The organism is Nitratidesulfovibrio sp. 1201_IL3209 (assembly GCF_036763125.1).
GTDB lineage: Bacteria > Desulfobacterota > Desulfovibrionia > Desulfovibrionales > Desulfovibrionaceae > Cupidesulfovibrio.
Map to the genome: position 1 here is coordinate 1 of NZ_JBAIYT010000034.1, position 42,715 is coordinate 42,715.

Below are 42,715 nucleotides of genomic sequence, written 5' to 3' on the forward strand. Positions count from 1 at the left end.
CCCGCCCCCCCCGCCCCCCCCCCCCCCCCCCCCCCCCCCCCCCCCCCCCCCCCCCCCCCCCCCCCCCCCCCCCCCCCCCCCCCCCCCCCCCCCCCCCCCCCCCCCCCCCCCCCCCCCCCCGTAACGTCTTCCCGCCTGCCCCTCATTACCCCTTGGGCGGAAAAAGGGCCACGATCTCCTCGGGGGTGATGTCCGGGTGGATGTCCAGCAGGGCGAGGGCGCGGTAGTCTTCGGGGGTATCCATGTCCAGCTTCAGGTCGGGGCGGCGCAGGGCGGGGTTGGCCGGGTCGAAGGTGCGGATGCGGTACTGGCCGGGGTTGTCCCAGATGTACGACAGGCAGTGCTCGCGGTGGGCGGGCAGAGTGGCCTTGGCGGCGATGTCGGCCAGCAGCGCGTAGGACAGGGTTTCCGCGCCCAGGCCGTCGGGGTAGGTGTTGCCACGCGGGATGTGGTTGTACGCGTAGTCGCAGGCTCTGGCGGCGTGCTCGGCGCGCCAGAAGCGGATCAGGTCGTCGATGGCCGGTCCCCAGATCAGCGGGTTGTCGGCGCAGATGCGCACCACCTGTTCCGCGCCGTGGGCGGCCCCGGCCAGGCGGAAGCGCTCCAGCACGTCGTCCTCCGGGCCACGGAACACGGCCACGCCCTGACGCGAGAGGTGGTATTCCAGCACGTCGTTTTCGGGCCGGTGGGAGGTGGCGACCACCACTTCGTCGACGAGTTCCGCCTTGCGGGTGCGGCGCACCACCCAGTCGATGACGGGCAGGCCGTGCAGCGAGAGCATGGTCTTGCAGGGCAGGCGGGTGGAGCCCAGGCGGGCCTGGATGAGGGCGACGGTTCTCATGCGGAGTCTCCGTGCGGTCCGTGCGGGGTGCCCGAGGCCACGGGCGCGCCTGAAAGTGGGGAGTCGGGGGAGCCCGTAAAAGAGGGGGAATCGGGGGCGGCCACGGTGTCCTCCACGGAGGGGGATTGCTCGATGAGCGCGCTGCGCAGGTCGAAGTCCGGGCCGAAGGGCAATTCGTCGATGTACGACGGCCTGCGCGGCGCGGCCCCGCCCTGCGCGGGCGCCAGCAGCGCACCGATGCGCGCCACGACCCCGGCCTTGTTGCGGGTGAAGTCCAGCCGCTGCATGCGCTGGTGCAGGGCGCGGCGGAAGTCTTCGTCCAGCATGCGCGCGAAGGCCCGGCGCAGCGCCTCCTCGCGGAAGGGGTGCATCACGCCGAGGTAGGCGAAGCCGTTGCGGGCGCGGGCGAAGGTGTGGCGCGCCTCGCGTTCGTGGTGGGCCATGACGATGGCGGGCACGCGCATGTGCGCCAGTTCGTACACGGTGCGCCCGGCGGAACAGATGGCGATGTCCGCCCCTTCCATCTTGCGCGACATGACGTTGGTGGCGTGGGTGAATTCGACCAGCGGCGGGTTCTGGCCCCCGGCCCTGCCCAGGCTTTCCACGTGGGCCTGCATGGCCTCGCGGTGGGCGTAGCCCGGCCCGGCCACGATGCTGATGGCGATGCCCCGCTGGCGGCACAACGGCTCGATGACGTCCAGGGTGCGCCGGGTGAAGTCGGAATGGTCGGTGCCGCCGAAGGTGACCAGCACGCGCTTTGGCTGCGGCCGGAACTCGTTGCGCTCCCCGGCGATGAATTCGTCGCGCAGGCAGAAGTAGCGGTGGCCGTAGAGCAGGCGCGGGTCGTCGTGCCTGTCCTCGTACAGGGCGTTGACCACGAGGTCCGCGTGGGCCGCGCCGGGGCCTTCGTCCTCGAAGTTCACGGTGCGCACCCCGGCGGCCTTCAGGCGCAGCATGTAGTCCGCGCCGGTGTCCAGGATGTCGTTGACCACCAGGTCCGGCGCCAGGCGCAGCACGTCCTGTGCGAGCCCGGGTGCAAGCCCGGGTCCAGGATCATCGGTCTGCTGGATGTAGGTGCGGTAGTCGCGCGCGGCGATGTTCTTCACCGCCAGTTCGCTGTCGCGAGTGCACAGGAAGGTGATCTTGTGGTCGGAAATCTCGTGGGCCAGCATCAGGGCGCGGAACACGTGCCCCATGCCGATGGCCGGGTAGCCCGCCACCACGAACACGATGTGCCGCCGTTCCAGCAGCTTTTCGCACAGCCACCAGTCCTGGTAGCTGTTGATCTCGATGGCCCGGTCGTTGAGGAAATAGGGCATCACGCGCGGGGTGGCGCCGGGGGCCAGGGCGGAGGCGCGCAGCATGACCAGGGCCTTGCTTTCCACGTAGACTTCACGGCTGCCAGACGAACGCCCGGCGGAGGGGCGATGCGGCGAGGCCGCGCCGGTAGTTGCCCCGGCATCCGCGCCTTCGTCCGTTCCCTCATCCGGCCCCCCGTCCGCACCCCCATCCGGCCCGTCTTCCGGGCCTTCGTCGGCCAGAATCGCGTCCAGGCTGCCGTCGCGCTTTTCCCACACCCGCTGGCGGATGCTCTTCACCGTCACCAGCACGTCCGCGCCCTCGTTCCGGAAGCGGGCGAAGGCGTCGTCGATGTCGTGCCCGGTCAGCAGAGGGCAACTGGCCCGGTAGATGACCAGGTACGGGTAGGTGGCGGCCAGTTCTTCCAGCACGCCGCGCAGTTCGCGCACGATGTCCAGCGAGGTGAAGCGCAGGCTGGCGTTGTAGTGGTGGCGCACCCCGTTGCGCTCGCAGACCAGGGCGATCTCCTGGCTGTCGGTGACCACCACGATGTCCGCCGCCTCGGCCACGGACCGGGCCGTGTCGATGGCGCGCTGGATCAGGGTCACCCCGGCCAGCCGTTTCACCAGTTGGTCGGGGATGACCGCATTCTTCTTGATGGCGGGGATGACGATGCAGCGCCGGGGTCCGTTCATGCGGCGGCTAACCCCTGCGCAGCCCGTCGAGCACGTCTTTGGTGGCGGCAAGCATGTGGTCGAATTCCGCCCCGGTCAGCCAGTGCTGGAACGGGAAGGAGATCATGTTGTCGAAGAACATGTCGGCGTTGGGGCAGTCGGCCGCGCCGTAGCCCAGGCGCTGGTAGAACGGGTAGCGGTTCAGCGGGTAGTACTGCACCACGCACTTCACGCCCTTGTCGTTGAACATGGCGCGGATGAAGGCGTCGCGCTTGCCGCCCGTCATGCGCGCGGCCAGCAGGTGGTAGTTGTGCCGGGTGGTGTCCACGCGGTGGAATTCCAGTTCCGGGTAGTCGGCCAGCGCGTCGATGAAGCGCACGGCGCGCTCGCGCTTTTCCGCGTTGATGCGGTCGATGCGCTCCAGCTGCTTGATGCCCAGCGCGCATTCGATCTCGCCGATGCAGTAGTTGTTGGGCCACAGCATTTCGCCGTCGATCATGGGCATGTCCACGTTGCCCATGGCGGGCACCCAGTAGTCGGGCCGCTCGAAGTCGAAGCCGCAGTGCCCGTTGTGGCGCAGCATGGGCACCAGCTTGGCCAGTTCCGGGTCCTGCACCACCAGCATGCCGCCCTCGCCCAGGGTGGTCAGGTTCTTGTGCGAGTGGAAGGAATAGATGGCGAAGTCGCCGAAGCTGCCGGACATCTTGCCGTCCACGTCCGCGCCGATGGACTGGGCCGTGTCCTCCACCACCAGGATGCCGCGCGAGCGGGCCAGGTCCATGATGGCGGGCATGTCCGCAACATATCCGTACAGATGCACCACCACGATGGCCTTGGTGCGCGGGGTCAGCACCTTTTCGATGCTTTCCGCCGTCACCACGCGGGTGCGCAGGTCGATGTCCGCCCACACCGGTTTCGCGCCCTTCTTCAGGAACGGGTACGCCGACGCCGTGAAGGTGTGCGAGGGGATGACCACCTCGTCGCCCGGCTTGAACCGGCACAACTGCGCCGACAGTTCCAGCGCCGACACCCCGTTCATCACCGCGAAGCAGTGCTCCACGCCCAGGTACTCCGCGAACTTGCGCTGGAACTCCTGCATGTACCGGCCCTGGGTCAGGGTCTCGGCAGTGCGCATGGCCTCGGCCACCACGGCAATCTCGTCCTCCGTGTAGTAGAGGGCGCGGCCGCTGAAATTCACCTTGATATCCATCTGTACGTGCTCCTACAGCGCGAGATGTTGAGAACGGGGGCGCTGCCCCCGTACCCCCGCAAGGGGGCCGCGCCCCCTTGACCCCTTATGCCTGACCGTACCGCACTGCGTGCGATACGGTCAGGATACGGGCAAGGCGATTGGAGGGCAGTTGAAGTGCGGCGGGTACATCCCCATGTTCCGCCAGCGTAGTACCCCATAATGAAAAGTTTTGGGGGGAGGGGTCCGGGGAGGGAGACCTTTGCCTCAGCCGTTATGCGAGTCTTCGAGCATTACGGATGAGGACCGCAGCGCGCCAAAAGGTCCCCTCCCCGGTTAACATCCTTTCCGGCCCTACATGGCCTTGAACAGCGAGATGACCTTCTCGTCGGTGAGGATGTTCCGGAAGTCGGGGCCGAGGGCGTTGACGAGCGGCTTTTCGTGCACCACGGACGAGGCCACCAGGGCCTTGAGCTGGTCGTCGGAGAGGTTGGCGCACAGGCCCTTGGGCAGGTTGACGCCCTGGCGTTCGATCATCCTGGCGTACTTGGGGTAGTCTTGGGGGTAGAATTCGCCCAGCACGCTGAGGGCGTAGCAGTTGGCGATGCCGTGGTGGGTGTGCAGCACCACGGAGAGGCCGGCGGAGATGGGATGGATGACGCCCACGTTACCGGCGCTCATGCCGCCGAGGTACGAGGCGATCATCATCTTTTCCAGATTTTCCTCGGCCATCATGTCGTCGGAGAGAAAGATTTCCTCGCACATGTCCACGGCCTTCTGGGCCAGGGCATCGACGATGACGTTGCGGTAGCTGCCCCGCAGCGATTCGATGCAGTGCATGTAGGTGTCCATGCCGGTGTAGAAGTACTGGTCGCGCGGCACGGTGCGGGTCAGTTCCGGGTCCAGCAGCAACTGGTCGTACATGGTGATGTCGCTGTTCATGCCCAGCTTGATGCCGCGCTTGGCGTTCAGCAGCACGCAGGTGCGCGAGCATTCGGCGCCGGTGCCGGACAGGGTGGGCACGCCGATCTTGTGCGGGGCGGGGAACTTCACGAGGTCCCAGCCCTGGTAGTCCGCGGCCAGGCCGGGGTTGGTGAGCATGTTGGCCACGGCCTTGCCCACGTCCAGGGTGGCCCCGCCGCCGATGGCCACCACGGTGCAGGGCAGGCGGTTGTCATGGGCGCGCACGGCGGCGGCGAAGTCGTCGATCTGCCCGGTGGTGGGTTCGCTGGTGGTGTCCACGAACAGCACGAGGTCGCCGTCCTTCTTGGGCAGGCGGCCTTCCAGTTCGCGCCCCAGGAAGTAGTGGTCCACGAAGAACACGGCGGGACCGGCCACGGCGGCGCGGCGCGCGCCCACAAGGTCGCCCAGTTGGGCGAAGGAACCCTTGCCGAGGATGTAGAAGGGCACGTTCTTGGTATTGCGGTACATGGAACTCTCCTGGGGGTTGTGCGGAAGGTACGCCGCGTTGCGCATTCTAGGCGCATTCGCGGGGGCGGGCAAGATGCCCGGAAATATGGGGGATAAACGGCTAGCCGGGGAAAAGGCCCGGCGGTGCGACGTGCGTGAAGACCCGGCCGGGCGGGCCGGAGGCGCGGCAAAGGCGATGCGGTGCGGGGCTATGCATGGGGTGGCCGGCGATGCCGGGCGGGGTGTGGCCGCGTGCTGCCGGTGGGGGTGCCCGCCGGAACGGAGTGGATGGGATTCGCGACGGATGCAGCAGTAAGGATTCGGCGTGCCAAAGTCAATGGAAAAGGGGCCGGTGCGCCGCACAATGCTGGCCTTGGGCGCGCGGGTATGGCAGGGGAGTGGTGGAATGGATCATTCAACAGCCCTTGGGGAGGATGCATGAACGACGGCAACAAGTCGACAACGCAGGAAAATCCGTCCGCCGCGCGCGGATTCGCCGTGCTGGCGGCGCTGCTGGTGCTGGCGGCGCTGCTGGCCGGGTGCAGCGAAAAGCTGAAATTGCACCGGCCCGGCGCGCTGGCCACGCTGAGCGGCACGGTCACCTATCGCCAGCGCATTCTGCTGCCGCTTTCGGTGCAGGGCGAGGTGCGCCTGCTGGACGTGACCGACCTTGCAGACGGGGGCGAAGGCGTGGAACTGGCCCGCGTGGAACTGCCCGCGCCGGTGCGGGTGCCCGCGCCGTACCGCATCGATTTCGACGCCGCCCGCATCGACCAGCGCCGCAACTACGTGGTGGAAGCCACCCTGTTCGAGCCTGCCACGGGCGGCGGGCCGGGCCGGGTGTGGTTCCGCACCCCGGCCCCGCAGTACGTGCTGACGCACGGCAACCCGACCTACCTGGAACTGGTGCTGGAGATGGCCCGATGAGCGGGGCGGCCATTGGTGACGGGAAGGGCGGTGCGCCCGGTGGCATGCCCGACGGCGTGCCCGGCGGTGCGAAGGCCAGTGCGAAGGACGGCGCGCCCCGCTGCCCGTGGGCGCGGGCGCCGGAAGAGATCGCCTACCACGACGCCGAGTGGGGCGTGCCCGTGCGCGACGACCGCATTCACTTCGAATTCCTGGTGCTGGAGGCGGCGCAGGCCGGGCTTTCGTGGCTGACCATCCTGCGCAAGCGCGAAGGCTACCGCCGCCTGTTCGCGGACTTCGACCCCGCCGTGGTGGCCCGGTACACCCCGGCCGACGTGGAACGGCTGCTGGGCGACGCATCCATCGTGCGCAACCGCCTGAAGGTGGAGGCCGCCGTGCACAACGCCCGGCTGTTCCTGGACGTGCAGGCCCGCCACGGCAGCTTCGATGCGTTCGTCTGGAACTTCGTGGACGGCCGCCCGGTGTGCAACCAGTGGCGCGAACTGGCGCAGGTGCCCGCCACCACGCCGCTGTCGGACACGGTGTCCAGGGAGTTGAAGCGGCTGGGCTTCAAGTTCGTGGGGTCCACGGTCATCTACGCCCATTTGCAGGCCACCGGCCTGGTCAACGATCACCTGACCAGTTGCTTCCGCCACGCCGAGGTGGCGGCGGAACGCCGGGGCTGATCCGGCCCGGAGGCCGGGGAAGGCGGGTGGGCTTCTTGTCAGTGCCCGAATTGATGTTTATAATTATTCCCATCGCTTTTATCTATAGCAACACCAAGGAGTTAGTGAGATTTATGATTACGCTTACCGACCGTGCCCGCACGGAACTCGATGCCTATTTCTCCGACAAGGAGCGCAGCCCCATCCGCGTCTACCTGGCCCCCGGCGGTTGCAGCGGCCCGCGCCTGGCCCTGGCCCTGGACGAGCCCGGCGAGGAGGACAAGGTGTTCGAGCCCGGGGGCTATACCTTCTGCGTCAACGACGCGCTGCTGGAGCAGTCCGGCGCCATCAATATCGACCTCGGCTCCATGGGCTTCGCCGTGACCTCCGAAGTGCAGATCGGCGGTGGCGGCGGCGGGTGCAGCGGGTGCGGGAGTTCCAGCAGCTGCTGCGGCTAAGGGCAGCACCCAAATTGTCCTTTCGCCCGTTGGCGTCGTCAAACTTCGCCTGCCATGTCGGTCGAATACGATAAGAGTATACTCCCTCATGGCAGGCTCGTTTTCCTTGCCAACGGACGAAAATCCTAATTTGGGAGCAGCCCTTGGCGCTCCGTCTTTTGGTGAGTGCCTGCGCAGACGAAGATCGAAAATCCCGTCGCGCCGCCCGCGCGGGTTCACGTCTGTTTCCGCCTTGGCATGAAGAACATGCACGGGGCCGGACATACCGTCCGGCCCCGTGTTGTTTTTTGGGGAAACAGGGGGGACGCGGCGGGACCGGGGGTGTTTCCGCCCTTGCGCCCCGCGCCGCAGGGGAGTAGGTAACCGCCCTTGCGGGCGTGCGCGGGCGCGCCGCCCGGCAGGATCGTCACTGCATCAAGACCATCACGGCATCGCCGCGACCACGCGACAGAAGGGGCATTCGCCATGCGCAGCATCGCCGTGTATTGCGGCTCTAATTTCGGAAGGGGCGACGGCTACCTGAAGGCCGCCGTGGCCCTGGGGCAGACCCTGGCGGCCCAGTCCATCCGCCTGGTCTACGGCGGCACCACCAAGGGGCTCATGGGCGTGGTGGCCGACGCGGCCCTGCGCGCCGGGGGCGAGGTGCACGGCGTGATCACCGAGAAGTTGGTGGAGCGCGGGCAACTGCACGAAGGGCTGACCAGCCACGACGTGGTGCCCGACATGCGCAGCCGCAAGGCCCGCATGGCCCAACTGGCCGAGGGTTTCGTGGCCATGCCCGGCGGCATCGGCACGCTGGAGGAATTGTTCGAGATCTGGGTGGAAGGCCAGCTCTACCCGCCCGCGCGGCCCATCGGCCTGCTGGATGTGGGCGGCTTCTACGGGCCGTTCTTCGGCATGATCGACCACATGATCGAGGAACGCTTCCTGCCCCAAGGGCACAAGGCCATGGTCATGGCCCATGCGGACCCGGCCCGGCTGGTGGCCGCCATGCGCGCGTACACCCCGGTGACCGTGGAGAAGTGGGGATTGTAGCCCCCGGCGCTTTCGCCCCGTCCCGGCACATCCCCCCGCCGGGCAGGACGCCCCTGCCCGGTTCCTGAGCGTGGCAGCCCTCCTGCGGAAAGGTTGCGCACGGCGCACGGCCCTGCCGTTCCCCTGGGGAGCGGCAGGGCCGTCGCGTGTGTGGCCCCGTTGCGTGTGTCTCCGTGATCCGGCCGGTGTGCGGTTTCGCGTCCGGTCCGTGCTTCGTATCCGTTGTTGTGGGGCCGTCCTCAGCGGCAGTGGGCCATGGCGCGCAGCAGTTCTTCGCGGCCCGCGCTCAGGGGCGGTTCGAACTCCACGCCCATTTCGTTCCCCCGGTACCAGCGGGTCTGGTAGGGGATGTTCTGCAGGTGGCCCGGCTCGTTCACCGTGGCGTGCAGGTACATGCCCCTGCTCGCGCCGCCCAGGTCCGCGCCGCCGCCGTACACCAGCAGGCGCGCGCCCCCGGTGCTCACGTCCAGCAGCCGTGCCTTGTACTCGTGTTCGCCGTAGCGGATGCGGCACGGATAGTCGTATTCGTCGGCCACCAGATTGATGCGGAAATGTTCCCTGCGGTCTTCCCTGAGGTCGTTCATGACGCTCCCTCCGTGCTGGTTGCCCGGCGCCGCGGGATGCGGCGCGCCCGCGCGCGTGATGGCATGCCGACCGGATGCGTGCGAAGGATGGCTGGCGGAGTGCGGAAAACGCGGGTCGGCAGGCGATGCGGCCCGAAAGGGGGGGGCGGGCCGGAGAGGAGCCGGGGAGGACGAGGAAGGAGAAGGACGCGCGGGGCCACCGTATACCCCTATGGTATGACGTGTCGCCCGTGCGGGCAATGGCGCGGGCGCTGTCGGAGGTGCGGCGGGCGCAGGTTATCATGCCCGGAGCGTAACCGCCCGCGCCGTTTGGCGGGGCCGCAGGCGCGCACGATGGGGGAGAGGGGGGCGGAAACGAAGCCGGGCCGCCGGTTTCCCGGCGGCCCGAAATGGAGCCCTTGAGCAGGATTGAACTGCTGACCTCGTCCTTACCAAGGACGCACTCTACCGACTGAGCTACAAGGGCGTGATGGTCGGGGCATGATGTCGGGACATGCTGTCCGCGAGGCTTGCGCCGCATGGCCGCGCGGGCACGAAAGGCCCGTTGCGCGCGGCGGACGGTTGACTAGCCTGTTTCGCCACCGGCGTCAAGCCGCGCGGGCCGGGAATCGCTTGGTCGGGCGTGGCTGGCGGGACGCTTCGCGCACGGGTTGTTCCGCGTGGCCATGTGCGCACCGGATGACGCGCGGCAGCGCTGCCGTGCCGCAGCAACGTGCCGTTGCATCTCTGCATTGTTCGTGCAACCAACCCGCATTTGTCCGCTTGACCTGCCGCGCGGACTGCGGCATACAGTCCGGTACCCATGGTTTTCCAGGTTTTCTTCGCATCTCCAAAGCAAGGACGATAGCCCCATGCGCCGCACCGCAGCCACCGCTCTTCCGAACGCCACCGGCCTGTTGGCCCCGGTATTCGTAGCGGTCGTCGTACGTGAAGTACGTCGCGTCGCGCCGTAGCCGGGGCAGGTCTCAGCAGCAGAGAACAGTCCAACCCCCGTCGGCGCGAGCCGGCGGGGGTTGTCGTTTTTCCGCGACGCGGCGGAAATGGCGCATCCTCTTCCGGCTCCGCCCGGACCACAGGAGGAGCGCACATGCCAGCCCACACCCCGTCCAGCAACGCGCCCGGCACCACACCGGGCACCACACCGGGCATCGCCCCCGGCGCCGCACCCACCCCCCGGAAACGCCAGCCCAACGGCGCGGACCTGGTCATCCGCCTGCTGGAGCGGCAGGGCATCGATGTCGTGGCGGGCATTCCCGGCGGGGCCAACCTGCCCCTGTACGACGCCCTCGGCCGCGCGGACTCCATCCGCCACGTGCTGGCCCGGCACGAGCAGGGCGCGGGCTTCATGGCCCAGGGCATGGCCCGCGTCACCGGGCGGCCCGCCGTGTTTTTCGCCACGTCCGGCCCCGGCGCCACCAATACCCTGACGGCCATCGCCGACGCCAAGCTCGATTCCGTGCCCGTGGTGTGCGTCACCGGGCAGGTGCCGCTGGGCCTCGTCGGCTCGGACGCCTTCCAGGAGGTGGACATCTACGGCATGTCCATCCCCGTGACCAAGCACAATTTCCTGGTGCGCTCGGTGGACGAACTGGCCGAGGTGATCCCCGCCGCCTTCCGCATCGCCGCGTCCGGCCGCCCCGGCCCGGTGCTGGTGGACATTCCCAAGAACGTGCAGATGGCCCCGGTGGACCCGGCCATGTTCGACAACCCGCCGCAGCCGGGCCTGCCCGCGCCGCCCCCCGCGCCCGACCCGGCCGCCATATCCCGCGCCGCCGCGTTGCTCAACGCGGCCAGACGCCCCATGCTCTACCTGGGCGGCGGGGTGGTGGCCTCCGGCGCGTCGGACATGGCCGTGCAACTGGCCGAGCGGGCCGGGCTGCCCACGGTGATGACCCTGATGGCCCTCGGGGCCATGCCCGCCGGGCATCCCCTGTCCCTCGGCATGCTGGGCATGCACGCCGCGCGGCACACCAACCTGCTGCTGGCCGAGTGCGACGTGCTGCTGGTGGCCGGGGCCCGCTTCGACGACCGGGCCGTGGGCAAGGCCGAGCGCTTCTGCCCCCAGGCCACCATCGTCCACATCGACATCGACGAGAGCGAACTGGACAAGATCCTGCCGGTGCACTGCGGCATCACCGGCGACGTGGGGCTGGCCCTGGCCGAATTGCTGCCCCTGCTGCGTCCCCGCGCGGAGGCCGGGCGCGAGGCGTGGCTGACCCGGGTGGAGGAATGCCGCCGCCGCCACCCCTTCGTCATGCCCGGCGCGGACGACCCGCGCACGCCGTACGGCCTGATCCGCTGCGCCGCCGACGCCGTGGACCACGACGCCATCGTGGCCACCGACGTGGGCCAGCACCAGATGCGCACGGCCCAGGCCTATCCCCTGCGCGGCCCGCGCCGCTGGCTGACCTCCGGCGGCCTCGGGACCATGGGCTTCGGCTTGCCCGCCGCCATCGGCGCGGCGCTGGCCCGGCCCGAGGCCACGGTGCTGTGCTTCACCGGCGACGGCAGCCTCCAGATGAACATCCAGGAACTGGCCACCGCCGCCGAGGAAGGGGTGAACGTCAAGATCCTGCTGGCCGACAACAACGCCCTGGGCCTGGTGCGCCAGCAGCAGGAACTGTTCTACGAGGGGCGGCTGGTGGCCAGCGCGTACCGGCGCAAGGTGGATTTCGCGCGCATCGCCGAAGGGTTCGGCGTGCCCGCCGTGGACCTGGACGCCAGCGAACACCCCCTGCGCGACCTGGCCGACGCCCTGCGCGCCCCCGGCCCGTGCCTGATCCGGGTCACCGTGCCCGCCGAGGCCAACGTGTACCCCATGGTGCCCCCCGGCGCGGACAATCTGCAAATGATCGGGGGCGAGCCGGAAACGGACGCCGCCATGCAGGAAGATGACAACGATTGCGACACCCATGCCGACGCCGCCGGAGGCCGCCATGTCCATGCCTGATATCGCCCAGCCCGCCCGATTCGCCCAATTCGCCCAGTCCATCCAGTCCGGCGGCCCAGCCCCGGCCCCGGCGGCGGACGCCCGGCCGCTGGTGGCCCTGCGCCTGACCGTGAACAACCACCCCGGCGTCATGTCGCACGTGTGCGGGCTGTTCGCCCGGCGGGCGTTCAACGTCGAGGCCATCCTGTGCACGCCGGTGAACGGCGGCCAGGTGAGCCGCATCTGGCTGCTGGTGGCCGAGGACGAACGGCTGGAACAGATGGTGCGCCAGGTGCGCAAGCTGCACGACGTGCTGGACGTGCGCCGCCGCCCCGCCGGGGGCGAGGCGTTCGCCCGGCTGGCCGACTGCATGGCCGCCTGGGAACGCGAGACCGCCGGGTAGCCGCGCCGTCCTCTCCGGGAAATGACGCGTCCCGCCGAGGCGTTCGCCTCGGCGGGACGCGGGATGTCTCTTGTTCCGGCCTCCCGCGCGGGGGGGGCGTCTGGTCTCCCAGGGGTTGTTTCTAAAGTAGGATTTTCGTCCGTTGGCAAGGAAAACGAGCCTGCCCTGAGGGAGTATACTCTTCCTGTATTCGACCGACAGGGCAGGGACGTTTGACGAAGCCAACGGGCGAAAGGACAATTTAGAAACAGCCCCTACCCCTCTTCGCGCATCTTGCGGATCAACTCCTGCAACACGTGCGACTGCTGGGCCAGGTCGGCCACGGCCGAGGCGGACTGGCGCATCACCTCGGCCGATTCCGACGAAACCCGGCTGATGTCCTCGATGGACCGGTTGATCTCCTCGCTGGCGGCGGACTGTTCCTCGCTGGCCGTGGCGATGGACCGCACCTGGTCGGACACCGAGGCGGCCAGGCTCACGATGCCCCCCAGCGATTCGCCCGATTCTGTGGCCAGGCGGGTCACCTCCTGCACGTGGCGCACCGTCTCTTCCACGTGGCCCACGTTGCGGCGGGTGCCGCCCTGGATGCCCGAGATGGCCTGCCCCACCTCCCTGGTGGCCAGCATGGTCTTTTCGGCCAGCTTGCGCACCTCGTCGGCGACCACGGCGAATCCGCGCCCGGCGTCCCCGGCGCGGGCGGCCTCGATGGCGGCGTTCAGCGCCAGCAGGTTGGTCTGGTCGGCGATGTCGTTGATCACGGTCATCACCCGGCCGATGTCCTCGGCCTGGCGGCCCAGTTCGGCCATGTCGTCCTTGAGCTGCCCGGCGGTCTGCTGCACCTGCCCGATGCCCGCCACCACCTGTCGCACCACGTCCTGGCCGGTCACGGCCTTGTCGCGCGCGCCTTCCGCGGCGCCCGCGGCTTCACCGACGCTGCGCGCCACCTCGAGCACCGTGGCGTTCATCTGTTCCATGGCCGTGGCTGTCTCGGACACGCGCTGCATCTGGTGTTCCGCGCCCCGGCTGGCCTGCTCGATCTGCGCGGCCAGTTCCTCGGAGGCGGAGCCGAGCACGCCGGTGACGCCGGTCAGGGTGTCCGCCGCCTGCAACAATCCTTCGCGCCTGGCCGATTCCGCATGGCGGCGGGCCGCCTCCGCCTCCTCCGAGGCCAGCCGGGCTCGCTCCGATTCGGCGCGCGCCTCGGTCGAGCGGGCGTCGGCCTCGCCGATCTTGTCCTTCAGCGTGGCCACCATGCGGCACAGACATTCGGTCAGCACGCCCACCTCGTCGCGGGCGTCCACGGCCAGGCATTCCTCCAGCGCCCCGCGCGAGACCGCCTCGGAATAGGCCACGGTGTGCTTCAGCGGCACGGTGACCGACCGGGTGATGGCGATGGAGAACCCGGCCAGCACCAGCAGCGCCAGGATGGTGGCCCCCGCCAGCCGGTACATGGTGTCGCCGTAGCTGGCGTCGGCCTCTGCGTTGTCTTCCCTGGCGGCCTGCTCGATGATTTCGGTCAGCTGGTTGATGACCTCGCGCATGGCCTCGAACTTCACGCCCACCTCGCCCAGCGACACCAGGGCGGCCTTCTGGCGGGCCGCCGGGTCGCCGGAAAGGGCGGCGTCCATCACCGCGCGCGAAAGGGGCATCCACGCGGCGCGGGCCGCGTCGTACTGCGGAACGAGCGGCCTGGCCGCATCGTCGAGGGGCAGGTTCTTGTACTTGTTCCAGCGCTCGTCCGACTGCCGCAGGTTGTCCTCGTATTCCTTCTTCAGCCTGTCGATGGCCTTCCTGTCCGCGGGGTCCGCGAACAGCAGCGACCGTTCCGCCACCAGCAGCTGTTGCAGGTCGCGGTCGGCCTGTATCAGGTAGTTCAGGCCCGGCAGACGGATGTTGGAGACATCCTTCAGGTTCTGCTGGATGATCCGCGCCCCCATCCAGCCCGCCGTGCCTGCGGCGCCGATGAAGAAGAATGCCAGCAGCGAGAGGACGACAAGCCGGGTGGTGATGCCGAACTGGCGGAGAAATTTCATGGTGGCCCTCGCATGTTGCGGAGTGATGACGGTTTCCCGCAAGCCTAGCACGGAATCCGGGACCGCAGGCAAGTATAAACAATGAGGCTTGAGGAACCAAAGAGCGCATGTGGCGTGCGCCTGCGCGCACGCCTCATGCGGTCCCGTCCGCACCGGCCATCTTGAACGGCGGGGCGAAGTGTGGTGCAATGCGCGACCCCATATCCCCAGCGGAGGCCCTCATGCGCTGTCGTAGCATCCTCGTCTGCCTGCTCCTGCTGTCCTGCCTGCCGCTTGCCGGTTGCATGAAGAAACTGCGGGTGGATCCCGTGCCCGAGCCCGACCTGCAATCCTTCGAACTGGGCGCCAGGATCCGGGCCATCTCCATACAGAAGCTGACCCAGAAAATGCGCCGGGGTGAGCTGACCACCACGGTGGCCTACGACAGTTTTTGCGTTCCGCAGAAAGTGGGGGCGTCCGACGGGGTGCGCTACGATTTGCGGGACGACGAACTGCTGGAAGTCTTCAATGACGAGGCCACCGACAACGGCTTCAAGGTGACCGGCAACCCGCGCACCCTGTTCGAGGATCCCGGCCGTTCGTACGCCGAACTGTGGATAGGGGGGAATATCTCCGAACTGCGCCGGAACATCTGCTTTCCCCTGGCGGATTGGGGCAATCCCCTTCCCAGCAAGGGCGAGGCCAACATGGTGGTGGACTGGGAAGTCTACTCGACGGTGGATCGCCAAGTGGTGCTGCGCCGCACCACCACCGGGTACGGCAAGCTGGATTCGGCCATGGACGGCGGCTCCGCCGAAGTGCTGCGCATCACCTTTGCCCACGCGGCGCGGGGTCTGCTGGCGGACGAAGAGTTCCGCAAGCTGGTCACCATGCCCGACGGTTCGGCGTATATGGCGCCGCAACTGACGCAGGGGCAGGAGGCTGCCCGGCCCGTGCTGGCCGACGTGCGCGTGCAACTGGCCGGGCCGGACACGCCGCGCGTGCCGCTGGACAGCGTGCGCAACTCTGTCGTGCTGGTGCAGGTGGGGGACGGGCACGGCTCGGGCTTCGTCATCACCGGCGATGGCTACATGCTGACCAACTACCACGTGGTGAAAGAGGCGGAACGGGTGCGGGTGCGCTTCCAGAACGGGGCTTCGGTGATCGTCCGGGTGGTGGCGCGCGACCAGCGGCGCGACGTGGCCCTGCTGAAGGCCGAGATGGACGGGTTGCGGCCCCTGCATGTTCAGGTTGCGGACGTGGCTACCGGGGACGAGGTGTTTCCCGTGGGCGCACCCATGCTGGAAACGCTGTCCGGCACCATTTCGCGTGGGATTGCCAGCGGGTATCGCAGGGAGCCGGAAGGCAGGGTGCTGCAAAGCGATGCCACGATTTTCGGCGGCAACAGCGGGGGACCGCTGGTGGACCGCAACGGCCATGTGGTGGCGATTACCGTGAGCGGCATGCAGGAGAATGGCGTGCCGATCGGCGTGAACTTCTTCATCCCCATCGTCGAAGCCCTGAAAAAGCTGGGCATTCCCACCACGCCCTGATGTCGGCCCGATGCGCCAGATGCGGGCCGCGATGCATGGTGATGCGCCGTCGGGGGATTTCACTTCGCGCGCATGGGGCGAAACGGACATGACATCTCACGGCCGGGCAACGGGCAACCGCTCCCGGCCTTTTCGCGTGGGCGGACCGGCGTCGTGTCCGGGCGGTGCGTTGCAGGAAGGGCCGTCCGGCCGTGCGGCAGGGCGCGTCCGCTGAACGGGGCTGCTTTCCGGGGCGACCCCTCCTGCCGGGCTTGCCGTGGGGGCGTCCGGCCCGCGCGGGCCATCGGCGTCAAGGGGCAAGGGGGGGCGTATCGTCCCTGCCCCGTGTCCATTGCCCCACAGATACAGCGATTAGGCGGAGCCTGTATTTTATAGGTAGGGTGATAGGGGGGAGCATGGTGGTGGAAGACGAACAGGCTGAAATGATTTCATAAGGCAATGCGTCACGTACTTGTGTGCCCGGCGTGGCACATTGACACATTCTTCACGGTGGGCCACTCCTGTACATATGTGAAAGCCAAACCCGTTGCGAAGCGGGGACGGAAAGCCACGGATCTCGCGCAGAGACAGCCGGGTTGCCTGTACCGGAGAACAGTGCGTCCGCGCGGCCCGTGGCAATGATCCCTTGGGGGGGGATATGCTGGCGGGCGTTTTCGTTCTGGTCATCGACCGCAATCCCATGTCCGCGTTCATGTGCGAGTGGGAACTGCGCAAGCGCGGCGCGGAAGCCTTCGTGGTGCGCGGGGTGGAGGACGCCCTGCCCGCGTTGGACACGCACCGCTTCGATTTCGCGCTGGTCGACGTGGCCGCCATAGAGAACGATGCGGACCGCGCCACCCTGCACGACAGCCTTACCGGAAACGGTGTGCCTTCCCTGTTGATGACGCGCCGCTGCCAGCCCGGCCCCGACCACCATGCATCCGCCTGCGCCTTGCAGGACAGCCTGCGCCTTGCCGCGGAATCGGTAAGCTGCATCGCCTATTGCGTGCTGAGCATGGGCAAGCAGGTCACCGCCCGCTTCAGCTGATCTTGCTCTACCCTGGCTCCACCCCGGCTCCCCCCCCCGCCCCGGCCCCATCCCGCGCCATTTCGCTGCGCGACTGCCATTCCGGCCAGCCCGCCCCCTCCTTGCCTGGCCGGTCTCTCCATCCTGCCCGCGTGTTAAAAATTTTCTAGACTTATTGCCGGGCGGGGCCGCTCCGGGGTATTGCACAGGCATTGCCGCGGCGTCCCGTCGTGCCCGCCCCGTCCTGTTCCGGGCAATCAGGTGCGGGGCGAATGCCGCCGTCCGGCACACGGGGGGAATCGTGAGGTCCAGCAAGACTGTCCTGGTTCTGGCCGGACCGCTGCTTACGGTGGTCACGGCGCTGGCGCTGTTTTTCCTGTCCCGCCACGGGGTGCAGGTGCACAATCCGGTGCTGCTGTTCGTGGTGACCATCGTGCTGGCGGCGTACCTTGGCGGGCACGCGTCGGGCCTTGCCAGCGTGGGCCTGTCCTTCGTGTACGTGCTGCTCACCTGGTCCACCGGGTTCGCCACGTTCGTCTATCCGGAATCCAGCGCCAGCCGGCTGCTGGTCTTTCTGCTGACCATGCCGGTGGTCTCGCTGCTGGTTTCGTACCTGCAAAGCCGCAACGAACGCATGCTGGAGAAGTTGCGCGCCAAGGGCCGGCAACTGGGCGAAAGCGAGGCGCGCCTGCGCCGGGCCGAACTGGTGGCGGGCACCGGCAACTGGGAGGTGGACCTGCGCACCGGCAGCCTGCATACCTCGGAAGGCGCCCGGCGCATCTACGGCATACCGGATGACTGCGACACCTTCGAGGCCGTGAAGGCCGTCCCCCTGCCGGAATACCGCCCCGCGCTGGACGCGGCCCTGCACGGCCTGGTCACCCGCGGCGTGGAATACGCCCTGGAATTCAAGATCCGCCGCCCCTCGGACGGGGGCATCGCCGACATCCAGTCGCGCGCCAAGTACGACGCCGAGCGGCACCGCATCTACGGCACCATCCAGGACATCACCGAGCGCAAGCGCGTAGAGCGCGAACTGATCGAGGCCAACCGCCAGGCCAACATCGCCAGCGAGACCAAAAGCCTGTTCCTGGCCAACATGAGCCACGAGATACGCACCCCGCTCAACGGCATACTGGGCGCGCTGCAACTGCTGAAGGCGGACCTGGCCGACCCGGAGCACGCCGGATACGTGAATCTGGCCATCCGCTCGTCGCAGCGGCTGACGCACCTGCTGTCGGACCTGCTGGACCTGTCGCGCGTGGAGGCGGGCCGCATGCCCGTGGCCCACGACCCCTTCGACGTGGCGCGGCTGGGCGATGCCGTGCGCGAACTGTTCCAGTTCGAACTGCGCACGCGCGGCCTTGCGCTGGACGTGCACATGGACCCCGGCCTGCCGGAAACCGTGCTGGGCGACGAGGGCAAGACCCGCCAGATACTGTTCAACCTGGTGGGCAACGCGCTGAAGTTCACCGAGCGGGGCGGGGTGCGCCTGCACATGTCGCCGCTGCCCGAAAAGGCGGGCAGATCCGGCGAACCCGGCTCGGCGGGCGCCAACGGGAACGGCGCGGGTGGGCATGGTACGGGCGGGGACGGAGGCGGGACGGGCATCCTGTTCACGGTGGAAGACACCGGCAAGGGCATACCCGACGCCCTGCTGGACAGCATCTTCGATCCGTTCACCCAGGGCGACAGTTCGTACGTGCGGCGGCATCAGGGCGCGGGGCTGGGGCTTTCCATCGTGCGGCGGCTGGTGGCGCTGCTGGGCGGCACCCTCTGCGTGGACAGCGAGGAAGGGCGCGGCACCGCGTTCTACGTGGCCCTGCCCTTCCGCAAGGGGGAGCGCCACGAACTGCCGCCGGAGGCGGCGGACTGCCCGACCCCGCCGCAGGACGGCGCGCCGGTGCGCGTGCTGCTGGCGGAAGACGACGCCACCACCCGCATGGTGGGCCAGCGGCTGCTGCAAAAGGCCGGGTACCACGTGACCCTGGCCGTGGACGGCGACGACGCGCTGGCCCGGCTGGCCGCCGAAGAGGTGGACGTGGTGCTGATGGACATCCACATGCCCAATACCGACGGCATCACCGCCGCCGGGACCATCCGCACCTCACCCCGCTTTGCGGCCCAGCGCAACGTCCCCATCCTGGCCGTGACGGCCGCCGCCATGGCGGGCGACCGCGAACGCTTTCTGGCCGCCGGTCTGGACGGCTACGTGGCCAAACCCTTCGACATGGCGGACCTTGTGGAGGAGATAGAGTGCGCGCGGAGAAAAAGGCAGGTGTGTTGAGGGGCCGCCCGCCTGCTCCGGACAAGCAGGAAGCATGGAAATGCAACGGTGCACAATGAGTTGGTGTACCATGCAAAGAAGGTGGGGTGGGCGCAAGCGCCACTCCCATTTCCGCCACTGGTCATTCGCGCCGCAACGTGCTTAGGCTCTGTCCAGTCCCTCTGCGGTACCTCCACCTCTAGAAAAGGAGAACGCTCGTGGCGAACAGGACAGTCTTCGTCAACACCTTCACCAATGGCATCCTCGGCCCGGATATTGCCATGCTCGGGCCGGTGGAAGACGGCGGCATCATCGTCGCCAACACGGCGCCCGGCTGCTGGGGGCCCATGCTCACCCCCGCCATCCGGGGCGGGCACGAGGTGACGCAGCCGGTCTTCGTGCAGGGCGCCGAACCCGGCGATTCCATCGCCATCCGCATCCTGTCCATCCAGGTCACCTCGCGGGTCACGGCGTCCGGCAACGACAGCATGTTCGCGGAACGCTGCCTGGGCGACCCCTACGTGGCGGGCAAGTGTCCGCAGTGCGGCGCGCTGTACGAAAACACCTGCGTGGAGGGCTGCGGGCCGGACTGCATCCGCTGCGCGGAATGCGGCGCCTCGGCCGCGCCCTTCGCCTTCACCAACGGCTACACCATCGCCTTCAACGAACAGGGCACCCTTGGCGTCACCCTGAACAAGGCCGCCGCCGAACGGGTGGCCGCCAACGCCAGGGACTACATGTGCACGCCGGACAACTCCATCCAGAACCCGGTGGTGGCCCTTGCGCCCAGCGACATCCCCGGCGTGGTCAGCCGCATGATTCCCTTCGTGGGGCAGCTTGGCGTCATGCCCACCCGGCAGATTCCCGATTCGCACAACGCGCGCGACTTCGGCTCGTTCCTGGTGGGCGCGCCGCATGAATACGCCATCACCCCGGAACAGCTGGCCGACGTCACCGACGGCCACATGGACATCAACCGCGTGCGCGCCGGGGCCGTGCTCATAGCGCCGGTGCGGGTGCCCGGCGGCGGGGTGTACGTGGGCGACATGCACGCCATGCAGGGCGACGGCGAAATCGCCGGGCACACCGCCGACGTGGCCGGGGTCATCACCATGCAGGTCTCGGTGCTGAAGGGCGTGACCTGCGGCGGCCCCATCATCCTGCCGGTGCACGACGACCTGCCCCTGCTGGCCCGCCCCCTGAGCGAGGACGAGAAGCGCCAGGCCCGGCAAGAGGCGGACGCGTGGGGCGTGCAACTGGAAGAATCCGCCCCCATCTCCTTCGTGGGCACCGGTCCCACCCTCAACGAGGCCACGGCCTGCGCCCTGGCCCGCGCGGCGGAATTCCTGGGCTGCCCGGTGCCGGAAGTGATGAACCGCGCCACCATCACCGGCAACATCCAGATCGGCCGCGCGCCCGGCACGGTCACCGCCACGTTCCTCGCGCCGGTGGCCGCCCTGCGCGAAAAGGGCGTGTACGAACTGATCCGCGCGCAGTACGGCCTGTAGGCGGCCATACGATTTTCCGCCGAAACGAAAAAGGCCGCCGGTCTTGCGACCGACGGCCTTTGCGTGTCCAAGCTGGTCGGGATGAGAGGATTTGAACCTCCGACCCCCTGAACCCCATTCAGGTGCGCTCCCAGGCTGCGCTACATCCCGACACGCGAGAAAAGGTGTGTAGCCCCGGTGGCCGAAGCTGTCAACCGGAAAGTGGTTGAAAGCAGGCGAAAAGGCGGGAAAGGGCGAACGGGAGCGATGGCTGGGCGCCGCTGCCCGGTGCGTTGCCTGCCGAACCGACCCACCAGGCACGATGCTCTTGCGGGCACGGCCGTGTCGGGTAGAATGGCGACAGGGCGGCGGCACGCGCCCCCGTCGTGCCGTCGTCGCGCCGCCGTCAGTGCCCGTATCGGCCCCGCGTCACTCCCGTCGCATCCATCCGCAGGAGGCACCATGAGCCCATCGCCCCGCGTCCCCATCGAACCCGTTTCGCCGCAGGCCCTGCGCGACTACATGGCCGCGCGGCCGGAAGGCAGCTACGTGCTGGTGGACGTGCGCCAGCCGGAGGAATACCGGCAGGAGCACATCCCCGGCGCGCGGCTGGTGCCCGTGGGCGAGCTGGCCTCCCTGCTGTCCACGCTGGACCCGGCGCAGGACCACGTCTTCTACTGCCGCAGCGGCGGGCGGTCCGCGGCGGCGGCGGTGATGGCGGCGGAAAGCGGCGTGTTCGCCGCGCCGTCCCCAGGCACGGGGGACAAGGGTGGAAAGGGCGGCACGGGAGGAGGTCGCATCCTGAGCCTGACGGGCGGCCTGAATGCGTGGACCGGGCAAGCCGTGGCCGACAGCCCGCGCGTCCAGGTATTCGCCGGGGTGCGCAGCATGGTCGAACTGCTGCGCCGCGCGCTGGACATGGAAAAGGCCGCCCACCTGCTGTACACCCGCGTGCGCGACGCCGGGCCGAAGCCCGCCGTGTGCGCGCTGATGGACCGGCTGATCGGCGTGGAACTGGCCCACGCCAAGGTGGTCTATCACCATCTTGCGCAGCGCTGGGACGCGGACGCCCACGCCGATGCCACGCGCGGCCCGCTGCCGCCCTTCGACGAACTGTTCGCCGCGCTGGAAGGCCGCGTGCTGGAAGGCGGCATGGCCGTGGCCGACCTTGACCCGTGGGTGCGCGACGCCGCCAGCGGCGACTGTCTGGACATCGCCGAACTGGCGCTGGAAGTGGAAATGAACGCCTACGACCTGTACCGCACCCTGGCCGACGAGGCCCGGCGCGGCAGCGGCCTGGGGGGCCTTGCGGAACGCGCCTTCCTGGACCTGGCCACGCAGGAAAAGACCCACGCCCGCATGATCGTCGACCAGATCGCCACCTTTTCCGCAGACGGGGAGGCCCGGTGAGCCACGATGTCCGGCGCTCGGACCCGCCTCGCCAACCCGGCCCGTTCGATCAATCCGGCCCGCCCGTTCCCCTGCCTGCCCCCCGGCGGGTGGATGGGGCTGGCGCGCCCGTCGCGCCTGCCGGTGGCATGGTTGGCGGCGCGCCCGATTCCGTCCCGTCCGGCCCTGTTCCGTCCGGCCCCGCTGCGTCCGCGTCCATCCCGCCCATCCCCGTGGCCCTGCTGCGCTGCCCGGATTACGACCCCGGCCGGGTGCAGCGCACCGTGGCCGAGGCGCTGGACGCCTCCGGCTGGACGCCGCCGCGCGGCCGCGTGCTGGTGAAGCCCAACTTGTTGCGCGCCGCTCCGGCGCTCAGTTGCACGCATCCGCAGGTGGTGCGCGCCGCCTGCGCGTGGCTGCTGGACCACGGCTGCGCCCTCACCGTGACCGATTCGCCGGGCTTCGGCACGGCACGCGGCGTGGCCGAAGCAACAGGACTCGCGCAGGCCCTGCGGTCCCTTGGGCTGACGGTCACCCCGCTGGACGACGCGGTGCAGGTGCCCCTGTCCTTCGGCGGGTCCATCGGCATTGCCCGCCGCGCACTGGAGGCGGACGGCGTACTCAGCGTGCCGCGCCTGAAGGCGCACAGCCAGATGCGCGTGACCCTGGCGGTAAAGAACCTGTTCGGCTGCGTGCCCGGCGTGCGCAAGGCCGTCGTGCACACCCGCCACGGCGACCGGGGCCACCGCTTCGAGGGCGCGCTGGTGGAGGTGGCGGCGGCGCTGCCGCCCACGGCCGCCCTGCTGGACGGGGTGGAGGCCATGCACGTGACCGGGCCGGGGTCCGGCAAGCCGTACCATCTGGGGCTCGTCGGGGCCTCGGCGTCCGGCGTGGCGCTGGATGCAGTGACCTGCGGGCTGCTGGGCCTGACGCCCGGCCAGGTGCCCCTGTGGGCGGAACTGGCGCGACGCGGCGCGCCCGGCGCGTTGCCCGGCCAGACGGGCCTGGTGCGTGAACCCCCGGACGCCTTCGACGCGCGCGGGTTCGAGGCGCCCGGCGTACTCAAGCCCATGAGCTTCCGCCCCGGCACGCTGCTGCGCAGCACCGTGCGCCGCCTGTGGGCGGCGTGGCGGTCGTGACCGCCGTGTGACGGGCACGAGGTGCAGCGGGGTGCCGGACCGCCGGGCCGCATGCCGTCCGCCCGCGCGTTCATGGAGCCCGGCAACGCGAACGGGCCGGAAGGGTGTTCCCTCCGGCCCGTGGTGTCGTTGCACGGGGTGGGGCGCGCGCGAGCCCCCGTGGCCCGCCGGTGCCGCGCGATGACGCGACGCCCTTTACGCGGCTTCCTTCTTCATGCCCTCGATCAGGCGGCGCAGTTCGGCGGCCTGGTCGGCCAGGTTGCGCAGGTCGGTGTTGGTGGCGTTGACCAGCGTGCCGTTCTCGCGGGCGATGCGGTCGATCTCCTCCACGGAACGGGTGATCTCTTCGCTGGCGGCGGACTGTTCCTCGGCCGCCGTGGCGATGGCCTGCACCTGCCCGGCGGCGTCGTGGGCCATGGTCACGATCTGCTGCAACAACTCGCCCGAACTGCCGGAAAGGCGCGCCGCGCCGTCGATGGCGCTGACCGCGTCGTCCATGCCCGTCACGTTGGTGCGGGCTAGGTCCTGGATGGCCTTGATGGAGTCGCCCACTTCCTTGGTGGCGCCCATGGTCTTTTCCGCCAGCTTGCGCACCTCGTCGGCGACCACGGCAAAGCCGCGCCCGGCATCCCCGGCGCGGGCCGCCTCGATGGCGGCGTTCAGCGCCAGCAGGTTGGTCTGGTCCGCGATGTCGTTGATCACGTTCATCACATGGCCGATGGCCTCGGACTGCTGGCCCAGGCGGTGCATGTTGTCCTTGAGGTTGCTGGCCAGGCCCTTCAGGTCCTGCATGGCCTTCACGGTCTGGCCGACCATGCCCGAGCCCTCGTCGGCCTTGGCGCGCGAGGCCTCGGTCTGGTCCGCGGCGCGGCCCGCGTTGCGGGCCACTTCCAGCACCGTGGCGTTCATTTCTTCCATGGCCGTGGCCGTCTCGTTGATGCGGGCCATCTGGGTGTCGGTGCCCCGGCTGATTTCCTCGGACCGGCGCGAGATGTCCTCCGCCGCGTGGTCGATGGCGCGCACCACGCCCTCCAGCCGTTCGGCGGCGGAAAGGATGCCCTCCTTGGTGGCCACGGCGGCCTTGCCCATGGCCTCTTCCGCCTGCCTGGCCGAGGCGTGCGCCGCGTCGGCCTGGCGGCCCGCCTCGCGCTGCTTTTCGGTGATGTCGGCGATGTTGTTCTTGAGCGTGGCGACCATGGTGTTCAGCGCCGCCTGCAAGGCGGAAACCTCGTCGCGGCCCCTGGCCTCGATGCGCACCTCCAGGTTGCCCTCGGCCACGGCCTGGGCCGCCGCCGTGGCTTCGCGCAACGGACGCACGATGGACGCGATGAGCATGATACAGACGGGTATGACGACCAGGAGCAGGATCGCCGCCATGACCGAAAGCTGCCAGGTCAGGGCCTTGTCGGCGAGGCTCTCCAGCGTGTCGTTGATGCCTGCCTTGGCCTCGTCGATGTTGTCGATGTACACCCCGGTGCCGATCCAGAACCTGGTGCCGGGAATCATCTCGGAATAGGCCAGCTTGGGCTGGTCGCCCTTGCCCGGCTTGGGGAAGATGTACTCGACGAAACCCCCGCCCGCCGCCGCGCGCTGCGCCAGCTCGCGCACGAAGTACACCCCGTTCTTGTCCCTGGTTTCGGCAAGGTCCTTGCCGTGCACGCTCTTGTTGGGGGGCAGGGCCACGTTGGTGGTGCCCTGGTAGACGAAATAGTACCCGGACTGGTCCTTCTCGAAGCGGATGGTGTCGATGGCCTTGCGCACCGTCTCGATGCGCGCGGCCTCGCCCGCCTCTGCGGGCACGTCGGCCAGCAGCTGGCCCAGCGCCTGGGCGATGGTGTGGGTGGCCACCTGCAACTTGGCCTTTTCCTCTTCCAGCATCACCCGCTGGGTCTCGGTGACGCCGTGGTCCCGGACGGTGCCGATGGTGGTCACGAACGCGGCGACGACACCCGCCACGAACAGCACCATGAACACGAGCAGCGCGATGACGCGCGCGCCGATGGAGAAATTCCTGAACATGCGACCCCCTTGAATGTCCGCGCAAGTTGCCCGCCGCCAGTGTGGCCGCAGCCGGGCCTGCCCCCGGAGACAGGTTTGGGACAATAGTATACCGACGTGGCGCTCTTGCAAAGAGAGTTAGTAATTTCACCCGGAAAAGACGTCGCCCGCATCGCCCCCGGAACGCAAGGGGCCGTTCCCGCCAGCAGCGGAAACGGCCCCCGATTGTCACAGAGCGTCGGAACGCACGGTTACTTCAGGTTTTCCGCGAGCAGTTCGGCGATGTGGCCGACCTTCATGCGGCTGCCGCGCTTTTCCGCGCCGCCCCTGATCTGCATGATGCAGCCGGGGCAGTCGGCCACCATGCGGGTGGCGCCGGTGGCTTCGGCGTTGTTCAGCTTCTTGTCCAGCAGTTCCTTGGACAGTTCCGGGAACTTCACGGAGAAGGTGCCGCCAAAGCCGCAGCACACCGCTTCTTCCTGGGCCTGGCAGTATTCCGAGCCGGAGGAGGCGATGAGCGCGCGGGGCTGTTCCACCACGCCGAGCCCACGGCACAGGTGGCACGAGGCGTGGTAGGCCACCTTCTCGCCCTTGCCCGTGAAGTCGTCGGCGGTCATGCCCAGCACGTCATGGACGAAGGAACTGAAGTCGATGACCTTGGAGGCGAACAGCTTCACCTTGCCCGCCATGTCCGGCTGCCCCGCGAGGATCTTGGGGTAGCCTTCCTTCAGGTGCGAGGCGCACGAGGCGCACAGGGTGAGGATGTAGTCGTACCTGGCCGCGTCGAACGCCATGACGTTCTGGCGCGCCACGTCGATGGTGGCCTGGCGTTCGGCCATCATCTGCACGGGCAGGCCGCAGCAGCTCTGGTCCATGGGGAACTCCATCTCCACCCCGCGCGAGGCCAGCACCTTGACGGCGGCCTTCATCTGCTCGGGGTAGACGAAGTCCTGCACGCAGCCCGAGAACAGGCCCACGCGCAGCTTGGCGTTGCTGACGCGGGGACGGATGGTTTCCCAGTCGTCGCGGAAGGCCTTGTCCGCGATGGCGGGCAGGGCGCGGAACCCGTGTTCCTTCATGAAGATCTGCGGCAGGTGGCGCAGGTACGGGGTGCCGCCGGTGACCGGCTTCTGGGCGTACTTGCCGAAGCGCAGCAGGGTGTGGAAGAGCTTGCGGTTCTTCAGCACCTTGCCGAGCAGGGTGGCTTCCACGGGCGCGCCGTCCTCTTCGCTGATGCGGGCGCGGATTTCCTTGATCAGGCGGGGCAGGTCGATGCCGCCCGCGCAAATGCTCTTGCAGGCTTCGCAGTTGATGCAGTTCTGCACCAGGTTGCGGGCCTTGTCCTTGCCGTGGAAGAAGTAGGTGAGGATGAGGCCGATGGCCCCGATGTAGATGTGGCCCATCTTGTGGCCGCCCACCAGGCGGTACACCGGGCACACGTTGGCGCACGCGCCGCAGCGCACGCAGCGCATCACCTGCGAGAACAGCGGGTCCTGGGCCAGGGCGCGGCGGCCGTTGTCCAGGAACACGATGTGCATTTCCTTCTTCTCGTCGGCAGTGGCCTTGCACTCGTTGGCGCCCGTGATCCAGGTGACGTACGAGGTGATGATCTGGCCGGTGGCGTTGCGGGGCAGCACCCGCAGCGTCTTCAGCGCGTCGTTCAGGCTGGGGGTCAGCTTGTCCAGGCCGCACAGGGCCACGTGCACGCGGGGCAGGGTGGTGACCAGGCGGCCGTTGCCCTCGTTGGTGACCAGGCCGATGGTGCCCGATTCGGCGATGGCGAAGTTGGCGCCCGAGATGCCCATGTCGGCGGTGGCGAAGTGCTGGCGCAGTTCGCGCCGGGCCACCTTGACCAGGCGCTGGATGTCCACTTCCTGCTTCTGCCTGGTCACCTCGGAGAAGAGGTCGGCCACCTGGTAGCGGGAAAGGTGGATGGCGGGCATGACCATGTGGGTCGGCCCTTCGTGGCGCAGCTGGATGATCCACTCGCCAAGGTCGGTCTCGATGACTTCGAGGCCGTCTTCCTCCAGGCGGTGGTTGAGCAGCGTTTCTTCCGCCGTCATGGACTTGGACTTGACGATCTTCTTGCAGTTCGCGTTCTTGGCGATGCGCGCGATGATCTCGTTGGCCTCGTCGGCGTCCCTGGCCATGTGCACCTTGACGCCGCGCTTCTCGGCCTCTGCCTTGAACTGGATGAACAGCCCGTCCATGTTGCGGGCGGCGGCGTCCTTGGCGTCGGCCACTTCGGCGATCAGGGCCTTTTCGTCCAGCCCGCGGAAGGCGTTGGCGCGGCCCACGGGGTAGGCCGTGGCGAACTTGTCCATGGCCTCGCGCAGAAACTCGTTGTCCAGGGATTCGCGCAGTTCCTTGCGGTATTCCTTCAGGGTCTTGGCGGTCTGCATCGACTTAGTCCTCCAGCATCAGGATGTGCAGTTCCAGCGGCCCGTGCACGCCGATGGCCAGCACGCGCTCGATGTCGGCGGTGCGGCTGGCCCCGGTGATGAACGCGGTGTAGCGCGGCGTGCCGGTGTTGATCAGCGCGTTGACCTCCCGCTCGGCGTCGAAGGCCGTGGCCCTGATGCGCGATTTGGGCAGGATGGCCATGTGGATCTCGCTGATCATGGAGGACAGGCGCAGTTCCTCGCTGGTGGAGTCGATGACGCAGGTGCCGGTTTCGGCGATGCCCATGTCGGCATGGGCCACGCCGATGTCGATGCCCGCGAGATGGCCGCGCAGGCCGTCGCGGATGCACTTCACCCCGCGCTCGGCGCACAGGGCCGAGAACGTGGCGTATTCCTTGTCGGAAAGGTTGGGCGCGGCCACGATCTTTTCCTGCTTGGTTTCGCACAGGGCTTCGGCCTTGTCCGAAAGCTTTTCCTCGCAGCCGGAAACCAGCAGCTGGCAGGCTTCCTTCTTGTCACAGACGTCGAGGACGTAGGCGAAGGCTTCCTTGAGGTTCTTCAGTTCCACCACGGTGGCGGCGACCGCCTCGGCCTTCTCACGCATGAGCCGGGCAAGGTCATTGGTAGCACTCATCAGTACTCTCCCTTTTACTGAATGCCGAGTTGCGCCGTCAGCCGCGCAAGGTCCAGGGCATGCGCCACGAGGTCGGCCCCGCGGCGTATCTTGACCAGTTCGCGCAGCTTCTGGCTGTTCAGGATTTCTTCCATCTTCCGGGCCACGGCGTAGGTGTCCTCGCGGACCACGATCACCGGGACCCCCAGCGCCTCTGACCTGGCGCGTATGATCTCATCGGGGGGGATGTTTCCGGTCAGGACCAGGCAAGGGCACTGCCCCTCCAGCGCGACGAGTTGCAGGTCCGTCCGGTCTCCTCCCACGATGGTTGCGCAGTTGGCGTGCCGCCGGAAGTGGGCCATGAAGTTCTCCACCTGCATGGTGCCGATGAGGAACCCGTCCACGATGCGGCCGGCCCGCGCCGTGCCCGAGACCATGCGCCCGCCCAGGCGGTGCGCCAGCTCCGACACCTTGATGGCGTTGAGGAGCGGGTCGTTGGGCACGATGCCGAGCACGGGCACGCCCCGTTCCGCCAGGAACGGGACCAGCACGTCTTCGGCGTCGCGCAGGTAGCTTTCGGGCACGTCGTTGCACAGAACGCCCGCAAGGGCGTCTCCCAGCAGTTCCTTTGCGTACAGGACGGCGTCGTAGTCGATGCCGTGGGCATACCGTTCCACCAGCAGCACCTTGAGGTCGAGCCGCCGGACGACCGAGGGGCCGTCCACGCCGCGCGCCTTGCCGGTGGTCAGGAACGCGCCGGCGCCGCCCACCAGCATGGTGTCGTGCCCGCGCGACAGCGCCCCGTAGGCGGAGGCCACGCGCTCCAGCGCGTTGCCCCCCGACAGGGCGGCGGCCCGGATGTTGCCGGGCATGATCACGGGGGTGAGCACCTCGGGCGGGGCGGAAAGGCCCAGCACCTCCTGCACCAGGAGGGCGTCCTCGTCCCCGGTCTGTTCGTCCACGGTCCGGGGCAACGTTCCCAGGGGCTTCATGAAGCCCACGTTGCGTCCGGTCTGCCGCAGCGCAAGACCAAGCGCCATGCAGACAAGGTTTTTGCCTGCACGGGGCGCCGTCGATCCGATGTAGATGCCCACCATGTCCGTGTGTCCGGTGTGTACGTAAGGCCGTGGGGTGTTCCGGGCCGTGGCCGCGAACGGCGCGCGCCCCGGAGAGTCCCCTCCGCGCCGTCCGGGCGGACGGCGCGGAGGGGCGCTGTGTCTGCCGTCCGGGCCTAGCCCTTGCCGTTCAGCACGGCAACGGTGGTCTGGGCGATTTCCAGTTCCTCGTTGGTGGGCACCACCAGCACCGGCACGCGCTGGCCGGGCTTGCCGATGTGGCGCGCCTCGCCCGAGCGCCTGGCGTTGACCGCCTCGTCGATGTCGATGCCCAGGATGTCCATGTTCGTGCACACCGCGGCGCGCAGCAGGTCGTCGTTCTCGCCGATGCCGGCGGTGAACACCACGGCGTCCAGGCGGCCCACCACGGCGGCGAAGGCGCCGATGTACTTGCGGATGCGGTAGACGAACATCTCGAAGGCCAGTTCCGCCATCTCGTCGCCCTTTTCACGGGCGGCGTGGATGTCGCGCATGTCGTTCATGCCGCAGATGCCCTTCAGGCCGCTCTGCTTGTTCATCACGGTGTCGATCTCGGCGCCGGACCAGCCCTTCTTTTCCATCAGGAAGGGGACCAGGGCGGGGTCGATGTCGCCGCAGCGGGTGCCCATCATCAGGCCCTCCAGCGGGGTGATGCCCATGGTGGTGTCCACGCACTTGCCGTTCTTCACGGCGGCCATGGAGCACCCGTTGCCGAGGTGGCAGGTGATGATGTTCAGCTCGTCCAGCGGCTTGTTCAGGAACTGCGCCGTCTTCTTGGTGATGTAGCGGTGCGAGGTGCCGTGGAAGCCGTAGCGGCGGATGCGCAGCGTCTTGTACAGGTCGTAGGGCAGCGGGTAGAGGTACGCCTTCCTGGGCATGGTCTGGTGGAACTCGGTGTCGAACACGCCCACGGACGGCGCATGGGGAAAGAGTTCCTCGGCCACTTCGATGCCCGAGAGGTTGGCGGGGTTGTGCAGCGGGCCCAGCGGAATGTAGTCGCGGATGACGCCCTTGGCCCATTCGTCGATCCTGACGGACTGCTTGATCTCCTCGCCGCCCAGCAGCACGCGGTGACCCACGGCGTAGATTTCTTCCTTGTCGGCGATGACGCCCTTCTCGGCATCGGTGATCAGGTCCACGACCTTGGTCATGCCTACGACATGATCGGGGAACACCTGCTCGATGACGATCTTTTCCTCGGCGTCGGTGTCGGGCTTGATCTTGTGGGTCAGTTTGCCCATGCCTTCGCCGATGCGCTCGACAAGACCGGAGCACAGGGGCTTCTCGGTGGTCATGTCGATGAGCTGGTACTTGATGGACGAGCTGCCGGAGTTGATGACGAGTACATTCATGCGGGTCGTTTCCTTTCGGGGTGTGGCCCCCCGGGCCGTGTGGGCGGCCCGGAGGGGCGGGCGCCGGGGGGAGTGTGGGCGGGCCCCCCGGCCGGGGTTGCGGATGTGCGGATGTCTATAGGGGCTTTCAGGGGCTGTTTCCAAATCAGGATTTTCGTTCGTTGGCAAGGAAAACGAGCCTGCCATGAGGGAGTGCGGCAGCCGTTAGGCGAGCTTGCGAGCCTTACGGATGGCGACCGCAGCGCGTACTCTTCTCGTATTCGACCGAGCCTTAGCCGTTAGGCGAGCGCGTAGCGCGAGTCTTACGGATAAGGACAGCAACGCCATGGCAGGCGAAGTTTGACGATGCCAACGGGCGAAAGGACGATTTGGAGACAGCCCCCTGGATCAGGTTAGATGAGGCCCTTCTCGGCCTGCGCCTGAATGGCGGTGATGGCCACGGTGTTCACGATGTCGGGCACCGTGCAGCCGCGCGACAGGTCGTTGACGGGCTTGTTCAGGCCCTGCAACACCGGGCCGATGGCCACGGCCCCGGCGGCGCGCTGCACGGCCTTGTAGGTGTTGTTGCCGGTGTTCAGGTCCGGGAAGATGAACACCGTGGCCTGGCCCGCCACCTGGCTGCCGGGCAGCTTGGTGCGCGCCACGTCCATGTCGATGGCGGCGTCGTACTGCAACGGGCCTTCCAGCAGCAGTTCCGGCGCGCGTTCCTTGGCGATGCGGGTGGCCTCGATGACCTTTTCCACGTCCGCGCCCTTGCCGGACGAGCCGGTGGAGTACGACAGCATGGCCACGCGCGGCTCGATGCCGAAGATGCGCGCGGTGTGGGCCGAGTTGATGGCGATCTCGGCCAGCTGTTCCGCCGTGGGGTTGGGGTTCACCGCGCAGTCGCCGAAGGCCAGCACGCGGTCCTTCAGGCACATCAGGAACACGCTGGACACGATGGAGAAGCCGGGCTTGGTCTTGATGAACTCGAACGCCGGGCGGATGGTGTGCGCCGTGGTGTTGATGGAGCCGGAGACCATGCCCTCGGCGTCGCCCTTGTGCACCATCATGGTGCCGAAGTAGGTGACGTCGTTCATGGTGTCGCGGGCGCGTTCGATGCTGACGCCCTTGTGCTTGCGCAGTTCGAAGTAGGCCTGGGCGTATTCCTCGAACCTGGGCGACAGGTTGGGCTGGATGATCTGCACGCCGTCCAGGTCGATGCCCAGCTCGCTGACCTTGGCGCCCACCTTGTCGGCGTCGCCCAGCAGGATGATGTCGGCCACCTCGCGCCGGGCCAGGATGTCGGCGGCGCGCAGGATGCGCTCCTCCACCCCTTCGGGCAGCACGATGCGCATGCGGTTCTGCTTGGCGCGCTCGATGAGGTTGAACTCGAACATCATGGGGGTGATGCGGCTGGACTTGCGGTTGATCAGGCGGCGGCCCAGTTCCTGGCTGTCCACGCAGCGCTCGAACAGGCCGAGGGCGGTGTTGATCTTGCGGTCGTTGTCCGGCTCGATCTTGCCGTACAGCTCGTTCAGGGTCTGGATGGTCTTGTAGGTGTGGTCCTTCACCGACAGGATGGGAATGGGCACCCCGGTCCAGCCTTCGATGAGGCGGTGCACGTTGGGCGCGGGCTGGATGCCGCCGGTCAGCAGCATGCCGGAAATGTCGGGGTAGGCGCCGGAAAGGCGGGTGGCGAGGCCGGTGAGGATGATGTCCGAACGGTCGCCGGGGGTGATCACGAGGCAGCCGGGGGTGACGTAGTCGAGGAAGTTGCCGATCTGCATGGCGGCGATGACGTAGTCGTCCACCAGGGTGTCCATGCGGCCGTGGCCGTACAGCACCTGGGCGTTCAGCCACTTCTTCACGTCGCCCATGGTGGGCTTGCCCAGGGTGGGTTCCTCGGGCACCACGTACACGGCCAGGGGGTTGGAGCAGTTGGCCTTGCACTCCAGGCTGTCGATGACCTCGGTCCGCTCGGCGTCGGTGACCGAGGCGCGGTTGATCACGGCGGCCACGATGTCCAGCCCCTTCTCGTCCAGAAGGTCGATGGTCAGCTGGGTGGAGGCGATGATTTCGTTGGCGGTCTTCTGCTGGCCGTTGGCCACCACCATCACCGGACAGCCGAGGTTGGCGGCGATGTCGGCGTTCAGGTCGAACTCGAAGGCGGCGTCCTTGCCCAGAAAGTCGGTGCCCTCGCAGAGCACGAAGTCGTAGCTGTCTTCCAGCTGCTTGTACTTCTTCAGGATGTTTTCAAGCAGCGTGGCGTGCTGACCGTTGTTGATCAGTTCCCGGGCATCCTGCAGCGAGTAGGCGTAGGTGTGGGCCGCGGGCACGTCGAGGTTGAAGTGGGTCAGGATGAGGTTGGTGTCGTGGTCCACCGCTTCCGTCACCGGCCGGTTGATGATGGGGCGGAAGAAGGCGACCTTGCGGATGTCGCGCAGCAATAGCTGCATCATGCCGAGCACCACGGCGGACTTGCCGCTCTTCGATTCCGTCGCGGTGATGTACAGATTGTTGGCCATGCATATCTCCTTGCGTGCCCCGCACCCGGAGGGGGTGCGGCACTGGCGGGCGCGGCGAGGCGTCCGTGGATCGTACACCGGCGGCACGGCCGCCGATGGTTCCGGGCCTGGCCCGGTGAGCCAAACGGCCCGCGGAACCATCCGCGGGGCCGGAATCCCCTGGCGGGGGGCCGCCGTTCGGCCCCCCGCCGGGGAATGATACCAGAGCGCGGCGCGGCGTACGCGCCCGATCGATAACTATAATAATCCGTGGGGCACGCCAGGCCGCGCCCGCTCGTCGTCTTATCTGATGCGCGGCGCGGCGTGCGCGCCCGCTCATCAAGCCTATAATCCGGGGCACGGCCAGGCCGCGCCCCGGATGTCCGTTCTACCGCAGCGAATCCGCGTACAGTTCGATGGAGTGCTTCACCGCCACCTTGGCCCCATGCTGCGAGAGCATGTCGGTCATTTGCAGCATGCAGGCGGGGCAGCCGGTGGACACCACCTGGGCGCCGGTGGCCAGGATGTTGTCGCGCTTGCGCTCGCCGATCTGCTTGGACAGGTCGTAGTGGGACAGGTTGAAGCTGCCGCCCGAACCGCAGCAGCGGTCGCTTTCGGCCATCTCCACCAGTTCGTACTTGGGATTCATGCCGATCAGCGCGCGCGGCTGGGCCGTGACGCCGAGCGACTTCTTCATGTGGCAGGAATCGTGGAAGGTCACCTTCACGCCGCCCTTGGCCGGGGCCTCGGGCGCAACGCCCAGCACGTCCACCACGAACTGGTTCACGTCCATGACCTTGTCGTGCAGGGTGCGGATCTGGTCGCGCATGGCGGCCGGGTAGTCCTCCATGAGCTTGGGCCAGATTTCCTTGATGGTGGCGGTGCAGGTGGCGCACGGGGTCACCAGGTAGTCGAAGCTGCCCTTGGCGAACAGGTCCAGGTTGATCCTGACCAGCTTGTCGTAGGCCACGCGGTCGCCCGACGAGATGGCGGGGATGCCGCAGCAGGCCTGGCCTTCGGGCATGTACACGCCCACGCCGTGGTGCTCGAACACCTTCAGGCAGGCTTCGGCCACGCTGACGAACATCTTGTCGCCGAGGCAGCCGGGGAAGAAGGCGACGCGCTTGCCGCTCTTGCCCGCCGGGGTGTCCAGCGCCTTGACCTTGCTGTGCAGCGATTCCTTGGCCAGCCCCACGAAGTGGCGGTCGCCGATGACGGGCGACAGCACCTTGGAGCAGGAGGAGCCGAGCAGGTCGTCCACCCTGGTGGTGAAGATGCCCTGGAACTTGGACCCCAGGTCCAGCAGTGCGTTGAACAGGGCGGGCTTGGTCAGCATGCCGCGCAGGATGGCCTTCTTGACCGGCGAGAGCCCCATGTAGGTGTTCACGATGACGCGGGCGCGCAGGAAGATGTCCATGACCTTGACGCCCGAGGGGCAGTTGGCCCCGCACGAGCCGCACAGCAGACACTTGTTCAGCTTTTCCTGAACGCCCGCCGCGTCGTGGATCATTTCCTTGGCCAGGTTTTCGAGCAGCGCGATCTTGCCGCGCGTCACGTCCGCCTCTTTCATGGTCTCGGCAAACACGGGGCAGACGGCCTGGCACATGCCGCACTTCATGCAGCCGACCATCTGGTCGTCCAGCTCCTGAAGCAGCTTGGCGAGTTTGGTAAGGTCTGCCATGGCGTTAGGCTCCGATGATCTTGCCGGGATTCAGGATGTACTTGGGGTCGATGGAGCGCTTCATGTTGCGCGAGAACTCGATGGTGGCCTTGGAGGTTTCCTTCTCCATCCACTTGGACTTGGCCATGCCGATGCCGTGCTCGCCCGACAGGGTGCCCTGCAACGAGAGGGCCACGTCGAAGATTTCGTCCACGGCGTGTTCCACGCGCTCGAACTCGTGCTTGTCGCGGCGGTCGCACAGGATGGTGGGGTGCAGGTTGCCGTCGCCCGCGTGGCCGAAGGTGCCGATGGAGATGTTGTACTTGGCCGCGATGTCGTTGATGGCCTTGACCATGGCGGGAATCTTGGAGCGCGGCACGGTGGCGTCTTCCAGCACGGTGGTGGGCTTGGCGCGGGCAAGGGCGGGCAGCGCGTTGCGGCGGGCTTCCCACAGCTTGAACTTCTCGGCGGCGTCCTTGGCCACCTTGATTTCGGTGGCGCCGACCTTGTTCAGCACCTTTTCCACCTTCTCGGCGTCGTCGGCCACCTGGCCGGGGTGGCCGTCCACCTCGATGAGCAGGATGGCCTGGGCGTCGCGCGGCAGACCGGCCTTGGTGAAGTCGTCCACGTAGCGGATGGTGGCCTGGTCCATGAATTCCAGGGTGCAGGGCACCACGTGCGCGGCGATGATGCCCGCAACGGCCTCGGACGCCTTGTTCACGTCGTCGAACACGGCCATCATGGCCTTGGAGGCCTGCGGCGGCGGCACCAGCTTGAGCACGATGTTGCTGAACACGCCAAGGGTGCCTTCGGACGCCACCATGAGGCCGGCGAGGTTGTAGCCGGTGACGCACTTGACGGTGCGCGAGCCGGTCTTCACCAGGCCGCCGTTGACGTCGAAAAATTCGATCCCCATCACGTAGTCCTTGGTCACGCCGTACTTCAGGCCGCGCAGGCCACCGGCGTTCTCGGCCACGTTGCCGCCCAGGGTGGAGACGGCCTGCGAGCCCGGATCGGGCGGGTAGAACAGGCCGCGCTTGGCCACTTCGGCGGCGAACTTGGCGGTGACCACGCCGGGCTCGACCACGGCGTACAGGTCTTCCTCGTTGATTTCGATGATGCGGTTCAGGCTGTTGGTCAGGATGACGATGCCTTCGCGCGGGTCGGGAATGGTGCCGCCGGAAAGGTTGGTGCCCGCGCCGCGAACGGTGATGGGGTTGCCGTTCTCGTTGCACAGGCGGACGACCTTGCCGAGCTGCTCGGTGGAGGTGGGCCGCACCACGAGAGAGGGCACCACGGCGTCGAGCACGGCGGAATCGTAGGAGTACGACTGGCGGTCGGCCTCGCTGGTGAACACGTTGTCCTTGCCGACGACGGCTTCGAATTCCTTGATCAGGGCTGCACTGGGCATGAGGATGGTCCTCCGGGTCAAGCGTTGCTCCGCCTCCGTCACCGGGAAAGGGCGAGGCGGCGGAAACCGTAGCGGAGCGAATGGGGCCGCTCCTTTCCTGGCTGTATGTTCAGCCACTCCTCTGTTGAAAAGGGGGGCGGAGCGATGCCCCGCCCCCCTTGCACCTCGAAACTAGAACAGGTTGGAGTAGGGGCCGAAGGCAAGCACGCTGGCCACGATGCCCACGACGATGCCGTACAGGGCGAAGGGCCAGAAGGTGCGCTTCAGGATCATGCCCTCGCGGCCGATCAGGCCGGTAACGGCGCAGACGGCGACGATGTTGTGGATGCACACCATGTTGCCCATGGCGCCGCCGGCCACCTGGGCCGCCACGATGATCTGGCGGGGCATATGCAACTGCTGCGCCACGCCCCACTGGAATTCGGCGAACAGAAGGTCCGAAACGGTGTTCGAACCGGTGATGAACGCGCCAAGGCCGCCCACGTACGAGGCGAGCATGGGCCAGGCGTTGCCCGCGAAGGCGGCGACCGTCTTGGCCATGGCCAGCGGCATGGAGGGGTAGTTGTTGGGGTTCAGGGCCGCGTCGGCCACGCCGGAACCGCGGAAGATGGACACCAGGGCCACCGCGAAGACCAGCGCGATGGTGGGGGCCTTCATCTTGGCGATGGATTCGGTCCATGCCTGCTTGGCGGCGGTGCCGCTCATGCCGTGCAGCGCGATGGTCAGCAGGGCCACCAGGGTGAAGGGAATGGTGCCGGGCAGGTACAGGTAGTCGATGGAGCCGGAAACGCCCTTGTAGCCGAGAATGTCGTTGAACGGGATCTTCTGGGCGGACATCCAGCCCTTCAGGCCCAGTTCGGGGATGCGGGTCAGCACCAGGATGACGCCGATGAGGATATAGGGCAGCCACGCCATGAACTGGCTCATGTGCGGCTTGAACTCGGTATTGGTGCTGGTGGCGATGGAGCCGGTCCAGTCGGCTTCCCAGGTGGACTGGGGGCCGAAGTCCCAGGTGTCCTTGGGCACGCAGAAGCCCTTCTTGGCGCCGGCCACGATGATGCCAAGGCCCACCAGGCCGCCGATCAGCGACGGGAATTCGGGGCCCACCAGCCAGGCGAAGGTCAGGTAGGGCACGATGAAGGCCACGGCCGCGAACACGCAGAACTGCCAGGCGGCAAAGCCTTCGGACCAGGACTTCTTCTGGCCGTAGAAGCGGGTGAGGAAGCCCAGCATGAAGATGGGCAGGATGAAGATCATGGGGCCGTGCATCAGGGTGACCCACTGGCCGATGATCTTGGCGAAGCTGCCGAAGTCGGTGAAGTTCAGGGCCACGCCGCTGGCCACGGCTTCCGCGGTCAGCGGGGCAAGGAACTTCAGGCCGATGAGGATGGGCGTGCCCACCGCGCCGAACGACACGCAGAACGAGTTGAACACAAGGCAAACGACGGCGGCGGCCAGCGGCGGAAAGCCGAGGGACAGCAGCAGCGGAGCGGCCAGCGCGGCGGGCGTGCCGAAGCCGGCGGCGCCTTCGATGAAGGCCGCGAACATGTAGCCGATGATGATCGCCTGAACGCGCTTGTCACGGCTGATGTTCTGCATTCCGTACTGGATGGTTTCCATGCCGCCGGAATATTTCAGGGTGTACAGGATCAGGATGGCCCCGAACACGATGATCAGCACGCCGATGGCGGTGACCACGCCCTGTAGCGAAAGCGCCGTGATATACCCCACGGGCAGGTTCCAGGCGCCGATGGCGCCGAGCACGCAGACAAGCCAGGCCAGGGGCATGGCGCGGGTGGACGGCCAGCGCATGCCGACCATGAGCACCAGGGCCACGAGGATGGGCAACAGTGCCACCAATGCAAGCAGTTCCAATGACATCAAGACGCTCCTCTTTATGTTGTGCGTGATCCGCCCCCGGAGTGCACCCGCCGGGATTGGGGAAGGTATGTGAGTGCCGGAGGGGGTGCACCTCCCCTCCGGCACCAGTTTGCCCGTTGGGTTTACTCGGCGGCCCGGCCGTCGTCGCAGGCGTCGCCGCCCTTGCGGCGGACGTGTTCCGGCGTCTCGGAAACCGTGCAGAACTCGCTATCGCCGTTTCCCGTGGGCACCGGTTCCCCGGCGGGGGCGGTGACGGCGGGCGCTTCGGCGATCTGCTTCAGCAGCAGGTAGCGTTCGTTGTACTCCTTCTCGATGGCCGCGCGCAGGCGCTTGGACTCTTCGGGAGCGATCTTTTCGAGGGCGGCGTAACGGGTTTCACCAGCCATGAATTCCTGCATGGTGCCGTTGGGCGCCTTGGATTCGAGCACGAACGGGTTCTTGCCTTCGGCCGCCAGTTCGGGGTTGAAGCGGTACAGGGGCCAGTAGCCGGATTCCACGGCCATCTTGGCTTCTTCCATGGACTTGCCCATGCCCTTGCGCAGGCCCTGGTTGATGCAGGGGGCGTAGGCGATGATCAGCGAGGGGCCCTTGTAGGCTTCGGCTTCCTTGAAGGCCTTCAGCACCTGCTGCTTGTTGGCGCCCATGGAGACGCAGGCCACGTAGACGTAGCCGTAGGTCATGGCCATGCGGCCAAGGTCCTTCTTGCCGGTCTTCTTGCCCGAGGCGGCGAACTTGGCGATGGAGCCCAGCGGGGTGGCCTTGGAGGCCTGGCCGCCGGTGTTGGAGTACACTTCGGTGTCCATGACCAGGATGTTGATGTCCTCGCCGCTGGCCAGCACGTGGTCCACGCCGCCGTAGCCGATGTCGTAGGCCCAGCCGTCGCCGCCGAAGATCCACACGGACTTCTTGGTGAACTGGTCGCTCATGTGCCACAGCTCGTCCAGCAGCGGATGGTCGTCGGCGCCGCCCAGCAGGCCGAGGATCTCTTCGCCGTACTTCCTGGAGCCTTCGGCGTCGTCCTTGTTGTCCAGCCAGCCCTTGAGGGCGGCCTTCAGTTCGCCGTCAAGGTCCAGGGCCAGGGCTTCGGTCACCACGTCGGCCAGCTTGGCGCGGCGCTGGTTGTAGGCCATGGCCATGCCGTAGCCGAATTCGGCGGCGTCTTCGAACAGCGAGTTGCCCCAGGCCGGGCCGTGGCCGTCCTTGTTGGTGGTGTACGGCGTGGTGGGGGCGGAGGCGCCCCAGATGGACGAGCAGCCGGTGGCGTTGGCCACCACCATGCGTTCGCCGAACATCTGGGTGAGCAGCTTGACGTACGGGGTTTCGCCGCAGCCCGCGCAGGCGCCGGAGAATTCCATCAGCGGCTGCTGGAACTGCGAGCCCTTCAGGCTGTCGCGGGCCATCAGGGTGTCCTTGATGGCGATGTTGGCGTCGGCGTAGGCCAGGTTGGCCATCTGGTCGGCCATCTGGGTCTCGATGGGCTTCATGACCAGGGCCTTGTTCTTGGCCGGGCACACGTCGGCGCACGAGCCGCAGCCCATGCAGTCCTGGGAGTAGACCTGGATGCGGTACTTCAGGCCGTTCAGTTCCTTGCCCTTGGCTTCGATGGCCACGAACGAGGCGGGCGCGCCCGCCAGTTCGTCATCGGAGGCCAGGATGGGGCGGATGGCCGCGTGCGGGCACACGAACGAGCACTGGTTGCACTGGATGCAGTTCTCGGACAGCCATTCGGGCACGGTGATGGCCACGCCGCGCTTTTCGAAGGCGGCGGTGCCCACCGGGAACAGGCCGTCGGGCTCGAAGGCCGAGACCGGCAGCTTGTCGCCCTGCTGGGCCAGGATGGGACGCACCACGTTGGTGATGAAGTCCGGCTCGGACTTGGCTTCCGCGGCGGCGTCGGCGGCGGTGGCCCAGGATTCGGGGTACTTGATCTCGGTGACGGCCTCGATGGCCTTGTCAACGGCGGCCACGTTCATGGCCACGATCTTCTCGCCCTTCTTGCCGTAGGCCTTGTGGATGGAGTCCTTCAGCAGCGCCACGGCCTGCTCGAAGGGAATCACGGCGGCCAGCTTGAAGAAGGCGGTCTGCATGATCATGTTGATGCGCCCGCCGAGGCCCACTTCGGTGGCCACCTTCACGGCGTCCACGTTGTAGAACTTCAGCTTCTTGCGGGCGATGGCGCGCAGCATGGAGGCGGGCAGTTCCTTCTCCATGTCCTCCACGCTGTTCCAGTGCGAGTTCAGCACGAAGGTGCCGCCGGTCTTGATGCCTTCCAGCACGTCGTACTGGTGCACGTAGGCCGACTTGTGGCAGGCGATGTAGTCGGCGCTGTTGACCAGGTAGGTGGACTGGATGGGGCTGTTGCCGAAGCGCAGGTGCGACACGGTGAAGCCGCCCGACTTCTTGGAGTCGTAGGCGAAGTAGCCCTGGGCGTACATGCCGGTGTTGTCGCCGATGATCTTGATGGCCTGCTTGTTGGCGCCCACGGTGCCGTCGGCGCCAAGGCCGAAGAACTTGCACTGCACGGTGCCGGCGGGCACGGTGTCCACGCCTTCCACCACTTCCAGCGAGGTGTCGGTGACGTCGTCGACGATGCCCACGGTGAAGTGGTTCTTGGGGCCGACCACCTTCATGTTGTCGTACACGGCCTTGGCCATGGCCGGGGTGAATTCCTTGGAGCCCAGGCCGTAGCGCCCGGCCAGGAGCTTGGGCATTTCGCCGCGCTCCATGAAGGCGGTACACACGTCGAGGTACAGCGGTTCGCCCAGCGAACCGGCTTCCTTGGTGCGGTCGAGCACGGTGATGGTGTCGGCCGTGGCGGGCAGCACCGACAGCATGTGGTCGATGGAGAACGGACGGTACAGGCGCACCTTGATCAGGCCCACGCGCTCGCCCTTGGCGTTCAGGAAGTTGACCACTTCCTCGATGGTTTCGCAGGCGGAACCCATGGCGATGACCACGCGCTCGGCTTCGGGGTGGCCCACGTAGTCGAACAGCTTGTAGGAGCGGCCGGTGAGTTCGCCCACCTTCTTCATGTAGCCGGCCACGATGCCGGGCACGGCGTTGTAGAAGGCGTTGCAGGCTTCACGCGCCTGGAAGTAGATGTCCGGGTTCTGCGCGGTGCCGCGGATGTGCGGGTGCTCGGGGTTCATGGCGTTCTGGCGGAAGGCTTCCACCTTCTCCCAGTTCACCAGCTTCTTCATGTCGTCGTAGTCGATGACTTCGATCTTCTGCAGTTCGTGCGAGGTGCGGAACCCGTCGAAGAAGTGACAGAACGGCACGCTGGACTCGATGGCGGCCAGGTGGGCCACCAGGGCCATGTCCATGGCTTCCTGCACCGAGTTGGAGTTCAGGAAGGCGAAGCCGGTCTGGCGGGCGGCCATGACGTCCTGGTGGTCGCCGAAAATGGACAGCGCGTGCGAGGCCAGGGCGCGGGCCGAAACATGGAAGACGCCGGGAAGCAGTTCACCGGCGATCTTGTACATGTTCGGGATCATCAGCAGCAGGCCCTGCGAGGCGGTGAAGGTGGAGGTCAGCGCGCCCGCGGCCAGCGAGCCGTGCACGGCGCCCGCGGCGCCCGCCTCGGACTGCAACTGGCGGACGGCCACCGTCTGCCCGAACAGGTTCTTCTTGCCCTGGGCGGCCCACTCGTCCGCCGATTCACCCATGTTGGACGAAGGGGTGATGGGGTAGATGGCGGCGGTGTCGCTGAGCGCGTAGGCGACGTACGCGGCGGCGGTGTTGCCGTCCATCGTCTTCATTTTCTTGGCCATTGATCTCTCCTTGGGATTGCCAGCCTTGAAGCGGGGGGTGAAAGGTCAGCCGTGCCTTGCGGCGCGGTCCTTGACATGACTCCGGAGGGGACATGACTCCGAAAGGGGCATGGCTCCGAAAGGGACGTGACTCCGGAGGGGGCATGAACCCGGAAGCGGGCATGGACCCGGTATCGTGCCTCGTCATGTCGGCCCTTGTGGCGCGGTTTCGCTGCCGTTGCCGGGCCGTTGGTGTCGCGTTGCGGCGTGTGCCCGTCCGTCCGGGTTTTCCGGGCGGCGCCCCTGGTTCCCGCGGAACCCGGCGCCGGTATCCCGAAGGCGGGGGACAGGCTGCGGCCTTTACGCAACAACAAGAAGTGTGCCAGTTCCGTTACGTCGGTACGTCGGCTGCATCCTCCTTGGATTGTTGAAGTATCGATTCATCTTATGAAACTGACGCCGGCGTGTGGTCCGAAAATCCGGACGGCCGGCGTTGCGGCGCTGGGAAGTCGTGGGGCCGTGGAGTGGCGGCACTGGAGCCTAACGCCGCCGGATTGAATGGTCAAACTGTTCTGGAGGGCGAATTCCGCCCCTGTCCGAAAAAACGGATGCAGGAGGGGGTGCGGGGGGCGCGTCCGAAAGGTAGGACACGGTACTCCCAGGTTACCCCGGCCCGGTCACAGCGACATATTATTCTTGGCTCTAGACCATCAGGTCTTTGTTTTTTGCTACCAGCCGTTTCATTTCGGCAATGAGTTGGGGCAGGGGCTTGTTGTAGCGCCATTCACATTCTTTGAGGTGTAATTCGAAGTTCCTCTTCACCC

General features: G+C 67.5%; 28 protein-coding genes, 2 tRNA genes, 1 pseudogene and 1 riboswitch. Of the genes and pseudogenes, 12 read left to right on the forward strand and 19 right to left on the reverse strand.

What is annotated here, in order from left to right; genetic code table 11:
• Positions 1–145: 145 nt before the first annotated feature.
• The 4 genes from V6B97_RS14075 to V6B97_RS14090 all read right to left on the reverse strand — a co-directional run bounded on the left by V6B97_RS14075 (position 146) and on the right by V6B97_RS14090 (position 5,434).
• On the reverse strand, positions 146–841 hold the full coding sequence (locus V6B97_RS14075) for a cytidylyltransferase domain-containing protein (RefSeq protein WP_333507145.1): 696 nt from the start codon (positions 839–841) through the stop codon (positions 146–148).
• Complete coding sequence (locus V6B97_RS14080; protein ID WP_333507146.1) at positions 838–2,835, reverse strand: cytidylyltransferase domain-containing protein; 1,998 nt, start codon at positions 2,833–2,835, stop codon at positions 838–840. Before V6B97_RS14080 ends, V6B97_RS14075 begins: the two co-directional genes overlap by 4 nt.
• A gap of 7 nt (positions 2,836–2,842) precedes the next feature.
• Complete coding sequence (locus V6B97_RS14085) at positions 2,843–4,024, reverse strand: DegT/DnrJ/EryC1/StrS family aminotransferase (RefSeq protein WP_333507147.1); 1,182 nt, start codon at positions 4,022–4,024, stop codon at positions 2,843–2,845.
• A gap of 333 nt (positions 4,025–4,357) precedes the next feature.
• Positions 4,358–5,434, reverse strand: coding sequence for an iron-containing alcohol dehydrogenase family protein (locus V6B97_RS14090; protein ID WP_333507148.1), 1,077 nt, complete (start codon positions 5,432–5,434; stop codon positions 4,358–4,360).
• Positions 5,435–5,851: 417 nt separating this feature from the next.
• On the opposite strand from V6B97_RS14090, the gene V6B97_RS14095 reads away from it, so the two are divergent.
• The 4 genes from V6B97_RS14095 (at position 5,852) to V6B97_RS14110 (ending at position 8,477) form a co-directional block, all read left to right on the forward strand.
• Positions 5,852–6,340 carry a YbaY family lipoprotein gene (locus V6B97_RS14095; RefSeq protein ID WP_333507149.1) on the forward strand — a complete coding sequence of 163 codons (489 nt, stop codon included), beginning with the start codon at positions 5,852–5,854 and terminating at the stop codon, positions 6,338–6,340.
• A gap of 44 nt (positions 6,341–6,384) precedes the next feature.
• Positions 6,385–7,005, forward strand: coding sequence for a DNA-3-methyladenine glycosylase I (locus V6B97_RS14100; protein ID WP_333507150.1), 621 nt, complete (start codon positions 6,385–6,387; stop codon positions 7,003–7,005).
• Between the two features lie 113 nt (positions 7,006–7,118).
• Positions 7,119–7,442 (forward strand): IscA/HesB family protein, encoded by a 324-nt coding sequence (locus V6B97_RS14105; protein ID WP_333507151.1) that lies wholly within the window; start codon positions 7,119–7,121, stop codon positions 7,440–7,442.
• A gap of 465 nt (positions 7,443–7,907) precedes the next feature.
• Complete coding sequence (locus tag V6B97_RS14110) at positions 7,908–8,477, forward strand: TIGR00730 family Rossman fold protein (protein ID WP_333507152.1); 570 nt, start codon at positions 7,908–7,910, stop codon at positions 8,475–8,477.
• Positions 8,478–8,716: 239 nt separating this feature from the next.
• Here the strand turns inward: V6B97_RS14110 and V6B97_RS14115 are convergent, their stop codons facing one another.
• Positions 8,717–9,061, reverse strand: coding sequence for a PilZ domain-containing protein (locus V6B97_RS14115; protein WP_333507153.1), 345 nt, complete (start codon positions 9,059–9,061; stop codon positions 8,717–8,719).
• Positions 9,062–9,451: 390 nt separating this feature from the next.
• Positions 9,452–9,527, reverse strand: a tRNA-Thr gene (locus tag V6B97_RS14120).
• Positions 9,528–10,148: 621 nt separating this feature from the next.
• Here V6B97_RS14120 and ilvB point away from each other — a divergent pair.
• Complete coding sequence (ilvB, locus tag V6B97_RS14125) at positions 10,149–12,011, forward strand: acetolactate synthase large subunit (protein ID WP_333507154.1); 1,863 nt, start codon at positions 10,149–10,151, stop codon at positions 12,009–12,011.
• Entirely contained in the window at positions 11,998–12,393 is a 396-nt protein-coding gene (ilvN, locus tag V6B97_RS14130; RefSeq protein WP_442935494.1) for an acetolactate synthase small subunit, read from the forward strand. Before ilvB ends, ilvN begins: the two co-directional genes overlap by 14 nt.
• 254 nt (positions 12,394–12,647) lie before the next feature.
• On the opposite strand, the gene V6B97_RS14135 is transcribed toward ilvN, so the two are convergent.
• Positions 12,648–14,426 (reverse strand): methyl-accepting chemotaxis protein, encoded by a 1,779-nt coding sequence (locus tag V6B97_RS14135; RefSeq protein WP_333507155.1) that lies wholly within the window; start codon positions 14,424–14,426, stop codon positions 12,648–12,650.
• Between the two features lie 221 nt (positions 14,427–14,647).
• Between V6B97_RS14135 and V6B97_RS14140 the strand changes: the two genes are divergently transcribed.
• From V6B97_RS14140 to V6B97_RS14155, 4 genes are all read left to right on the forward strand, one after another.
• Entirely contained in the window at positions 14,648–15,958 is a 1,311-nt protein-coding gene (locus V6B97_RS14140; protein WP_333507156.1) for a S1C family serine protease, read from the forward strand.
• A gap of 506 nt (positions 15,959–16,464) precedes the next feature.
• Positions 16,465–16,541, forward strand: a riboswitch (cyclic di-GMP riboswitch).
• 54 nt (positions 16,542–16,595) lie between these two features.
• The gene (locus tag V6B97_RS14145; RefSeq protein WP_333507157.1) at positions 16,596–16,985 is read left to right on the forward strand and encodes a hypothetical protein; all 390 of its coding nucleotides are present in this window, start codon (positions 16,596–16,598) and stop codon (positions 16,983–16,985) included.
• A gap of 280 nt (positions 16,986–17,265) precedes the next feature.
• Positions 17,266–19,251, forward strand: coding sequence for a response regulator (locus V6B97_RS14150; RefSeq protein ID WP_333507158.1), 1,986 nt, complete (start codon positions 17,266–17,268; stop codon positions 19,249–19,251).
• Between the two features lie 197 nt (positions 19,252–19,448).
• The gene (locus V6B97_RS14155) at positions 19,449–20,738 is read left to right on the forward strand and encodes an acetamidase/formamidase family protein (protein WP_333507159.1); all 1,290 of its coding nucleotides are present in this window, start codon (positions 19,449–19,451) and stop codon (positions 20,736–20,738) included.
• A 73-nt stretch (positions 20,739–20,811) separates the two neighbouring features.
• On the opposite strand, the gene V6B97_RS14160 is transcribed toward V6B97_RS14155, so the two are convergent.
• A tRNA-Pro gene (locus V6B97_RS14160) sits at positions 20,812–20,888 on the reverse strand.
• A gap of 291 nt (positions 20,889–21,179) precedes the next feature.
• Between V6B97_RS14160 and V6B97_RS14165 the strand changes: the two genes are divergently transcribed.
• Positions 21,180–22,127, forward strand: coding sequence for a rhodanese-like domain-containing protein (locus tag V6B97_RS14165; protein WP_333507160.1), 948 nt, complete (start codon positions 21,180–21,182; stop codon positions 22,125–22,127).
• 128 nt (positions 22,128–22,255) lie between these two features.
• Positions 22,256–23,245: a DUF362 domain-containing protein gene (locus V6B97_RS14170; protein ID WP_333507161.1), complete on the forward strand. Its 990-nt coding sequence runs from the start codon at positions 22,256–22,258 to the stop codon at positions 23,243–23,245.
• 195 nt (positions 23,246–23,440) lie between these two features.
• Here the strand turns inward: V6B97_RS14170 and V6B97_RS14175 are convergent, their stop codons facing one another.
• The 11 genes and pseudogenes from V6B97_RS14175 to V6B97_RS14225 all read right to left on the reverse strand — a co-directional run.
• On the reverse strand, positions 23,441–25,264 hold the full coding sequence (locus V6B97_RS14175; protein WP_333507162.1) for a methyl-accepting chemotaxis protein: 1,824 nt from the start codon (positions 25,262–25,264) through the stop codon (positions 23,441–23,443).
• 230 nt (positions 25,265–25,494) lie between these two features.
• On the reverse strand, positions 25,495–27,645 hold the full coding sequence (gene ldhH / locus V6B97_RS14180; protein ID WP_333507163.1) for an L-lactate dehydrogenase (quinone) large subunit LdhH: 2,151 nt from the start codon (positions 27,643–27,645) through the stop codon (positions 25,495–25,497).
• Positions 27,646–27,649: 4 nt separating this feature from the next.
• On the reverse strand, positions 27,650–28,279 hold the full coding sequence (locus V6B97_RS14185) for a LutC/YkgG family protein (RefSeq protein ID WP_333507164.1): 630 nt from the start codon (positions 28,277–28,279) through the stop codon (positions 27,650–27,652).
• Between the two features lie 14 nt (positions 28,280–28,293).
• Positions 28,294–29,355 (reverse strand): phosphotransacetylase family protein, encoded by a 1,062-nt coding sequence (locus tag V6B97_RS14190; protein WP_333507165.1) that lies wholly within the window; start codon positions 29,353–29,355, stop codon positions 28,294–28,296.
• 134 nt (positions 29,356–29,489) lie between these two features.
• Positions 29,490–30,704 (reverse strand): acetate kinase, encoded by a 1,215-nt coding sequence (locus V6B97_RS14195; protein WP_333507166.1) that lies wholly within the window; start codon positions 30,702–30,704, stop codon positions 29,490–29,492.
• Positions 30,705–31,096: 392 nt separating this feature from the next.
• Positions 31,097–33,211, reverse strand: coding sequence for a phosphate acetyltransferase (gene pta, locus V6B97_RS14200; RefSeq protein WP_333507168.1), 2,115 nt, complete (start codon positions 33,209–33,211; stop codon positions 31,097–31,099).
• A gap of 367 nt (positions 33,212–33,578) precedes the next feature.
• On the reverse strand, positions 33,579–34,871 hold the full coding sequence (locus tag V6B97_RS14205) for a (Fe-S)-binding protein (RefSeq protein WP_333507169.1): 1,293 nt from the start codon (positions 34,869–34,871) through the stop codon (positions 33,579–33,581).
• Between the two features lie 4 nt (positions 34,872–34,875).
• The gene (locus tag V6B97_RS14210; protein ID WP_333507170.1) at positions 34,876–36,261 is read right to left on the reverse strand and encodes an FAD-binding oxidoreductase; all 1,386 of its coding nucleotides are present in this window, start codon (positions 36,259–36,261) and stop codon (positions 34,876–34,878) included.
• Positions 36,262–36,432: 171 nt separating this feature from the next.
• Positions 36,433–38,142 carry an L-lactate permease gene (locus tag V6B97_RS14215; RefSeq protein ID WP_333507171.1) on the reverse strand — a complete coding sequence of 570 codons (1,710 nt, stop codon included), beginning with the start codon at positions 38,140–38,142 and terminating at the stop codon, positions 36,433–36,435.
• Positions 38,143–38,264: 122 nt separating this feature from the next.
• Positions 38,265–41,912, reverse strand: a complete 3,648-nt coding sequence (gene nifJ / locus V6B97_RS14220; RefSeq protein ID WP_333507172.1) for a pyruvate:ferredoxin (flavodoxin) oxidoreductase — start codon at positions 41,910–41,912, stop codon at positions 38,265–38,267.
• A 681-nt stretch (positions 41,913–42,593) separates the two neighbouring features.
• Positions 42,594–42,715: pseudogene (locus V6B97_RS14225) on the reverse strand (IS1595 family transposase); the annotation flags it as partial.

Coding starts and splice junctions, on each gene's coding strand:
- V6B97_RS14075 (WP_333507145.1), bottom strand. CDS start 841: ATGAGAACCGTCGCCCTCATCCAGGCCCGCCTGGGCTCCACCCGCCTG.
- V6B97_RS14080 (WP_333507146.1), bottom strand. CDS start 2,835: ATGAACGGACCCCGGCGCTGCATCGTCATCCCCGCCATCAAGAAGAAT.
- V6B97_RS14085 (WP_333507147.1), bottom strand. CDS start 4,024: ATGGATATCAAGGTGAATTTCAGCGGCCGCGCCCTCTACTACACGGAG.
- V6B97_RS14090 (WP_333507148.1), bottom strand. CDS start 5,434: ATGTACCGCAATACCAAGAACGTGCCCTTCTACATCCTCGGCAAGGGT.
- V6B97_RS14095 (WP_333507149.1), top strand. CDS start 5,852: ATGAACGACGGCAACAAGTCGACAACGCAGGAAAATCCGTCCGCCGCG.
- V6B97_RS14100 (WP_333507150.1), top strand. CDS start 6,385: ATGCCCGACGGCGTGCCCGGCGGTGCGAAGGCCAGTGCGAAGGACGGC.
- V6B97_RS14105 (WP_333507151.1), top strand. CDS start 7,119: ATGATTACGCTTACCGACCGTGCCCGCACGGAACTCGATGCCTATTTC.
- V6B97_RS14110 (WP_333507152.1), top strand. CDS start 7,908: ATGCGCAGCATCGCCGTGTATTGCGGCTCTAATTTCGGAAGGGGCGAC.
- V6B97_RS14115 (WP_333507153.1), bottom strand. CDS start 9,061: ATGAACGACCTCAGGGAAGACCGCAGGGAACATTTCCGCATCAATCTG.
- ilvB (WP_333507154.1), top strand. CDS start 10,149: ATGCCAGCCCACACCCCGTCCAGCAACGCGCCCGGCACCACACCGGGC.
- ilvN (WP_442935494.1), top strand. CDS start 11,998: ATGTCCATGCCTGATATCGCCCAGCCCGCCCGATTCGCCCAATTCGCC.
- V6B97_RS14135 (WP_333507155.1), bottom strand. CDS start 14,426: ATGAAATTTCTCCGCCAGTTCGGCATCACCACCCGGCTTGTCGTCCTC.
- V6B97_RS14140 (WP_333507156.1), top strand. CDS start 14,648: ATGCGCTGTCGTAGCATCCTCGTCTGCCTGCTCCTGCTGTCCTGCCTG.
- V6B97_RS14145 (WP_333507157.1), top strand. CDS start 16,596: ATGCTGGCGGGCGTTTTCGTTCTGGTCATCGACCGCAATCCCATGTCC.
- V6B97_RS14165 (WP_333507160.1), top strand. CDS start 21,180: ATGAGCCCATCGCCCCGCGTCCCCATCGAACCCGTTTCGCCGCAGGCC.
- V6B97_RS14170 (WP_333507161.1), top strand. CDS start 22,256: ATGGTTGGCGGCGCGCCCGATTCCGTCCCGTCCGGCCCTGTTCCGTCC.
- V6B97_RS14175 (WP_333507162.1), bottom strand. CDS start 25,264: ATGTTCAGGAATTTCTCCATCGGCGCGCGCGTCATCGCGCTGCTCGTG.
- ldhH (WP_333507163.1), bottom strand. CDS start 27,645: ATGCAGACCGCCAAGACCCTGAAGGAATACCGCAAGGAACTGCGCGAA.
- V6B97_RS14185 (WP_333507164.1), bottom strand. CDS start 28,279: ATGAGTGCTACCAATGACCTTGCCCGGCTCATGCGTGAGAAGGCCGAG.
- V6B97_RS14190 (WP_333507165.1), bottom strand. CDS start 29,355: ATGGTGGGCATCTACATCGGATCGACGGCGCCCCGTGCAGGCAAAAAC.
- V6B97_RS14195 (WP_333507166.1), bottom strand. CDS start 30,704: ATGAATGTACTCGTCATCAACTCCGGCAGCTCGTCCATCAAGTACCAG.
- pta (WP_333507168.1), bottom strand. CDS start 33,211: ATGGCCAACAATCTGTACATCACCGCGACGGAATCGAAGAGCGGCAAG.
- V6B97_RS14205 (WP_333507169.1), bottom strand. CDS start 34,871: ATGGCAGACCTTACCAAACTCGCCAAGCTGCTTCAGGAGCTGGACGAC.
- V6B97_RS14210 (WP_333507170.1), bottom strand. CDS start 36,261: ATGCCCAGTGCAGCCCTGATCAAGGAATTCGAAGCCGTCGTCGGCAAG.
- V6B97_RS14215 (WP_333507171.1), bottom strand. CDS start 38,142: ATGTCATTGGAACTGCTTGCATTGGTGGCACTGTTGCCCATCCTCGTG.
- nifJ (WP_333507172.1), bottom strand. CDS start 41,912: ATGGCCAAGAAAATGAAGACGATGGACGGCAACACCGCCGCCGCGTAC.